We start from the raw sequence: 57,671 nt of genomic DNA, 5'->3' as shown, positions 1-57,671 counted from the left end.
GAAACCGTCCACGTGGGCGATGTCGATCTATTCAGTGTGGTATCGAACGCCCTGGACAATGCCATCGCCGCGGCGAGCGCCGCCCCCGAAGGCGAGCGGTTTGTCGACCTGGACCTTCGCTACGAAGACGGTCAGCTTCTATTGCTGGTTTCCAACACGTTTGGCCGTGCGCCGCACATGGTCGACGGCATGCCCGTGGCTCAGCACACTGGGCACGGCTTTGGCACCAAGAGCATTAAGCTTGCCGTCGAGCGCATGAACGGCAACTGCCAGTTCCGCATTAACGGCGACCGGTTTGAGCTGCGCGCCGTGATGTAGGGGCCGCCGCCAGCCTCGCTACAGCGGTGCAGCCGCCGGGGTCAGCTGCTTAATGTAGGCCCACATGCGCTGCTTGGCGGCCTTGTCGGTGAGCGCCGCCTCAAAACCGTCGAGCGCCAGCACGCGGCGCCCCTGCACATGGGCGACCAGGCCGGGCTTGAGCATGGCGGTGTCAAAGTCATCAATCGCCACAAGCATATCGGCATAGGTCTCGCGCATGACATCGGCCGCACTGTTGTCCAGCAGCAGCACCGCCTCGGGGTCCAAGGTCTCCAGCGCCTCGCGGAACAGGTCACACGTCAGGGCATCGCCCGCCGCGACCGCTCCGTCGCCCGCGCCGGCGACGCTTGCCAGCACGCAAAAATCCTCGGGGGCATATCCGATGGCGCCGAGCGCCTTGCGCAACGCGGCGCCATCCGCGCCGGCGGCCAGCTCGCCGCCCAAGCACTCGGCTTCATCCAAATCGCCTTTGACCAGCACAATCGGCGAGCACGCGTTGCCCGCGATACGCACACCGCGATCTGCAAGCGACGCGAGCTCCTGCTCGGTCGCCTGAGCGATGGCTTCTTTTTTCTGGCTTTGTGACGTGGGCATGCGCTCTCCAATCGTTTGCGTGCCCACCATTATATAAAAGAGCCGCCCGCGAGTGGTTGCTTTGCGGGCCGCTGGGTATAAGCACGGTCGTACTGATTTTTACGCGGCCAAGCCGCGTCGCATTATGGAGGTCACCATGGCTGACATTAAGCAGATTACCCCCGAGAACTTCGACGCTGTCGTCAACGATAGCCTGCCCGTACTGGTTGATTTTTGGGCCCCGTGGTGCGGCCCCTGCCGCTCGCTCTCGCCCATCGTAGACGAGGTTGCCGACGAGCTGGCCGGCAAGCTGGCTGTGGCCAAGTGCAACGTCGACGACAACCAGGACCTGGCCATGAAGTTTGGCGTCATGAGCATCCCCACGCTGATCGTCTTTAAGAACGGCGAGGAGGTCGACCGCTCGGTCGGCGCCTTACCCAAGGCAAGACTTCAGGCACTGCTGGAGAAACATCTGTAATACGCTTGTTACTTGCCTGCCGTCCATGAGCGGTTTCGCACCGCTCGCCGGAGTGCCAAACGCAAGGCACGCGACCACGGATAGTATGGTAGATACAAACAGCCCCCAGTGAACGGGTGCGGGTCAGACGGACTCGCACCCGTTTTCTTATGCGGCGGCGCCCAAGGCGGGCGTAGTAGAATCTGAACCACCATATCGCCCCGTACAAAAGGAGACTCCCCATGCATGACGTCGGAATGAACATGAGCCAGCTTGCTATGAGCGTCAAGCAGGTCGACGACACCATTGAGCTCGCTCACGAGTGGAGCCATCAGCTGCTGCATGCGACCGAGAACTTTGATATGGAGCGCATTGGCGCCAAGCTCGAGGCCGCCATGTCTGCGCTGCACGAGGCGCACGATGCGCTCGAGGGCTACGAGGAGGCCATCGAGGCAGATCACAACTCCGTCGGCTCTGTGAAACTGGTGTAACGTGGCCGAGCACGAGCACGCGCACGGCCACGGTGCGGACGACGATGCGAGCTGCCGCTGCAGCGGCCCCAGCTCCGAGCTGGTCCGCTTTTCGGTCACCGCGCCCGACGACCTGCTGCGCCGCTTTGACGAGCAGATCGCGCGCCGCGGTGACGTGGCTAACCGATCCGAGGCCGTACGCGATCTGATTCGCGCCTCGATCGCTAAGGAGCAGATGCGCACGCCCGACGAGCAGGTCATCGGTTCGCTCACCATGATCTATGACCATCATACCGGCGATCTGACGCGCCGTCTGGACGAGGTGCAGCACGACTACACCGACGAGATCGTCTCGACCATGCACGTGCATCTGGACCACCACAACTGCCTGGAGATTCTGGCACTCAAGGGTCGCGGCAAACGCGTCTATGAGCTAGCGGACCGGTTGCTAGGGCTGCGCGGCGTTAAGCACGGCGAGCTCACCTGCGCCGCCACCAAGCAAAGCCTGGGGCTCTAACAGCACACACTTCAATGAAGGGGAGCCACATGCGGCATGTGCATATTCATGTAACGGGCATTGTGCAGGGCGTTGGCATGCGGCCATTTGTGTATCGCGAGGCTATGGCGCATGGCATTTGCGGCTGGGTGCTCAACGCGGGCGATGGCGTACACATCGAGGCGCATGCTTCGGTCGAGGCACTCGACGGCTTTGTCGCCGCGCTGTCGGAGCACGCGCCTGCCGCGGCCCGCGTTGAGCATGTCGCTGTTGCAGACCTGGAGCCCGATGCTTGGGATGCCGACGATGAGCAGGCCTTTCGTATCGTAGCGTCGCGGGATCAGACCATGCACACGACGCTCATCTCCCCCGATATCGCCACCTGTGACGACTGCCTGCGCGAACTGTTCGACCCCGCCGACCGACGCTATCACTACCCCTTTATCAACTGCACCAACTGCGGGCCGCGCTTTGCCATCATCCGGTCGCTGCCTTATGACCGAGCGGCCACGTCGATGGATTGCTTTCCCATGTGCCCCGAGTGCGCCGCAGAGTATGCCGACCCGCTTGACCGGCGCTTTCATGCGCAGCCCGATGCCTGCTTTGACTGCGGGCCACATATTACCTGGCGCGAGGCGGCGGGCGACATGGAGCTCGAGGACTCGGGGGCGACGCCAGCCGTCGGCAGCACGCGCGAAACCAGCGATGCCATTATTGACCGCTGTGTCGAGTTGCTGGCCAGCGGCGGTATTGTCGCCATCAAGGGCCTGGGCGGATTCCATCTGGCCTGCAACGCCGCCAATGAGCAGGCGGTGGTCGAGCTGCGCCGTCGCAAGCGCCGCAGCAACAAGCCGCTTGCCGTTATGGTGCGCAGCCTTGCCGATACTGAACGCCTGTGCCATGTCGATGATGCCGAGCGCGGCTTGCTGGCCGGTAGCATCCGCCCCATTGTGCTGCTGCGCCGCCGTGCTGTTGGCGAGGGAGATTCCCCCGACGGCCTTACACTCGCGCCATCCGTCGCGCACGATCTACCCGAGCTCGGCGTCATGCTCCCCTATACACCGCTTCAGCATCTGCTGCTTGCAGCTGCCGCGTCGCATGGCATGCACGCGCTGGTCATGACCAGCGGAAACCTGAGCGAGGAACCTATCGAAACTGATGACGGCCTTGCCTGGGAACACCTCGTTGCCGCCGGCATTGCCGACGCGCTACTCGGCAACGACCGCGCGATCCTCTCGCGCTACGATGATTCCGTGGTGCGCGCAGTCGGTGGGGTCGTTATGCCCGTGCGCCGCGCTCGCGGATATGCGCCTCGGCCGTTGCCGCTGCCGGTACTCGACGCCGTCGCGCCCTGCGTGCTCGCCTGCGGGCCGCAGCAAAAAGCCACGATCGCGCTCACGCGCGAGGACGCCGACGGCCATGTGGCCTGTTTTGTGTCGCAGCATATCGGCGATGTCGAAAACGGCGCGACCTTCGATGCCTGGAGCGCCGCCCGCGCACGTCTAGAAAACCTCTTTGACCTGACGCCTGCCGCCCTGGCATGCGACATGCATCCCAACTATCTATCGAGCCAGTGGGCGCGTGAGCGGGCACGGGAGCACAGTCTGCCGCTTATCGAAATCCAGCATCATCATGCGCACATCGCGAGCGTAATGGCAGAGGCGATTGTCGCTGGCCGGCTTGCGCCTGATGCACGCGTCCTCGGTATTGCCTTCGATGGTACGGGTGCCGGCACCGATGGGACCATTTGGGGCGGCGAGTTTCTTGTTGCCAGCCTTGGCGGCTTTGAGCGCGCCGCGCACCTGCGCACCTGGGCGCTCCCCGGCGGGGCGGCCTCCGTGCGCGACGCCCGGCGCAATGCCTTTGCCCTGCTCAGTGAGCTCGGCCTGCTCGAGCACCCGGGTGCCGCTCGGCTTTTGGACAGCCTCGACGAGCAAACGCGCAGCGTGACAGCCACCATGATCGAGCGCGGCATCAACAGCCCGCGCACCAGCAGCATGGGGCGTCTCTTTGATGCCGCAGCAGCGATTCTGGGCATCTGCGGCAAGGCAACCTACGAGGGCGAACCCGCCATAGAACTCGAAGCCGCCGCCTGGCGCGCGCTTGACGGTAAGCCCGTTCGTCTCGACGGCAATCATACAGGCGTATTCACGTCTGCGGACGACTCCCCCATCTTGGACCCCCAACCGCTCATCGAAGCTCTTCTGAATGGAATCGTGGCAGGCGTGCCGGCCGACCGGCTCGCCCTCGGGTTTCACATCGACATTACGCACGCTACGACCCACATCGCGTGCGAGATCTGTGATCGCGAAGGCCTCGATACCGTCGCGCTCTCGGGCGGTGTGTTCATGAACCGGCTTTTGCTTCAGCTCCTTACCCACGAACTCAAAGACGCCGGTCTTGCCGTCTTGGTCCCCCACGCTGTACCCGCCAACGACGGCTGCATCGCCTACGGTCAGGCCGCCATCGCTCGCGCTCGCCTCGCGCAGACGGCGTTGCGATAGGCTGTTTTGCCAGCCTGCGCGCCGCCGTCTCACAGGTGTAACGCGTTTGCTCGTGACTCCCGCGAGCGCTACCATCAACTGATGGGTAATTAGGCGCCTGTCCAGCGCAAAACGTATAAAAGGGGAACATTATGTGCCTTGCCGTTCCCGGTAAAGTGGTCAAACGCGACGACGACCTTAAGGCGACCGTCGACATGATGGGCATCGAGCGCCCCATTTCGCTGCGCCTCGTGCCGACGGCACAGGTAGGCGACTATATTCTCGTGCACGCCGGCTTTGGCATTCAGATTGTCGACGAGCAGGAAGCCCAAGAGACACTCGAGCTCGTCAATACCATGACCGAGCTGGCCGAAGAAGACCAACTGGCCAGCAATCCGGCCGAGGCATACTAGTGGCGGCCGGACAGCCGGCGCGCTCCGGTATCGACTTTTCGGCATTTCGCGACCCCAGGCTGGCTCGCGAGCTCATCGATCGTATTCATGAGCTTGTCGGCAAGCGCCGCATCAACCTTATGGAAGTCTGCGGTACGCATACCGTGAGCATTGGCCGCTATGGCTTTCGCTCCATTATGCCGACGGGGCTCAAACTGCTAAGCGGCCCGGGGTGCCCCGTTTGCGTCACCGCCAACCGCGACATCGATCACGCAATCGCGCTTTCCAACATGGACGGCGCCATCATCACCACCTTTGGCGACATGATGCGCGTGCCCGGATCGTCCACCTCGCTTGCCGCGCAAAAGGCGGCGGGGCGCGACATCCGCATCGTCTATTCTCCGCTCGACGCACTCGACATTGCCGAGCAAAATCCCGAACGCCCGGTCATCTTTATGGGCGTCGGCTTTGAGACCACAACGCCCACCATTGCCGCCGCTATCCTGGAGGCCGACGCGCGCGGGCTCCAGAACTTCTCGGTCTACTGTGCTCACAAGACCACGCCGCCGGCTCTGCGTGCGATCTCCAACGACCCCGAGACCGCCATCGACGGCTTTATCCTGCCTGGTCACGTCGCTACCATCACAGGCCTGGCACCCTTTGGGTTTTTGGTCGATGAGTTCGAGACCCCCGGCGTAGTCACCGGGTTTGAGCCGGTCGATATCTTGCAGGGCATCTGCATGCTGGTCCAGATGGTTGTCGAGCACAGGCCCGCAATCGACAACGCCTACCGCCGTGGCGTCAACGCAGACGGCAACCCCGTGGCGCGCCAGCTGGTCGAGCAGGTGTTTGAGCCATGCGACACCACGTGGCGCGGGCTGGGGCCGATTGCCAACTCGGGCCTTTCCATCCGCCCCAAGTTCTCGCGCTTTGATGCCCGCACTCGCTTTGACGTGCCCGTTGAGGCGACGGTTGAGCCGCGCGGATGCCGCTGCGGCGACGTGCTGCGCGGGGCCATTACACCGAGCGACTGCCCGCTGTTCGGCCACGCATGTACGCCCGAACATCCCGTCGGACCGTGCATGGTGAGCTCCGAGGGCAGCTGTGCAGCATATTTCCGCTACCGAGGCTGTTAGGTTCCGCCGTTCTAACGAACGGCGGACCGGTCGACGCTGCGCGCCATTCAGGCGAGCGATTTGCCTTTCAATCGTCGGCTGCGGGCAAAAGCCCAGCAGCCTCCTCTTTCAAGGCAACTCACTTCGCCTGAATGGCGCTCGCTGACTTTTACTTAACATCGATTCTGCCACACTCAGCTATTGCCGACCCCCCACGATTGGAGTTTTCGATATGTCCCGTACTGCCACCGATAGCACTGTCCTGTTGGGCCACGGCTCTGGCGGTCAGATGATGAAACGCATCATCGATGAGGTCTTTTTGGATGCCTTTGGGTCGCCCGAGCTGCTCGAGGGCAACGATGCCGGCGTCGCCGCGCTGCCCGCGAGCGGGCGCATCGCCATGTCGACCGACAGCTTTGTAGTCTCGCCGCAGTTCTTCCCCGGGGGCAACATCGGCCGCCTCGCTGTATGCGGAACCGTCAACGACGTCGCGACCTCGGGCGCCAACGTACGCTACCTATCGTGCGGCTTTATCCTCGAAGAGGGCTATCCCATGGATAAGCTCCGCCAGATTGTGCAAACGATGGCCGAGACGGCGCACGAGGCGGGCGTGGCGATCATCACCGGCGACACCAAAGTGGTCGAGCGCGGCGGGGCCGACGGCGTCTACATCAATACCGCCGGCGTGGGCGAAGTGCCCGTGGGCGTAGCGCTCAGCGGCGCCAACTGCCAGCCCGGCGATGTCATTCTGGTATCGGGTACGCTGGGCGACCACGGTATCGCCATCATGAGCCAACGCGAGGGCTTGGCGTTTTCGAGCACCATCGAAAGCGATGCCGCGCCGCTCAACCACCTGATTGCCGATGTGCTTGCCGCAGCACCCGAAACACGCTGCTTCCGCGACCCCACGCGCGGCGGCCTGGCGTCCACGCTCAATGAGTTTGCCCAGGCCAGCGGCGTTGCCATGGAGGTCGACGAGGATGCCGTGCCTGTGCGCCCCGACGTGCAGGCAGCCTGCGAGATGCTCGGCTACGATGTGTTGCAGGTGGCAAACGAGGGCAAGATGGTCGCCGTGGTGCCGGCCGAACAGGCAGATGCGGCACTGGCCGCCATGCGCGCCGCCCGCTACGGCGAGAATGCCGCCATTATCGGTCGCGTGCTGCCGCTTGCCGAGGACGCCCGCCCCGCCGTGCGCGTACGCACCGGCTGGGGCTCGACCCGCATCCTCGACATGCTCGTAGGAGAGCAGCTGCCGAGGATTTGCTAACGACAAAGGCTCAGGGCTATTAAAGATATTCAGATTCCAAACATGCCCGGCACGCATGCCCAGTATCATGGGGTGCGTTTTACAACTCAAGCGGCAGGAGCACCCATGGCAGCAGCTTTTTCCCATGTGATCTTTGATCTGGATGGCACCATCCTCAACACGCTCGAGGACCTGGCGGCCGCCGGCAACCATACCTGCGAGACGCACGGCTGGCCCACGTTTGCCGTAGACGAGTACCGCTACAAGGTGGGAAACGGCATGCTCAAGCTGGTCGAGCGCTTTATGCCTGCCGAGTATGCGGGCGACGGTCGCATGTTTGAGCAGACGCTTGCCGAGTTTAGGGCCTATTACGGCGAGCACAAGGAGGACCACACTGCCCCCTATGCCGGTACTATCGAGATGCTCGACCGCCTGCGCGCCGCGGGCGTGCAGCTTGCCGTGCTCACCAACAAGGACCACGTCTCGGCGGTTCCGCTTATCGAGAAATACTTTGGTTCCGAGCGCTTTGCGCTGGTGCAGGGCCGCGTCGATGCGTTTCCTCCCAAGCCCGAGGCGCCTGTTACGCTGCATGTGATGAAAGAGCTAGGCGCCGATCCGGCAACCACACTCTATGTAGGCGATTCCAATGTCGATATCCTGACCGGTCACAATGCCGGCCTCAAGAGCGCCGGTGTCAGCTGGGGCTTCCGCGGCCGCGCAGAGCTGGAAGCCGCCGGCGCCGACTACGTGGTGGACACCCAAGACGAGCTCTCGGCGCTGATTCTGGGCGAGTAGCGGGGCTGTCGCTCAACACGGCTGCATAGATTCTGTCGCGCGGAAAGCGCATCCCGTTTTGCCGCCCCAGAATGGGATGCGCTTTCCGGTTGAGCCTTGTCGGGGAAACGGCATCCCGTTTCAGAGCAATATTCCGGGTCGCACTTTCCACAACCCACCCCATCCGGAAACCGCGACCCGCTATTCGGCCAAATACCGGCTCGTATTTTCCCGAGCATTCGATGCAACGCTGGCGCAAGGAGTGTCCCCAACTGCCGGCAGAAAAGGAACGTCCCCAAGTGCCGCCCCAATGACTACCATGGCAACGCCGCAGGTAGAGGACGGACAGCGAGCGGGCACCAGAGCGAACAAATTGGCATGAAAAGAGGACGGCATAGACCTTCTGGTCATGCCGTCCTCTTTGAATGACAAGTTGTCGCTCTGGTGCCCGCGCAGCGTCGAGCAGTTGCGGCGTTTGGTAAAACGCCGCAACAAACTAGCTCAGCATTGCATCCATCATCTCGGAGTTGACGGAGTCATCGGCAGACCACTCGCCGTCGTCGTTGCAGGTGTACTTGAAGATAACCGTGGTCTTCCTGGGCTCGGTGGCCTTGGTCACATCGACCATAACCTGACCGGCCATCTTGTACAGCTCGTCATCGGAAGGAACCGTGTCAAGCGCAGCGACCTTCTCCTGATACTGAGTGGAGAAGTCCTCGACGATCTTGTTCATAGACTTGCATGTGATAGAGACCTCGGCGGTCGCGACACCCTTGTCCTCGTCGACCGTCACGTCGCCGATCTTGTAGTCAAAACCCTCGAGATAGGTCTTGGCGTACTCCTTGGGATCGATACCCAGCTGCCCGAACTCGTCGCCCGAAGCCTCCTCCAGACCAGAGAGGAAGTCGTCGCCACCGTTCTTGACCTCGTCAAACTGCGTCGTAAGATCCTCGGTGATGAGCTCCTCAACCGAAGGACCTCCACAGCCGGAAAGCACGACCACGCATGCAACCAAGACGGCCATGAGGGGCGCAAGCAGCAGCTTCTTTTTCATGTTGTTCCTCCCAATGAGCGGCACCGCGCTTCCCGGACGCGGCGCACGTTGTAATAAGTAAGCCCATACTATCCACTTATGAACGCCCTCGGCAACGCGAAGGCGCGGTCGGTTCGTTTTAGCGTCCGAACGGTTTGCAAGCCCGCCCAACGTGCAATAAAACGCTTCCCCGCGGTGCAATAAAAAAGGTGGCCGGAAAACCCGACCACCCTTGCACATCCTTTGGATGCCGCAGTTTACTTGCGGACGACCTTAACGATGGCGTCACCGGCGGCGACAGCGGAGTCGGCCTCGACGGCGAGTTCGACATCGGCAAACTCGGCGGTGTTGGACACGGCCACCACGACGCAGTCCTTGTAACCGGCAGCGGCGATCTTGGCGCGGTCGATCTTGAGTATGGGCTGGCCAGCCTTCACAACGTCGTCGGCCTTGACGAAGCCCTCGAAGCCATCACCGTTCATGTTGACGGTATCGACGCCAACGTGCACCAGAACCTCGATGCCGCTATCGGACTGCAGGCCCACGGCGTGACCCATGGTGACGGTCACCTTGCCGTCGCAGGGAGCGTAGACCAGGTCGTCCTCGGGCCACACGGCGCAGCCCTTGCCCAGGACCTCGCCGCCAAAGACGGGATCGGGCACGTCGGCCATCTTGATGACCTTGCCCTTGACGGGCGAGCACAGCACGTCGGCGCCGGCAGAAGCAGAGATGGAGGACGGAGCAGCGGCAGTCGCGGGCTCAGCCTTCTTCTTGAACATGTCAAACAGACCCATACGTTTTCTCCTCTTGATTAAGCGCAACGTTGTGCGCATGCCTATGGTGATTATAGTGCCAAATGGTTCAAATGCTAAGGTGGGGACTCGAATCGCGAGCCCATCCCAACGCTTTTCCCCGGTGGCACTCATCTTGTCAATTAAGCCAGGCCCTCGGTACCGTTGGACTTGATGATCTTCTGGTAGGCGAAGAAGCTGTCCTTGCGGCGGCGCTCGTAGGTGCCGGTGCCGTCATCGTACTTATCGACGTGGATAAAGCCGTAGCGCTTGCGCATCTCGCCGGTGCCGGCGGAAACCAGGTCGATTGGGCCCCACCAGGTGTAGGCGATCAGGTCGACGCCGTCGGCAATGGCCTCGCCCATGGCCTTGATGTGGCTCTGCAAGTAGGCGATGCGGTACGGGTCGTGGATGGAACCGTCCTCCTCGACCTCATCGTAGGCGCCCATGCCATTCTCGACCACCATCAGCGGAATCTCGTAGCGGGCGTAAATCTCGTTGAGGGCGATGCGCAGACCCAGCGGGTCAATCTGCCAGCCCCAGTCGGTGCTCTCGAGGTAGGGGTTCTTGCCGCCAAGGGTCATGTTGCCCTCGGTCATCTCGTGGTCCTTGTGGGTGCCCACGGTGCCCGACATGTAGTAGCTAAAGGTGTAGAAGTCGACCTTGCCGTCGGCGATGTCCTGCAGGTCGCCGTCGGCGATGTTAAGCTCGATACCGTTCTCGGCCCAGAAGCGCTTGGCGTAGAACGGGTATTTGCCGCGCACCTGCACGTCGGAGCAGTACCAGTTCATGGTGTTCATCTCCTGCTGGGTGGCAAAGACGTCGGCCGGGTCGCACGTGGCGGCATAGGACAGGATAAAGCAGTCCATGTTGCCCATCTTGAGTTTGGGGAAGTGCTCGTGCGCATAGCGGATGGCGCGACCGCTCGCCACAAACTGGTGGTGGAGGGCCTGGAAGCGCTGCTGCGGGGTGGTGTGGGCGCCGGAGGCCGGGCCCTCGTAGCCGCGAATCATGCTGGTCTCAAAGAGGTTGCCCAGGTCCAGGGCGCCACAGTTGATCTCGTTGAAGGTGAGCCAGTAGGTCACCTTGTCGTGATAGCGCTCGAGCACGGTCTGGGCATAGCGTTCAAAGAAGCCGATAAGCTCGCGGCTCTCCCAACCGTTGTACTTCTCGACCAGGGCATAGGGCATCTCGTAGTGGCTGAGCGTAACAAGCGGCTCGATGTTGTGTGCGCGCAGGCAGTCGAAGACACGGTCGTAGAAGGCGAGGCCGGCCTCGTTGGGCTCGGCATCGTCACCGTTGGGGAAGATGCGGCTCCAGGAAATGGACATGCGGAACATGTTGAAGCCCATCTCGGCAAAGAGCGCGATGTCTTCCTCGTAGTGATGGTAGAAGTCGATACCGTCGTGATTGGGGTAGAAGCGGTTGGGGTCGATGTCGAGCGTAATCTGACGTGGCTCCTTGTAGCTGCCGCCCAGGAAGTGGTCATCTACGCTGGGGCCGCGGCCGTCAACGTTCCATGCGCCCTCAAACTGGTTTGCGGCCGTGGCGCCGCCCCAAAAGAATCCCTCGGGAAATCCCATATGTGCCTCCTCGCAGCGGGTTTTATGTGCTGAGCTGAGTATCGCGCGCGCCCGGGCGCCCAAGGCGCGGAGGCGCTGCATTGGACACTTCTTTTCGCCCCAACACGTCCGCCGGCTGACACTTTTTGATACCGAGGCCTAGACGGGGCAAAAATCGACCTGACGGCCACCCTCCAACCTGGGTGGATGAAACGAAACATGAGACACAGTATTTAGGTGTGGCATATCGATAGCTAAAAGCCCGTTCCGTCTTACTCATCCACGGTATTTTGCCGGCGTGCAGCCGTAGGCGGCGCGGAACTTGCGATAGAAAAAGCTCATGTTCTCGTAGCCAACGGCGCGCGCCGCCGCCTCGGCCGTGGCACCCGCGCGCAAGAGCTCCACGGCACGCACGAGTCTGCGCTCCTGGACCAGCTGCCGATAGGTCTTTCCCACATGCTGCTTGAGCAGCGCCGACGCGTAGTTAGGGCTCACATGAAAGCGTGCCGCCATCTCCTCGAGCGAGCAGGCGGCAAACGAACGCTCGATATAGCCGAGCATCCCTGCTACGAGCGAGGCCGCGCGCCCCGACTCATCGCGCCCCGCCGCCGCGCCGCGCACGAGCTCGCGCTCGTAGCAATCCATGAGCTCGGCCAACAGGAGCTGAAACAGGCGCAGAACGATCTCGGCGCTGTTGAGGCTCGGCTCGTAGTGTTCGCAGAGCATCTCCTGCATGTAGCGTCGCACGCGCCGACTCTCCCCGCAGCGAAAGCGCACGTGCCCGCGATGGTCGGTCTCGCTGTTGAGCGCGTTGAACAAAAACCGCGATACCGCGCTCTCGCGCGAGAGGCTCGCCTCGAGGCTGCGCTGCAAAAAGGTACGTGAAACGGTCATACTTAGCATGATATCATCCTCGCCGAGCGCTGCCACCGCATGCGGGCAGGCGGCATCGAGCAGCAGCACCTCGTTGCGCTCGAGCACGAGCTTCTCCCCCGCAACCGTCTGAGGACAGCGCCCCCGGTACACATAGCTGATCTCAACGTAGTCGTGCACATGCTCGGGTACCGCGTTAAAGCGCGAGTTTCTCCTAATCATCAGGCCAGCTGGCATTTCGGCCTGAGCATATTCCGCCCCCATCTGTCCGATCTTTCGCACCGACCGTCCATCGACCTCAACGCGCTCGGTCATGATCGACCAGTCAAAGGGAGCCTCGTCCCTATATCGTCTCTCGCTGGCGCTCAGCTCGCTCAGCCGGCGCTCGAGCTCCAAGATCTCCATGTCCCCGCCAATCGTTGATTCGGTCATATTCTGCCGTGATTTGGATATTAGCACGCCGCCGCCCGCACGCCAGAATGGAGTCATGCAACATACGCTGCCCACCATCGGCTTGCAAGGAGGATCCATGACCGCGTACTACCAGCAGGTACTCAACGGTACCTACGACAACCACGTGCTCCCGTTTTTGTGGATGAAGGGCGAGAGCCAACAGACCATTGCCGAGTATCTGGAGAAGATTGCCGGCGCCGATACCCACGAGGTCTGCCTCGAGAGTCGCCCGCATCCCGATTTTTGCGGTGAGGGCTGGTGGCGCGACCTGCGCTTTGTGATCGACACGTGTAAGCAGCTGGGCCTCAAGATCTGGATCTTGGACGACGCACACTTTCCCACCGGATACGCCAACGGCGCCGTCAAGAAGGCGGCGCCCGAGCTCCGCAAGGTCGTTCTCACCCACCGCACCATCGACGTGGTGGGCCCCACGCCGCAGGCGAGCATCGTGCTCACCAACATGTTCGACAAGACGGAGCGCTTCTATGGCGTTACGTTTATGCAGGAGGGGTGCGCCGTCGAGGTGGAGCACCGCGTAATCGAGGACGAGCACGGCATGCCCTGCCGCTTGGTCTTTGACGCACCGGCCGGCATTACGCAGGCGTGCGTAATGTTCACGAGCGGCAAGACCTCCTACAACGAGGACTACATCAACATGGTCGACCGTGCCTCGGTGGCGCAGCTCATCGATGCCGTGTACGAGCCGCACTTTGCGCATCTGGGCGATGAGTTTGGCGAGACCATCCTGGGCTTTTTCTCCGATGAACCCGGCTTTGCCAACGAGAAGGGCGTCACCGGCGCCGATGGTATCTCCGACACGCTCATCGGTAAGGCCACCGCGCCCCTGCCCTGGTCGGCTGAGCTCGAGCGCCGCCTGCGCGCGGCGCTGGGCGAGCGCTACCTGGACGAGCTCCCGCATCTGTGGGATCGCAAGGACGCCGGCGCGCACGTGCGCCACGTGTACATGGACATTGCGAGCACGCTCTACAAGGAGTGCTTCTGCGACCAGCTCGGCGACTGGTGCCGCGCGCACGGCGTGCAGTATATCGGCCACGTGATCGAGGACAAGGATTGCCACGCGCGCCTGGGTGTGGGCGCCGGCCACTACTTCCGCGCCGTGGGCGGCCAGGACATGGCGGGCGTGGACATCGTGATCAACCAGCTCATCCCCGGCATGGACCAGGGACTCCACTCCTACGGCCGCGGCGTGTGGGACCTGGAGTTCTACAACTACGTGCTGCCCAAGCTGGGCTCCTCGGCAGCGCATCTCGACCCCAAAAAGCAGGGCCGCTGCATGGCCGAGGTGTTTGGCGCTTTTGGCTGGCACGAGGGCCTGCGCGAGATGAAATGGATCGCCGACCACTTTATGGTGCGCGGCGTCAACTGGTTTGTGCCGCACGCCTTTAGCATGGCAGCCTTCCCCGACTTCGACTGCCCGCCGCACTTCTACGCGCACGGTCAGAACCCCCAGTTTGCGCACCTTGGCAAGCTCATGAGCTACATGAACCGCACCTCGAGCCTGCTTTCGGGTGGACGAGCCGTCACACCGGTGGCGCTTCTGTACCACGCCGACGCCGAGTGGGCGGGCGAGGCCTCGTTTATGCAGCATGCCGCCGCCGAGCTTGCGCGTGCGCAGGTCGATTTCGATATCGTGCCGGCCGAGGCGTTTGATGACGCCGGGCGCTACGTCGTGGAGTTCGCCGCAGACGGCAGCGGCTTTAGCGTGAACGGCCAGGCGTACCGCTGTCTGGTGATGCCCAACGCCGAATATGCCGGCGGGGCCGTACTCAACTTTGCCGCGCGCGCTGCGGCCGCAGGCGTTGGCGTATATGCCCTGGATAAGCTGCCGAGCAAGCGCTATGACGGCGAAGCTGCCAGCCGCGCGGGCTTTGCCCCTGTGGAGGCCAACGAGCTTGCAGGCGTGCGCGTTGTTGCCACTTCTGAGCTTGCGAGCGTGCTCGCCGCAGCCGGCATGCAGACCGTGGCGTGCACCGATCCGCAGCCGTGGCTGCGCGCGCTTCGCTACGACCGCGCCGACGAGAGCTACCTCATGCTGGTAAACGAGCATCCCAAGCAGGGCATTCACACGCATGTTGAGCTCGCTGACGGCGCGCCCGTGCACGGCGTGCGCCTCGATTTGCTCAACGGCAGCGCACCCGTCGCCTTTGACGACACGCTTGAGCTCGCGCCCTACGAGAGCTGCATTGTGGTGCTCGGGACCGAGGCGCCCGCTGCCGACGAGCGCGGAGGCTCCGATGCCGAGCGTGAGGTCACGCGCGTTGACGGCCCCTGGAACGTCTCCTTTGCCGCGCCCGACGCCGATGTCGCGCACCTGGCCTTTGGCGAGTCCGTCGAGCTTGACGACCTGCACGATCTTTCCTGCGCCGAATTCCCCGGCAAAGCGGGCATCTTCCGCTATCAGGCAAGCTTTGCCGTTGCTGAGAACCTCGCCGGCGCCGCGCTCGACCTGGGCGAGGTCTTTGAGACCGCCACGGTCACGCTTGACGATGTGGACCTGGGATGCCGTATCTGTCCGCCCTACCGCTTTGAGCTCGGCACCCTTGCCGCCGGCGAGCACACGCTCACGATCGATGTGATCAACACCCTCGACCACGCCATCCCCGACATCTTCGCCCTCACCGAACCCTCCGAGCCCAGTGGCCTGCTCGGCCCCGTCCGCTTGCTCGGGTAACGGCCCCCTACGGGACGCCCGGCTTGCTCTCCCCAGCCAAGCCGGGCGTTTTGTTTACCGCTATGATTGATACATCGCGATACGAACGCATAGGAGTCATATGGACATCAAGCGCAAAATCACCCAAGGCAAGGAGCTCACCCCCACCGAGCAGCAGCTCGGGCAAATGGTTCTCGCCATGGGCGAGGACGTCCGCGGGCTCTCCATTAAGGAATTTGCGCGCCAGGCCAATGTCTCCGTTGCGAGCATCCACCGCTTTTGCAAAAAGCTCGGCCTCGAGGGCTTCAAAGAACTCAAGGTCGAGCTGATGCGCGCAGCCTCGCGCGCAGACTCCGCCCCCGAGGTGGATATCAACTTTCCCTTTGATGCGACCTCCAGCGCCCAGGAGATCTCCGAGCGCATGGCGCGACTGTACGAGACCACGCTTTCCGAGACGCGCGAGATCCTCGACCCGGCACAGCTCGACTACGCCGCCAAGCTTATCTTGCGCGCCGACACCGTGGACATCTACACGGGCTCGCATAACCTGTATCCGGCGGGAATGTTCCGCGATCGCCTGCTTTCCGCCGGTAAGAGCTCGACGTGCTACGACAATATCGAGGCCCAAGTGCGCACGGCGCTCGCCTCGGGCCCCGACCATACGGCAATCGTCATCTCCTACAGCGGCCTTGCCCCCAACCTCAAGGAGATCTTGCCGATCCTCTGCAGTCGACATGTCCCGGTCATCGTCATCGGCACGCCATACTGTGCCCGCATTCACCCCGGCTTTGCCGCCTATCTCACCGTGAGCGATATCGAGAGCCTGAGCCACCGCATCACGCAGTTTGCCAGTCACATCGCCGTGCAATACGTGCTCGATTCGCTCTACAGCAGCTACTTTGCCAAAGATTACGCCCGCTGCTCCGAGTTCCTCGAGCAGTCCTTCCCCTTTACCAAGCTGCCCGGGCTCAAATAAAACGAGAGAGGATTTTTGGACACTTAAATGACGAGGGTGGATAATCTCCCACTTTGAGCCTGCGCACAGGCCAAAAACGGGAGATTATCCACCCTCATTCTGTAGTCGTTACTCGGGCCCTTTTGCCGCTGGTCGCGTTGGAACCGCGCGCTACTGAGCGGGCGAGACCACCAGGAGTGCATCGTGCTCGAAGGGATGCTGGGCCACGCGCACGGCATCGTCGACGGACATAACCGGCAGGTTGGCCACGCGTTTATTCTCCAGGTCAAACGCCACAGCATTCCAGGCGGTGGCGCCGCCCTCGAGTTTGAGCTTGACGGCCGTGGTCCTCGGCAGATAGACCACCACGCGTTCGCCCACGCGCGCCACACGGATGGCTTCGCGTGCATCGTCGAGCAGCTCCTGCGCGGGTTCAACAGCTACCGCCCCATCCGCGCTCGTGGCACCCAGGCCGCGCAGCACGTGCTCGATCAGGCCAAAGTCCCACACGCCCGCAAACTGCAGGCACTCTTGCCAGCGGAACGGCATGTCAAAGCCCTCGCCAAGGACGCTGCCACGGCTCTGAGAGGTCTGCCAGTTCCACACGCCGTGCGCACCGTAGGTAATGCCGGCACTGGCACCGGCCAGAATGCTCGACCAAACACTCGCGCGACAATCCTGCGCGGTAAAACGCCAGTACACGTTGCGGCTCGCGCCCATTTGCTCGTAGCAGGGCTCGGAATTGACCATCGGCTTTTTGGGATACTGCGCGCGAAAATCCTCGGGCAGCTTCCAAGCTTCCTCCTGACCGCTATAGTTGTGGCCGGGCTGGAACATGTAGAAGTCCAAGCGATCGGCAAACTGCTCGGGCAGGGCGCGGTTGCCACGGTTGATATGCATGGTGTGCAAGGACTCGGGAGCCAGCTTGGTGACCTCGTCGAGTGCGTCCCCGTAATAGGCGATAGCCTCGTCGGTCTTAAAGTCGGTGTCGCCTGTCACCACGTAGACGGGGTCGAACTCGCCCAGGTTCTCGACGACGCGGGCAACGTGGGCGCGAACCTCCTCGCGCGGCATGACCTCGGCACCCAGGCGCTCGGCGATCACGGAGCCCCAGGTACCGGGCACGTAGTTGCACCACATGAGCACGAGCGCCGGGCGAATGCCGTGCTCCACGGCTGCCTGGCACATGCGGCGGGCGCGGCCCCAGTACTCCTGGTTGGGTGCACTCCAATCAAAGTGCACGCCGTCCTCGCTCGCATAGGGCCAAATGCCCAGGTCGGGCAGGCAGCGGTCCCACTGCGGAAGGGTGTTGATCTGCAGTACGTTCATGCCCTGCTCGGCACGGCGGGTGAGGTAGTAATCCCAATCGTCCTCGGTGATGCTCGTAAAGGCGCTCCAGCACGTATCGGCAAACCAAAAGAATGGTTTGCCGTCGCAGAGGAACCCGTCCTCACGGGTATTGACGGTCAGTTTTCCCAAGCTCATATGGCACCTTTCTCTTGGGGAGACTTGCTAGGAGGGAGGTAAAGAAGTCGCCTGCCGCATTATCACAGTAGGGTCTGCGGCTGCAGTTGCTCAGCTCAAATTGAACGCACGCGAAGCACAGGGCCCTTACGTCTCTCCTAAAAAGTCTACAGGAAGGCCCCGCCGGGCTTATGCCAAGCGGGGCCTGTCGTGTAGGGGGTCTTATTTAGACCAAGGCCGGGGCGACTAGGCCTCCATCTCGGCGAGCTCCTCCTTGGAGAAGCCGGTGACAAAGACGACGGCAGCGGCAATAGCAAAGGAGATTGCCATACCGACGATAGCCCAGACGGTGTTCATCTGGCCACCCTGCAGGTAGTTGGTGAAGACCAGGAAGTTGGAGGCACCGCCTGCGAGGTAATAGGTGACGCCCATGAGGCCCGAGAACACAGCGCCGATGGCACCGCCGATGAACATGCCGAGCATGGTGCGGCGGAAGCGCATGAGGATACCGAAGAGCGCGGGCTCGGTGACGCCGCCGGCGATGGCGGAGATGACGTAGCCCAGGGCAAGACTCTTCTCGTCAGCGCTCTTCATCTTGAGGAAGGCACCGAAGGCGCAGCCCCAGACAGCGGCCATAGCGCAGTTAGTGGAAACGAAGACGAAGGGATCGTAGCCAGCAGCGATGATCTGCACCTGAGCGAGCAGGATAACGGGCATGTGCATACCGCAGACCACGAAGAGCTGCCAGAAGGCGCCGAGGATGGCCATCACGATCAGGATACCGATGCCGCCAAGGTCAGCAAGCCCGAAAAGAATGTTGGCGATGAGGCTGCCGAGCTCGTTGCCGATCGGAGCGAGGACGATAAAAGCGATGGGAATCGTGACGATCATGGTGCAGAACGGCGTGAAGACCGTGGAGAGCACGTCGGGCATGACCTTCTTAAAGAACTTCTCGATGAAGTAGAGGACCGGCACCGAAAGGATGATCGGCAGGACGGACTGCTGATAGTTGGCAGCGGCGATCTGGATGCCGTAGACCGAGATGATTCCGCCGCCCTCCTGGGTGGCGACGCTCACCACGGACGGGGCCATAAGGGCACCGCCGAGAAGCATGCCGAGAACGGGGCTGGCGCCGAGCTTCTTAGCCGCAGCATAACCCAGGTAGATCGGGATAAACGTAAACGTGGCCTCATACAGTGTGGTGTAGAGGAACGTATAAGTCGGGTCCGTGTCCGAAATAACGCCCAGCATGGTGGGGCCAAGGACAGCCGCGATGGTGCGGAACAGACCGCCGGCCATGAGCAGCGGGATCAGCTGGGTCATGGAGCCCGACAGATAGTCGAGGATGATGTTGGGCAGGTTCTTGAGCTCGAACTTCTCCTTGGGAGCATCGAGATTCTCGTCAACGGCGGCACCCTGCTTGACGCCGGAGATGGCGACGAACTCGGTGAGCACCTTCGGCACGTTCTGGCCGATGATGACCTGGAGCTGACTGCCGGCGAACTGGCAACCCAGAACACCCTTGACCTTCTTGATCTTCTCCACGTCGGCCTTGCTGTTGTCCTTGAGCGTCAGACGCAAGCGCGTCATGCAGTTGGTGGCGACGGTAACGTTCTCCGCGCCGCCCACGAGCTCGAGGACATCGGTGGCAATCTGCTTGTTGTCTGCCATGGGACCCCTCCTCAATAATTATGCGGCGTACCTAACGCCGCGACCTGCATGGACCCTTACCGCTATAACCCCTTACGGCGGCCCGGGCTTTAACGTTGCGGTAAACAATTTGTTTACTGAACGTTTACGGGCTTTAGTTTACACGGAGTGCCTGATTTGTGGCGATTTTGCCGTCTGGAGTCCGGTGAACGGTAGGAAATCGGGGATAAGCGTATTTAGACGGTAGAAGATCGTCTATTTGACCAGATATTGATATATGGCTATTTATGTGGGCTTTTATTTTGATAAACACCTTTGTAACGAGCTAGATCCTCAACAAAAGTCCTGCTAGTTAATAGTAAACGTCTGTTTAGTAGTTCATTGCGTGTTCAGTTTTACCGTTTACCGAGTTCATCTGCTCATTCTACAATTCTGCATTAAACTAAACATGTTTAGTCTGTATTGCCGCTTTTGTTTAGTACTTGCGGCACAAAGGAGTAGCTCATGGAACTCAAATCGTGTACCTACGCAACCGTCACCACGCTGGGCGATTTTGGCCCCTGGATCAGCAAGGTCGTACTCGACCTGCCCTGTACCGTGCGCGCCAACGACGTGAACGAGCACACGTTCAATATCTACTGTGCCCGCCATGAGCGCACGGGCGAGGTCCTGATGCGCAAGGAGCACGGCACCGATCACGCAGCGCCCTCCGTGGGCTACGTGCCGGTCCTCGCCGCCTACCCCTGCGATGAGAACGGTCAGCCCCTACCCAAGGGCACACACGTAGCGCTCGAGACGCCCGAGGTGCGTCTCACCAAAGAGATCGAGGGTGGCGTGCTGGGTTCGCGCTATATAGAGAACCACCTGCGCGTGACGCAGCTTGTGGCCCTCCCGGGCGAAGACGGCGATGACCCCACCGCGGGCCTCGTCTTCGATCGCAGCCGCGGCGACATCTGCCCCGCGCTCAAGGGCTGGCATAACGCCGTGCAGCAGACGCCCGTCGACGGCTTCGCGCTCGAGTACGGCTATTTTGAGCCGAGCTTTGAGCCCGCTGACTCCGCGCTTTTCAACCCGTTTGCGCCCAAGGACACGCCCGCCGTCGAGAAGGCGCCGCTGATCGTGTACCTGCACGGCGCCGGCGAGGGCAAGGGCGCCACACAGGGCGAGGGCGCAACGCGTGCCTACACCGGCAACCGCGTGACAGCGCTCTCGCAAAAGCAGATCCAGCGCTACTTTGGCGGCTTTGCCTGGGTTCTTGTGCCGCAGTCGCCCACGTTTTGGATGGACAACGGCGTCGAGCAGCTCGGTCGCTCCAACCAGAGCATCTACTCCCCCGTGCTCAAGGCGCTCATCGACGAGTTTGTCGCCGAGCATGCCGACCGCATCGACACCGATCGCATCGTGGTCGCCGGCCTTTCCAACGGCGGCTTTATGACCCTGCGCCTGTGCGCCGACTACCCCGATTTCTTCGCCGCGGGCCTTCCCTGCTGCGCGCCGTGGTACAACGCCACGGACGAGGACGTGGCCGCACTCTCCAAGACGCCGCTGTGGTTTACGCACTCCAAGGGCGACGAGCTCGTGTTCCCGCAGCAGACTGTGCTGCCGCTCACGGCGCGCCTGCGTGATGCCGACGCCAACGTGCACCTCACCTACTTTAGCCATGTCGAGGACCTGACCGGCGTGTACCGCGAGGCCGACGGCTCGCCCAAGAAGACGTTCAATCACGGCGTGTGGATCCACCAGTTCAACGACCTGTGTTATCAAGACTTCGACGGGGGCAACGTACTCATCGACGGCGAGCCGGTGGGCTGCTGGGAGTGGTCGGCCAGGGTTTCGAGATAGCCATCCCATCGGGGGTCCTGACCTTTAGTTTTGTAAACGTCCTCGCGCATGGGCCCGTTCATCCTGCTCCTCCGGAGCATCGGATAAACGGGCCCGCGCTGCGGAATGTTTACAAAACTAAAGGTCAGGACCCCCTAAGTTTACGTTGTTCGAAACGCTGGCCGGGCGCTTCCGGTGGGCCGCCGGGTCGGTGGCGATGGGGGCGTGGGTCCCGTCTTGCCTTGCGCGTAACTGGCTGAAAGATTCTTGGTTGGAGCTGTTCTTATGTCTCATGATTTGACTCGGGTGATTGTTACTACCGATATGGAAGTCGATGATATGAACTCTTTGGTTCATTTGGCTCTGTATCTCAATGTGCTCGATGTGCAGGCTGTGGTGTACACGGCTTCGCAGTATCACTTTCTTGGCGACGGCGTCCATACGCTGGGCGAGGTGAATGCGCATTGGCGCACCAAAGGTGTGCGCTCTTATACCTGGGATGTCGTTCCGCATGAGCCCGATCCCGAGGCCGGCTCGCTCATGGAGTACCGTCCCTTCCCCGAGGGCTGGATCGAAAGCCTTTGGAGCAATGAGTATTCGGACGCTTGGCCCACGCTGAACGCCAACGCGCAGGCCGCCGACGAGCCGTCCTTCCCCACGCCAGCGGAAATGATCGAGCGTACCTATGTGGGCAACGTTGCCTTTGAGGGCGACGTTCGCGAGGAGACGCCTGGTTCGCGCGTCATCGCCCGCGCCATTATGGACGACGACCCCCGCACGCTGTGGCTGCTCAGCTGGGGCGGTATGAACACTATCGTTCGCGCCCTCATGTCCATCGCCGAACAATGGCAGAACACACCCGAGTGGCCCGCCGTGCAGCAGAGGGTCCATCAGAAGGTGCGCGTGATGGGTGTTGCCGATGGCGTGGGGCAGGACAACTCATGGCTCGACCATGGGCGCGAGCTCTTTCCCGAGCTCGTCTTTTGGTGTGTGCCCTATAGGTACGGCGGCTATATCGACGCCAAGACGGCTCAGCCCGATACGCTGCCGCTATTTAAGGCCCCTTGGCCCGAGCAGAATCTCACGCAGGGAAACGGCCCCCTCATGGCACGCTATATGCTCTATGGCGATGGCAAGGTCTACGAAAACGAGCCCGAGCGCTTTCAGTTTGGCAAGCATGCCCGTCTGGATTGGGGCCTGGAGGGCATGCCCGCGATGCAGTTTGAGCGCGGCGACTTTATGGCCGAAGGCGACAGCATGACCTATATTCCGCTGCTGCCGTTTGGCCTGCGCGGTATCGACGACCCCGACTTCGATACGCTACTCGGCCGCATGTTTCATGATGGGCGCCCCGATGCAGACGCACCCACCGTTTTTGCCGCCATCAGCACGCCTGCAGACGACAACCCCAATCCCTACCTGCGCGCCTATCAGGAAGACTTTGCCGCCCGCGCGCAATGGTGTGCCCATGATCCGGCAGCCTGCTCGCATCCGGCGCATGTTGTCGAAGTTGTGGCCGATCGCAGTGCCGTAGCCGGCGAACGCGTCGCCCTTGCAGCGACCATCGTCGACCCCGACGACAAGGGCTTCGATGCGCATTGGGATGTCGCCGTGGACCCGTCGAGCTATGCGGGCGCCCAAGACCTGTCGCTGTGGCAAAAATGCACGCCGGACACCACTTTCGTCGTGCCCGCCGACGCACGGCCCGGCGATCGCTTCGCGCTCACCCTCACCGTGCAGACACGCGCCGAGCGCCCCTGCAGCCGCTACGCCCAGGTCGCCATCACCGTCGCGTAGCAACCGACGGCGCCCACATTCGGCAAGGAGTGTCCCCAGGCGCCGGCACAAAAGGAACGTCCCCAAGTGCCAAAATGACGAGAGTGGATAATCTCCCACTTTGAGCCCGCAAACAGACCAAAAACGGGCGATTATCCACTCTCATTTTGCGGACACTCATTTAAGTACGTCCCCAATGAGTACCCCCACAGCAGCGGCAACGCCGATGTTTTGGCAACGACAGCGAAAACCCGCCAGAGCGAGCAAGGTGCCTTGAAACGAGGCGGCATTGACCTTCTGGTCATGCCGCCGAAGTTGAAAGGCAGATTGCCGCTCTGGCGGGTTTGCAGCGTCAAGTGGTTACGCGGTTTGGTAAAACCGCGTAACTAACGAACGCCGTACTGCTCGTAGTAGGCGTCGATGGCGGCCTTGAGCTCATCGTCGATGACGACCTTACCGTCGATCTCGTGGTTGTAGAGGGTCTCGACGACCTCGGCCATGGAAACGATGCTCGCGACGGGGAAACCGTACTTGGCCTCGATCTCCTTCTGAGCGGTGGTCACGCCACCCTTGCCGACCTCCATGCGGTTGAGCGAGACGATAAGGCCCTTGATCTCGACATCGGCCGCAGCCATGACCTTGGGATAGGTCTCGTCGATGGACTTGCCGCTGGTAGTAACGTCCTCGACCATCACCACGCGGTCGCCGTCCTGGGGCTCATAACCCAGCAGGTTGCCCTTATCGGCACCGTGGTCCTTGGCCTCCTTGCGGTCGCAGCAGTACTTGACCTCCTTGCCGTACAGCTCGTGGTAGGCAATGGCGGTCACGACGGCCAGCGGAATACCCTTGTAGGCCGGTCCAAACAGCACATCAAAGTCGTCGCCAAAATTATCGTGGATGGCCTGGGCGTAATACTCGCCCAGCTTCTTGAGCTGATAGCCCGTCACGTAAGCGCCGGCGTTCATAAAGAACGGGGACTGACGGCCACTCTTGAGCGTAAAGCTGCCAAACTTAAGAACGTCGGACTCGACCATGAACTTGATGAACTCTTGCTTGTAAGCCTCCATGCGGGCTCCTCTCGTGTTCGCGTACGTGCCATCCAGTTTAGCGCAGGCGAAGCATCGATGCGGGTGCGCTTTGAGGTCACGCCATTCTGTAAAGGCTTTGTCAGGGGCAACGGTTTTCCGAACAATGGGGATTGACATGTCAAACCCCCTCATCAAGAATACGGGCGGATTAGAAAGGGTACGAGATACCCAAAGCGCGTTGCGCCCGGCCTTAAGGAGATGTGCCATGGAAGGCAGTCATAGTCGAAAAACCTGCATGTCGCCCTCGGCACGCCGCGAGGATTCCGCACACGCATAAGCGCCAATAGCCGATCGTCAAAACCACCACAAAGGTGCCTGTCCCCTTTGTGGTGGTTCGTGAGTATGACGTGAGCGACATCTAGGTTTTTAAAGCACATACGACACGTACGCTAACTCCCTTTAACAAGGAGGACCCTATGCTAATGCTCAAAACCGCCACGTTACTCGAAGTCATCTCCAAGCGCCGCCGCACGGCGCGCCCCGCCGCTCACACCGACCTGTCCAAGAACACCATATTCGCCGCCACCCATAGCGCCGAGGACGCCCTCGTGCTGCTTGACGCCACGGCCGACGGACTCACTGCCGAGCACGCCGCCGAGCGCCTGGACGCCGCCGGCCCCAACACCATCGAGGCGCCGACCAAGACGCTCGCCCGCCGCATCGCCGACGCGTTCATCGATCCCTTCGCCGGCATCCTCGCCGCGCTCGCACTGGTCTCGCTCTACATCGACGTGCTCGCCGTACCCGAGCCGCAACGCGATCCCTCCACGGTCATCGTCATCGGCATCATGCTGCTGGTATCGGGCGGCATGAAGTTTATCCAGGAAGCCCGCAGCGGCAATGCGGCCGAGGCCCTCAAGGACCTGGTCTCCAACACCTGCTGCGCCCTGCGCGACGGCGAGCGTCTCGAGATTCCCTTCGACGAGCTCGTCCCCGGCGATGTGATCCGCCTCTCTGCCGGCGATATGGTGCCGGCCGACGCCCGCATCATCGCCGCGCGCGACCTGTTTGTGATCGAGTCCGCGCTCACCGGCGAGAGCGAGGCCGTCGAGAAAACCGCTGCCGCCACGGTTATCGAGGGCGCCGACAGCTCCGCGCTGCCGCTCTCTGCCTGCAAGAACATCGTCTTTACCGGCACCTCCGTGCAAAACGGCACCGCCATGGCACTTGTCGTTGCCACCGGCTCGGACACCTACCTGGGCGGCATCGCCAAGATGCTCAACGGGCGCGGCGAGAAGAGCGCGTTTGACCGCGGCGTCTCGAGCGTCTCCATGCTGCTCGTACGCCTCATGCTCGTTATGGCGCCGGCCGTCTTTGCAATCAACGCCGCCACCAAGGGCAACGTCATCGACGCGCTGCTGTTCGCCACGAGCGTGGCCGTGGGCATCACACCACAGATGCTTCCCGTCATCGTGACCACGAGCCTATCGCAGGGCGCCAAGGACCTCGCCCGTCGCCAGGTTATCGTTAAGGAGCTGCCGGCGATCCAAAACCTCGGTGCGATGGACGTCCTATGCTGCGACAAGACCGGCACCCTCACCGAAGACCGCATCGTGCTCGAGCGCTACCTCAACACTGACGGCAACGAGGACGCACGCGTGCTGCGCCATGCGTTTTTGAACAGCTTCTTCCAGACCGGCCTCAAAAACCTTATCGACCTGGCCGTCATCGACCGTGCCGACGTGACGCCCTCGACTGTCGCGCCCGACTCCACGCTGGGCCAGAGCCTGCGCGACCGCTATACCAAGGTCGACGAGGTGCCCTTCGATTTCTCACGCCGTCGCCTGAGCGTAGTCGTCGCCGACGCCCAGGGCAAAACCCAGATGGTTACCAAGGGAGCTGCCGAGGAAATGCTCGAGATTTGCTCCTTTGTCGAGGTTGACTGTGTCGCCCAGCCGCTCACCGACGAGAAGCTCGCCCAGATTCGCAAGCAGGTCGCTGGGCTTAACGCCGAGGGCCTGCGCGTGATTGCTGTGGCGCAGAAGACCGATCCGCGCTGCGTGGGCGAGTTTGGCATCGCCGACGAGTGCGACATGGTGCTGATGGGCTTTTTGGCCTTCCTCGATCCGCCCAAAGCAAGTGCCGCGGGCGCCGTCGCCACCCTCGAGGCCAAGGGCGTCGCCGTTAAGGTCCTGACCGGCGACAATGACCGTGTCGCCGCCACCGTCTGCGAGCAGATCGGCATCGACGCGAGCAACGTCTTGCTGGGCTCCGAGATCGATGCGCTCGACGACGCCGAGCTTGCCGAGCGCGCCGAGAACACCCACCTCTTCGCCAAGCTCTCGCCGCTGCAGAAGGCGCGCCTGGTGCGCGTCATGCGCGAGTTGCTCGGCCACACCGTGGGCTTTATGGGCGACGGCATCAACGACGCCGCCGCGATGCGTGCGAGCGACTGCGGCATCTCGGTCGACTCCGCCGTCGATATCGCCAAGGAATCCGCCGATATCATCTTGCTCCAAAAGGACCTGGGCGTGCTCGAGCGCGGCATCATCGAAGGCCGCCGCACCTACGGCAACCTGCTCAAGTACCTCAAGACCACGGTGAGCTCCAACTTTGGCAACGTGCTGTCCGTAACCGCTGCGAGCCTGTTCTTGCCGTTTTTGCCCATGAGCGCTCTGCAGCTGGTGCTGCTGTCGCTGGTCTACGAGATCGTGTGCATCGCACTGCCGTGGGACACCGTCGACAACGCCTGGACTGCCCGCCCGCGCGCTTGGGACGCTGCGTCCATCAAGGGCTTTATGCTCGAGCTGGGCCCCGTGAGCTCGCTGTTTGACATCGTGACCTTCGCCGCGCTCTTCTTTGTGGTGTGCCCCGCCGCCGTGGGCGCAAGCTGGTCCGAGCTTGCCGCCGCGGGCGACGTCGCGGGTATGGCGACCTTTGCGGCGCTCTTCCAGAGTGGCTGGTTCGTTGAGTCCATGTGGTCGCAGACGCTCGTGATCCACATGCTGCGCTCCCCGCGCCTGCCGAGCCCGCGCGACCACGCCGCGCCCGCGCTGTGCGTTCTCACCGTGCTGGGCCTGGCGCTCGTCACTTGGCTGCCGGCAAGCCCCATCGCCGATGCACTGGGGCTCATGCCGCTGCCAACGAGCTTCTTCGCGCTGCTCATCGGCATCGTCGGCTCCTACATCGCGCTCACCCAGCTGGCCAAGCGCCGCTACATCGCCCGCCACGGCGAGCTGCTGTAGCGTTGCCGGCACCATCGTCAAGAATGTCTGGGCCGTCGCGACCCACCCCTGCTGGCCGCAGCGGCCCAAAACAGCTAAAAAAGCCCCGTCCCAAATTAGCTAGTCTTGAGGCGTCCAGGACCAGAAGAAGTTAATGAGGGCCACGCGCGAGGCGGCACCGGTCTTTTTGTTGATTGAGGCGATATGACGGTAGAGCGTAGAGCGCGAAAGGAAGAGCGTTGCAGCGATATCCTGAACGCTCTCGTGCGATGCGACCAAGGCCTCCAAAATATCGCGCTCGCGCTCTGTAAGCTCAAAGGCGGCGACAAAGGCATGGAGACGTTCGTCGAGCGTGAGCTCCGGCACCTCCGCGGAAGCGGGCTCGCTCTGAGCAGACGCGCGATCCGCGCCAAGATCATCGGCAGCAAACGCCAGCTCGCCGGGCACCGCAGCGTCATCTGCCCGATGCCCAAACTGTCCCAGCAGCGAAATCGCAATGCCCACAAACAGTACGAGCACCGCACCCACCGCCAGCAGCACGTTCTGGCTCGAGATAATCGCCACCGCCGGCGCCGTCACGAGCATCGCGCAAATGTTGCTGATGACACGACCCATGCACGGCCACAGATACGACCAGTGCGCATAAACCGAAATGGCAGCAAATTTCGTCGTAAAAAACACCACGAAGAAGCCCGAACCCAGATAGAAAATCGCCATGGCCGCAAGCACATTGCCGCCATTGCCGTCGACGAGCAAGACAAAGAACGAAAGCGTGGACAACATGGCAGTGCAAGTCATGGTGATGTTCATATACGAACGACCGTGCAGGTCAAACAAGGCGCCGGCAGCTAGAGCGCTCGCCGCCATCAACAGGCGCGGCCAATCGCCCAAATCGATGGCCCCGGCGGCATGCGAGGTCGTGAGCCCTGCATTGAGGGCGGCAAACACACCGGTAAGGCAGGCGGTTGCGACCGTCAGACGCACCACGGCGCGCCGAAAAGCCGCCGTTGATTCAGAATCGTCTTGTCACTTGGCGCCAAATTCCGACGCATCCATCGAAAGCTCGGCGATATCGGACTCGCGCCCAACCTCAGGCTCACCGTGTAGCTTGGCGCGACGGACGCTGTGGAGCAGTACCACCTGCGCAACCGCACAGGCAACAAGAACAAACTGCTGCGGAATCCCCGCAGGCATCACCATATGGTTGAGCACCTGCAGCAAAACGCCCAAAGCATACGAAAGTGCCAACACGCGCGCCAAATACGGCGTCCGTGCAAAGCGTCGCGCAAAGTTGGCATGGGCGGTCGATCCGCAGTAGCCCAGTGTGCAGAACGTCAGCAACCCGCCGGCAATGAGCATCTCAAATTGAGCCGCCATCATCAACAGCAGCAACGCCGATGCCAGCAACACGCCCGCGATGTCGCTTGTCGTATCGATCGCACGGGGACGGCGGTAGTGCAGAAGGGGACGCACAAGAAAGCCGATTGCGCTCGCGCCGACGATGAAGCTCTCGTAGACAACGACCTCGCTCGGCGGCACAAACTCGGCAACGCGCACGTCAAAAAGATACTCGCCAGCCAAATACGTAAAATAGAACAGCGCTAGGCATATAATCTCCCGAATGCCCCGACGTAAGTATGCGGCTGTGTCTCCCATGCCTCTCATGAATCCCCCCCCCCGCCGCTCAACTGTTTGGATTTCAATTTTAATAAAGAATCAGTCCCGATAACGAAGCCAAGCTCGAAATGCCGCGAATTTGACCCCAGTAGTCCACGGCGTGCAGCGTTTTTGAGCCGTCTGTCCCAGAAGGAGCACGACGTGGACTGCTTGCTCGGCAAAGAGTGTCCCCGGCGACCAGTCGTTTAAGAACGTCCCCAATGACTACCCTAGAGCTCTCAACCCTTCATCTATGGCATTTCTTTTAGCAGGCCCGCCATATATAGGGGCAAATACAATATCGCCTTTCCATCCACCACGTTGTCCCGGTGAAGCACGACCGCCCGAGCCAATCCATAGTTTTCAACGCTCATCAGGCGATCGAGGGCAACGTGCTTTGTGCTGTACCTACCCGATTTGACCTCGATAGGCAAAACGACGGGGCTCCGCTTATCCTCGATAATAAAATCGACTTCTCCAACCTTGGCCGCGTTAAAGTAGAACAACGAAGAGTAGCCGCATGCGCGCAGCTCCTGGGCGACCGCATTCTCAAAAGCCTGCCCAAAGTTGATCGATTCCCGCTGCGCAACAATGGCCTCGACATCAGCGGGAGAAAAAGTAGAGAACAGCAGCCCCACATCGCTCAGGTAGAACTTGAAAAAACTGTCTTCCCGCGAGAGACCCAAGGGGAACATGGGCTCGCTCACCCTCTTAACCGGGATCGCAACGCCCGCATTAACAAGCCAGTCAAAATCAGGCTGCAAATCCAAAAATCGTTTCCGCTTGTCTATCCCGGTAACGAGAAAGCGCTTGTTCTCTTTATTGAGCTGCGCGGGCATGGCATCGTAGATCGTCCTGATCCGTTGAGCATGCGCGGGGGCTTCGGCGTACCGTGCGATATCTGCGCGATATGCTTCGAGAATGCCCTGCTGACGAGCGCGCATCGCCTGTGTATCATGAGTTGAGACGAACAGCTGAACGGCCTCAGGCATGCCACCCACAAGGACATACCGATAATACGTCTCGATCAACCGTTCATGAATAAACGGAGGCACTTGTTCCCGTTTGCGATAACAGGCACGAACGACATCCCATAATGATTCGTCGACTCCCAGAGCCCAGGAGAATTCCTCGAAATCCATGGGAAACATCTCGAGGATATCGATAGTACCTACCGGCAACGACCGAAAATGGAACGCCTCAATCCCGAGCATGGAGCCGGAGTAAATGACATCGAAACGATCGTCTTGCGCAAGATAACGCATCCAGGTGATGGCGTCTCCGCAACGCTGCACCTCATCAAAAAACAGAAGCGTCTTTGTATCCGAAGCGATGGGCGATGAAGCCAGTGCGGTGATTCTCACAATGAGGTCATCGAGGCTCCTTGCCTCCCCTATGAGCTCGACCGCGTCGGGTCTCTCCACGAAGTCGATTTTCAGGAAGCTTCTATAGTTGTCACGGGCGAACTGCTCGACAGCGCTTGTTTTGCCAACTTGTCGAGCACCGGTAATAAGCAGTCCCTGCCCGGTTTTAGTCTGTTTCCAGCTTTCAATTTTCTCGATTATTTTACGCTTGAGCATAACTTGCCTCCCTTTTCCTATTTTAACTGGGATAACTGCAAAATTCCAATTGAGTATTTATATATTTCAACATAATCTCAATTGGAATTGACCTCTATTGAACATTTTTAGAAAGCGTTGATCGAATTTCCGACAGCGGGTGGGGCCATAACCAACCTGTCTCTCGAGAAGAGCCCCCCCCCACAAGGAGTGTCCCCAGGTGCCGGCAGAAAGGAACGTCCCCAAGTGCCACCCTTTGGCAAAGAGTGTCCCCGGCGACTAGTCGTTTAAGAACGTCCCCGATGACTGCCCAAAATGGGCCATGTGTCCCAGTTGTGGAGACTTCTTGAGCCGCTTGGGTATCGTGAAAGGCCGCGCACTCACCCATCATCAAAAGTGACACACGCTACCAGTTGATGGGAGGCAGCCATGGGCTTCTTTGACAAGATGTTCGAGAAGAAAGAATGCGCGATTTGCGGTACCGAGCTGGGTCTTTTGGGAAAGACCAAGATCAACGAAGGCTACCTGTGCAAAGAGTGCGCCGGCAAGCTCTCCCCCTTCTTTAGCGGCTGGCGCTCCAGCACCGCAGACGACATCCGCGAGCAGCTCGCCTACCGCGAGGCCAATGCCGAACGCCTGGCGTCGTTCAACCCCACGCGCACGCTTTCTGCCGGACGCACCAACATCATGCTCGACGAGGACGCGGGGCTGCTGATCATTACCTCGCAGAGCCGCTGGCGCGACGCCAATCCCGACATCATCGAGTTTTCGCAGGTACTCGGCTGCGACATGGACATCGACGAGCATCGGACCGAGGTCTATCGCGAGACCAAGGACGGCGAGCGCAAGAGCTATGATCCGCCGCGCTACGACTTGGATTACGACTTTAACCTGACCATCCACGTCAACACGCCGTACTTTACCGAGATCGGCCTGCGCGTGAACGACTCCACCATCGAGCAGCGCGGATCCGTTGAGTACCGCGAGGCCAAGCGCCAGGCAACCGAAGTCCGCGACGCGCTGGTGCAGCTGCGCCAGGAGACGCGCGATAGCGTCGCGGCCGCCAAGGCTCCCAAGACTGCAGTCACCTGTCCCTTCTGTGGTGCAACCACGATTCCCGATGCCAGTGGGCGCTGCGAATACTGCGGCGGCGCCATCGGCGCATAGTCCCCGGCGCAGAAAGGACCGATCATGGCCTTCGAGAGCGTCAACTATCAGTGCCCTGCGTGTGGCGGCCCCCTTCACTTTGCCAGCGCCGAGCAAAAGCTCGTCTGCGACTACTGCGATTCGCGCTTTGAAGTCGAAGAGGTCGAGGCTCTCTATCGCGAGCGCCAGGGCAAGGCGGATGCCAAAGCCGACGCCGCGGCCACGGCGTCCAAGCCCGCTGTCGACGACGCGGTACAGGAGCTTGCCCAAAACGCCGGCTATATCTGCTCGTCGTGCGGCGCCGAGCTGGTCTCGGACGGCACGGTCGCCGTTACCACCTGTCCCTACTGCGGCAACTCCGCCGTGGCACCCGGCCAGCTCTCGGGAGACTTCTCCCCCGACCTGGTGATTCCGTTTAAGCTCGAGCGCGACGACGCGCTGGCGGCGCTCAAGGAGCATTACAAGGGCAAGATCTTGCTACCCAAGAGCTTTATCACCGGCAACCACATCGACGAGGTTCAAGGCGTCTACGTGCCGTTTTGGCTCTACGGCGCCCGCGTGGACGGCGAAGTGCGCTTTGATGCGACCAATGAGACCGTGCGCGAGGAATCCGACCGCACGGTGACGACCATCGACCACTACGACGCATACCGCAAGGGCAATATCTCGTTTGAGCGCGTGCCCGTTGATGGATCGACCAAGATGCCCGACGGCCATATGGATGCCATCGAGCCGTTTGATTACGAGGCTCTGCGTCCGTTCTCGGTCGCCTACATGCCCGGTTACATCGCCAACCGCTACGACGAGGATTGCGAGGCCTGTAAGGCGCGCGCCGAGCGCCGTATGGAAGAAAGCACGGTCTCGGCCCTGCGTGAGACTGTCGTCGACGAATATGACGATGCCACGGTCGAAAGCAAGCAGCTCGATTACACCTGGGAAGACAGCGACTACGCTCTGTTCCCCGTCTGGATGCTTTCCACCTCATGGAACGGCAAGCGCTACCTGTTTGCCATGAACGGCCAGACCGGCCGCATGGTCGGCGAGCTTCCCTGCTCCAAGCCCAAGCTCGCTGTTGCCTCGGTGCTGTTCTTTGTGATCGGATTTATCCTCTCCCAGATTCTCTTTATGGGTGAGAACGCCTTCAATCCGAATTACCTCACCTTTGACATCGAAGGCATCCTCATCAACATCATCGCGCCGCTGATCATCGTGATTATCGGAGACGTGCTACTGGTAGGCCAGCTCAAGACGGCCAACGAGGCCACCCACGCCGACGAGTACTGCGGCGAGCTCGACCTGACCGAGAAGCACGACACCTTCAGCCACACCGAGACCACCGTTGTCATGAAAGACGACAAGGACGACTAAGCAATCCAACCAATACCACCCGGCCTTTGACGAGAAAGGAAGATCACCATGGGACTCTTGAAAGCTGGATTGGGAGCTGCCGGCGGCGTCATGGCCGACCAGTGGAAGGAATTTATCTACTGCGAATCGATGCCTGCTGACGTCTTGGCCTGCAAGGGCAGCAAACGTACCGGTGGCCGCAGCTCCAACACGCGCGGCGAGGACAACGTCATCTCCAACGGCTCGGTCATCGCCGTCAACGACGGCCAGGGCATGCTCGTGGTGCAAAACGGCAAGATCATCGAAGTCGCGCTGGAGCCCGGTGAGTTCGTCTTCGATACCGGCAGCGAGCCGAGCGTCTTTAGCGGCAACCTGGGCGATTCCATCAAGGAGACCTTCGCCAATATCGGCAGCCGCTTTACCTTTGGCGGCGACGCGGGCAAGGACCAGCGCGTCTACTTCATCAACACCAAGGAGATCATCGGCAACAAGTACGGCACCGCCTCGCCCGTACCCTTCCGCGTGGTCGATAACAACATTGGCCTGGACGTCGACATCTCCGTGCGCTGCAACGGCGAGTATTCGTACCGCATCACCAACCCGCTGCTGTTCTACACCAACGTATGCGGCAACGTGACCGATAGTTACACGCGCGACAAGATCGACAGCCAGCTTAAGTCCGAGCTGCTCACCGCCTTGCAGCCCGCCTTTGCCAAGATCTCGGAGATGGGCATCCGCTACAGCGCCATCCCCGGCCACACCACCGAGCTCGCCCGCGCGCTCAACGAGGTTCTCTCTGCCGACTGGCGTGACCTGCGCGGCGTCGAGATCGTGAGCTTTGGCGTTAACTCCATCGCCGCCTCGCAAGAAGACGAGCAGATGATCAAGGATCTGCAGAAGGCAGCGGTCATGCGCGACCCCACCATGGCGGCCGCCAACATCGCCAGCGCCCAGAGCGACGCGATGCGTGCCGCGGCGGCCAACCCCAACGGCGCGATGGCAGGCTTTATGGGCATGGGCATGGCAGGTGGCATGGGCGGCATGAACGCCAGCCAGCTGTTCGCCGCCGGCCAGGCGCAGCAGCAGACCGCCCCGCAGCCGGCTCCGGCACCCGCTCCCGCACCGGCTCCCGCCGCACCTGCGGCCGGCACGTGGACCTGCAGCTGCGGCGCCACCAACACCGGCAAGTTCTGCTCCGAGTGCGGCAGTCCCGCACCCGCCCCGGCGCCGGCCAAGTGGTTCTGCCCCAACTGCGGTAGCGAAAACGGCGGCAAGTTCTGCAGCAACTGCGGAACGCCTAGGCCCTAACCCCTTTATCTGGTAATTGGCGGGGGATCCGCCACCCCCGCATTTGCTTCTATGGGTTTTCACACAAGAAGGAGGACACCATGAAGACAACGTTCAAAAAGTCCGCACTCGCATTTCTGACATGCGTCTTGGCGCTCGCCTTTGCCCTCACGGGCTGCAGCGGCGGCAAAGACCCCAAGGCCAACTTTGTCGGTAGCTGGAATCTCTCGGGTGGAACCACGGAGGGCGAAGAGCTGACCGATGAGTATATGGATATGTTCGAGGAATGGGGCATCAGCTGCATCTTGGTCCTGGACGAAGACGGCACGGGCAGCCTCGATTTGTTCTCCGAAGTTTCCGACCTAAAGTGGGAGGCCAAGGACGCTACCACCGCGAGTATCACCGTCGACAAGGAGACGACCGACGTGAAGCTCGAGGACGGCAAGCTTGTCCTTGAGGACGGCGAGGACAAGCTCATCTTTAGCAAGTCCGATAAGGACCTGTCCGGTACCGTGAAGAAGGATCGCGATGCCGCCGAGAAGGAAGAGGAAGTCGAGGAGGCCGTCGAAGACGGCGATGTCCAGAGCGTCGAAATCTCCCCCGCCGTCACTGTCGCCGATGACGACCTGTGCACCATCACCATCACCGAGAAGTTCCAGGACGACTGGGGCGACATCGGCTTTGTCGTCAACATCGTCAACAAGAGCGACAAGGACCTGACCTTCTACGCCCCCACCGGCAAGACAAACGTCAACGGCACCATGAAGGAAGCCTGGTTCTCGGCCCACCTGATGCCCGGCACCAACGCCACCGAAGAGTTCACCTTCTCGAACGGCACGCTTGACAGCTTCGACAGCCTAGTCAACACGACCATCGGCATCGACGCCTACCTGACCGATTCCTACGAGGACGTCGCTTCCTACAGCGCAACCATCGCGTAGCGACAGACATCGACAGCCGCGGATTGGCGGACAAACCCGCGCGCGTACCAGACGGGGCCGCAGGAAATGATCCTGCGGCCCCGTCGCTTTGCGCCAGCAACGCTCTGCCCACGCAAACAGGCCGCCCGCCGCTTCCAGGTGCGATGCGGCGGGCGGCCTGCTTTTTAGCGTCGAAGCGCGGTCGAGAGCATCGATTACGGACGCTCCATATTGGGGACGATGCTGCCCTCGGTCACCGCATGCACGGCCAGGCGCATGATATTGTCGTAGCCGGTCTTGCTCAGAATCTCCGAGATGCGGCGCTTGACGGTGCCCTCACTCATAAACAGCTCGCCCGCAATCTCGCGACGGCTCTTGCCCTCGCAGGCAAGGCGCAAAATCGACAGCTCAATATCATCGAGGGCCGCCGTGCCCGAGAAAATGCTCTCGGGCGGTTTGGGAAACGTGCAGTAGCCCGCCAGCGTGGAGCGCATCACGCCAAACAGCTCGTCGATACCGACATTCTTGTACACAAAGCTATCGACGCCCGCCTCGCGCGCCTGATCGACAAAGGTGATCTCGGGCATACCCGTCATAATGATGACACGGCACTCGGGCAGTTCCTCTTTAATACGCGCTGCCGCCACGATGCCATTGGAATCGTGCTCGGTGCACACGTCCATCAGTATCATGTCCGGGCGCTCCTTGAGCACGACATCGAGGGCTTCGGAAGCATCGGCTATCGCGGCGACAACGGTCATATCGGACTGGTCGCCAACGGAGCGTGCGAGACTCTCGCGCAAGATGGCCTGGTCTTCGACGATGAGCACGCGGATCATGAGCTTCTCCTTTGGACCGTGGCGTTGGAGTGCAGCGGAATGGATACCGCAAGCGTAAAGGGCGGGGCGGAGCGGACTTCCAAGCTGCCGCCCAGATCTTGCGCGACACGCCTCATACTTGGGATACCCGTTCCTTCGCGATACGATACGGGGGCTGGGGACCCGTCGTTAGAAATAGTCATGTGCGAGACGGCACCAGCATCCGTCCCCTCCTGCCACAGGCGCACGTGGACCTGATGTGCCTGCGCATGCTTGGTAGCATTGGTCGAGGCTTCGCGGATAATCTGCAAGAATGCTGCGGCGATACGTGCATCCTGGGGCAGTGCACCCTCGACATCGATCTGCACGCTCACCAGGCCGAAGGCGTGGACGATATCGCCCAGCTGCTCCGAAGGCTCGCCGGCACCGCCACGGCGCAGATCGGCGGCGATTGAGCGCAGCAACGGGTCAATCTGCTCGAGCGACTCGTCGTCCAAACGCCCCTCCTCCAGATAGCGATGGAGGATAGACAGGCGCTGGCCGATCACATCGTGAACGCGGGCACGCATGCGCAGATAAGCCGCGTTGTCGGCAACTTTTTTGACTTCTTCGATCTGAGCCTGGAGCTCTTTGCCCGCAAGCTCAAGCAGGTGGTTGGCCTGCGCCAGGCGGTCATGCGCATGCGCATACTCTGTCACATCCAGACCGATTATGCGCTCGAACGAACGGCCCGAGACCATAACGTCATCGCACACAAACAGGCGAATCTCGGCGGGAGAAACCTCGACCACAACGCGCGCCTCACCAAAGCGGTCTAAATTGATGCGCACGCGGCTCTGGCTGCTTTCGGGCATTTGCATACTGAGTTTGCGCAGGTCGTTCCATGTACCGCTCATATCGCCTAGGTCGGTGGGCATATGAAGCTCCACCAGGTTTTTGCGCATGCAGCGGTTCATGAGCAGCGGATGGCCCCTCGGGTCTAGATACAGAATGCCCACGGGAATCACGTTGATGGTTTCAATCGTCGAGAACGCGGTGATGTCCTCCTGGCGGTTACGGACGTCCATCAAAAGCGCCGCGATGGAGCGGAACAGGAAGAACGCTCCCTCTGCGATAAGGACAACGGCCCACGCCGAGCCCATGGCAAAAACCACCGGCGGTGTAACGGCGACAACAAGCAGCAGCTCGGCCAGCATGACAGGGCGACGATAGTGCACCATAAGGACCACGCCATAGGCAAAGATCGCGGCATTGAGCCACAGCACTCCGCCCATTGCCCTGGCGCAAACGTCAAGCGGCGCCACCAGATACGAGCCAGACGACGCGAATAAGATGAGCGCCGAAATCATCAGGTGAAGCACAAGGCTCGCCTCGTAGGCGCAAATCACCTTGCGGTTATAGGACGAGCGCCGCGACGCGATGAGCGGAACGTGAATGGTCTGCAGGCATGCCGCTAGGGCAAAGACGACGTCGAGCGCGACAATCTGAGGAAGGATAAGCGGAATCTGCATGGTCACTCACCCGTCCGCGGCATCAAGACGATCATGCGCAGCTGACCGGGCTCGCCCTCAAGACGATACGCCACGTTTCGCCCCTGCAGCGCGACCTCGAGCTCGTGGGCGGCGGGTGTTCGCGAAAGATCGTCCTCATCGTTGGAAAAGAGCGTGGCGCGCAGCTCGACACTGCACGAGTCGTGGTCGCCCAAGTGATACATAAGCGCCGGATGATCGGTGGTGTAGGCAAAAAACGCAAAGTCGTACACGCAGTCGTACAGCGCGCTTACCGTACTGGCGTGCAGTGGGCGGCGTATGGCGACAATCGAGGCGCAGTCGACATCGATGGTGCGCAGATCGCTTGCGAGCTCGTTGGCAATCAGCTGAATACGGTCGCGGTCAAAGCCGCTCTCCTCGTGCTGCGCCAGCGTAAGTGACCCTTTGCGCTTGCAATAGGCAACGAGCATTTTGGCGCACTGCAGCATGCGGTAACGCTCATGCGAGGACGCCTCGTCGGTAAGCGGAGGCAGCGAGCTCAGCAGGCTGTACATCTCATCGAGCGCGCGGGCAAGCGCCCGGTCCACATCTTGAACCAGCAGCGCCTCGGCCTCCTGGTCTGCCAAATGCGCCTTAAGGTCATAGTCGGCCGCGAGCAGTTCGTTTTGACGTTGCAGTTCCATACGCCGATACGCCAGCTCGCGATTGAGCTCGTTGAGCTCCGAGACCTCCTGGGCAAGGAGAGCCGACCCGCCCAGCAGCGGAAAAGCTCGATACATCACATCGGGGGCAGACGCCACGGTAAAGGCGTGGGCACGCCCGTACTCCTGCGCACGAAGCTCTTCGCGCACATCTGGCGTGATTGGTCCCGACATCGGCGTGGCATATGCCGCCTGCAAGTCGCGCGTCAGGACCTTGAGGTCGAGCGGCAGGGTATCGAAGATGCCGGCGATATCGTGATACGACGGGATGACGCCGCAATCGAGGCAAATTTCGAGTGTTACTACGCACAGCACGCAATAGACCAGCGAAAAGTTGAGTTTCCACGCCCAGGGCACACGCAGGGCATACGAAGCGGCAAAGAACGCGCCGCCCAGCAACACGAGTGCTGCCGTGCCTGAAAAGCGCTGGATTCTATAAGACGAGGACCGTCCCACCAGGACAAAAAAGGCAACGACGTTAAAAGCCGTCCACGCCAGAAAGACAAAGTAACCCCAACCATACGTGTAGTCGTTGCTCCAGGTTTCGCTTGCGCGGTCAAAGTGGAATATCTGCCGGTGCCAATCGTTGGTGAGCACAAACGCGATAAGCAGGGCGGCCGTAATCCACAAGGCCGTGCGGTAGCGGCGGCCCGCGCGATGTTGCTCCACGCCCACGAGGCGCATGCCGCATAGCTGAAAGAGCAGCGGGATGAGCGTCATGGGCACGTAGTACAGGTACCAAAGCAGCGTGGCGTAAGTTGGCGTGAATGAGTTGTACTTAAAGATGACCTCGATCATCCACAGGGGGCAGATGGCAGCGATAGCAACAAGGCGGCGGCGCAACATATAGTCCAGGCAGCGCAGGTAAGCGAGAACGCCCCAGATTGAAAACGTGACTGCGGCGACAAGTAGCGGAAAGGAGCTCGTATGGGCGAGCTCGTCCGCGACCTCTTTGGACACCTCACCATAGACGGGCACGGTGTTGGAAAGCTTGGGGTCCGAGGCGAACAGCGCCGGCAAGACCGCTAAAAGCATAAGGAACAACGCGGTGATGGCGCCGGCGATAGCAAAGACGCGACGGCGGTATACACGATGCGATATGTCAACAAGGAATCGCGGCATGGCAAAGAGCTTGCCGCCCCTGGGATCCGCCGCGGGTGCGGATCGGGCGGCCGCGTGACCGATATGTCGCTCGCGGGTACCCATAGTGCCTTTAGTGTACCGACAGATGGGCCCAAAAATCGGGCCACATGTCCCAAAATCCGCAGACGGCAAGGCGCCCGGCGGGCATAAGCTGCTCGCCGGGGGATCGGTTCGACGAAGAGGCCTCAGCCGTAGCAACGGATTGCCCAGCGAGAGATTTCCCAAGTACCAACTCAAACAGTACATGTTTAATCTGTTTCGTTAATTGAAATGCGTAAATATGGTTAACCAAAAAATTGATATTTGGTTAATTGGTAACTGTAAATTCGGTTAAACGCGCTGGTAAACAATGGTGATAATTAGGCAAGTAGTCATTGGGGACGTTCTTAAACGACCAGTCAAACAAGAACGTCCCCCAATGACTAATCGACAGCGAGGGTCTCCTCTAGGTATTCCTTAAAATACGGAAGGTCAAAGCCAACCCTTCCTCGGCCGCGCTCACCAATAATCCCTTGCTCAATCAGGCGAGCGCGGTATTGCGACGCATAATTGCTCTTTACGCCCATTCGCTCTGCAACGTCCGCAATCTTGCTCTCGCCCCCGTCTGCAAGCATTGCCTCCAAGAACGCTTTATCGCCTTCGGACAGTTCGTAATACGTCGGCGCCAACACGCGCTGCTCCATGTCAGAACGCGCAAGCGCAATGCCCCTTGTAGCATCTTGGGCGGTTATCTCTTCTGCCTGAGGCCGTATATCCCAAGAGCGGAAACCGACGAGCTGCATAAGAAACGGAAAACCGCCGATGGCATCTACCATCTTCTGAAGGCCGTCAGCACTCACGCGCCTGCCACCGCCCTCGATGGTCTCCTTCAATGCAACGGCAATTTCCTTGTCGCTAATATTCCCCAAGTGGTGCTGAACTGATCGACGCAAAAATGAAACGGACTGGTTGCGCAGCAGCATTGACACCTGATGCGGCAGCCCCGCCATCAGCACTCCCACACGTCGGCCTTCGCGCACAAACATCTGGTACGTAGAGGCAAAACTAATCATTTCATCGAACGAAGCCGACACCTCATCGATCGTGAACAGCAAACCGATGTCATATTTGTCCAAAGCTTTTATAAGGCGAGTCATCCGCGTGCGCCAGTTTGCCGAAGGTGCCTGCTCCGGCTCCCATTCCACGCTAAATAGCTGGCCCACACTCAAACCTCTGAGCCTAGGATTTAAGCCGCTATCGATATATTCAGCCGCAACTTCACGCGTTTGCTCGTAAATGTCTTCCAACATTCCAGGAGCAGCAGCCACGCCGACCGAAATCCAACCATGCCTTTGCGCCTCGGAGCTAAGGTATGAGAGCAGGGCCGTTTTACCTGTTCCTCGTGCGCCAACATAGATTGTTGCCAAGTTGGGATCGCCGGGTCCGCGGTCGAGCGCTCGCACAACATCATCAATAAGATACGTGCGGCCGGCCATAATTGGCGGGACGATGCCAAATGTCGGCGTAAACGGATTAATGGGCACATCCATGGAACACTCCCCCGTCAGCTCTATCCTGCTTTCACTAGTTTTGCAAGTTTTAACTTCTTTTGCAAGTTTTAGCTTCTTTTGCTTTCTTTCACTTCTTTTAACAAAGCGCCCGGCGGGCATAAACTGCTCGCCGGGCGCCTTGGTTAGGAAGCTATAAAGCATAACTTTCGAAATGCGGCGGTCAGGTCCACCTCCTAAGGGCCTGAGGTGCTCAAGATTGGGAGCGGCAAGCCCGACGAAGCGTACTTTAGGTACGCGAGGAGGGTTGGAGCCCCAAGGTTGAGTGCCTCAGTGCCCTTAGGCCAGGTCTTCGCCGTTGGTGGCGATTACCTTCTTATACCAATCAAAGCTCTTCTTCTTGGAACGCTTGAGGGTGCCGTTGCCCGCGTCGTCGCGGTCGACGTAGATAAAGCCGTAGCGCTTGGACATTTCGCCGGTGCCGGCAGAGACGAGGTCGATCGGGCCCCAGGTGGTGTAGCCCAAAAGGTCCACGCCGTCCTCGGTCACGGCATCGCGCATGGCGGCGATATGCTGGCGCAGGTAGTCGATACGGTAGTCGTCGTTGATGGAGCCATCCTCCTCGACAACATCCTTGGCGCCCAGGCCGTTCTCGACCACAAACAGCGGCTTCTGATAACGGTCGTACAGGTCGTTGAGGGTAATGCGGAAGCCCAGCGGATCGATGGCCCAGCCCCACTGGCTCTCCTGCAGATAGGGATTCTTGGCGCCGGCGAAGGCGTTGCCCTTGGTCTTCTCGACATCGGGGTTATCGGCACCGGCGGAGCAGCGGGTGGAGTAGTAGCTAAAGCTGATGAAGTCGACGGTGTTTTCGGCCAGGATCTCGCGGTCCTCGTCAGTCATGCCGACGTCGATGCCCAGACGCTCGAGCTTCTTGACGGCATAGGCCGGGTAGTAGCCGCGGCTCTGGACGTCGACAAAGAAGTAGTTGTCCTGGTTGTCGAGCTGCGCCTGGCGCACATCGCCCGGACGGCAGCTGTAGGGGTAGTAGGTGCCGGCAGCGAGCATACAGCCGATCTTGACCTCGGGGTCGATCTCGTGGGCAATCTTGGTTGCCCAGGCGCTGGCGACGAGCTCGTTGTGGGCGGCCAGGTACTCGACGGCCTCCTTGTTCTCGCCCTCCTCAAAAACCAGGCCGGCACCCATAAACGGCAGGTGCAGGATCATGTTGATCTCGTTGAAGGTGAGCCAGTACTTCACCAGACCCTTGTAGCGGGTGAAGATCGTGGTCGCGAGGTTCTTGTAGAAGTCGATGAGCTTGCGGTTGCGCCAGCCGCCGTACTCCTTGATGAGGTGGATCGGGCAGTCGAAGTGCGTGATGGTCACGAGCGGCTCGATGCCGTGCGCCTGGCACTCGCGGAACACGTCCTCGTAGAAGGCCAGGCCGGCCTCGTTGGGCTCGGCCTCGTCACCGTTGGGGAAGATACGGGTCCAGGCCAGGCTCATGCGGAAGGTCTTAAAGCCCATCTCGGCAAAGAGGGCAATGTCCTCCTTGTAGTGGTGGTAGAAATCGATGCCGGTCTGTGCGGGGTAGTAATAGCCGTCCTCGAAGTCGAGCATTTTGCGCTGGCCGGAGACCACCGCATAGCGCTCGGGGCCGTGCGGGGCCACGTCCACATTGGCCAGGCCGCGCCCGTCCACGTCGTAGGCACCCTCGCACTGGTTGGCAGCCGTCGCGCCGCCCCACAGGAAGTCTTTACGGAAAGCCATACATCGATCCTTTCACGCGCTGTTTGTCATAGGCTCAGTATCTCTATAAACGGCACGTCGCTCAACGGCAACGGCGCAGGTCGACACTTCTTTTCGCGCTTGGGCGCCCGGCGGCCGTCCAAGCCTGACACTTTCTGATACCCACCAGCCCCAACCACCACGAAGGGGACAGGCACCTTTGTGGTGGTTTTGGTCGGTTTGTCTCGCTCTGTAACAGTTAGGCCGTCAAAACCGGGCTTATTGTTACAGATCAAGATTTTCGGACCGCCCCTGCAGTTTGTCTCGATCTGTAACAGGTAGAGACGATTTTGCCTGCTAGATGTTACAGAACGAGACAAACGGAAATCAGACCGCCGCCTCAATAGGAAAAAAAGGAAAAAATAGGAAAGAAAGGAAAGGAGTCGTACAGGTGTTCTATATAGGAAAAAACCACCACAAAGATGCCTGTCCCCTTCGTGGTGGTTTTTGGATTTAGTCCACGGTGATGTCGAGGTTCTTGCCGGTGAGGCCTACGTAGCCGCCCTCAGCTGCCTTGGGGCTATCGGCGTGGCAGAGGACCCACTTGTCGGCCTTCCAGTAGCAGTAGCTGTCACCGGCGGCGGGCATGTCGGCTGCGGCCTCGGGACGCGGGCCGTTGGTGCCGGCGGGCAGCGCGATCATCACCTGGAAGCCGCCGTCGTCGACCATGCACGGCGTGTAGTGGAGCGTCGTGGCATAGACCTCGACGAGCGTGCCGGCGGGTGCGCGGAAGGCCTTGACCTGCGCGGTGTCGAGCTTGCCGTCGACGATCTGCTCGCGCTTGGCCAGCAGCAGGATAAAGTCGCGGGCGCCCAGGTTGAACTCGCTGGCGCGGTGATACTCCAGGCAGTTGAGCTTCGTGTTGTGGCCGTTGCACCAGCCCAGCTGGAAAGGACGGCCGCCGTACATGAGCAGACCGAGCGTATCGGCACCTTCGACTTGCTCGAGCTCGGGCGCGGAGGCCACGTACTTGCTGCCCTCGGGAATGGGCGTGGCGGAGAACGCCTCGACAAGCGGGGCGGTCAGGCTGGAGGGCACGTCGTCCCACACGCGGCCGTAGGGTTTGAACTCGGAATCGTTGACAGAGTAGATATGCATGTTCACTCCTGTTCGTAATTGTGACTATACGAACATTCTAGAACAAACACGAGCGATTTTGAGCGCTCGGCACGAAAAAGCGCCCTCGCAAAGTGCGGGGGCGCTTCCATTGCAAACGTTGATCCTACGAGCAGCCCTTACGCCTGCTGGTAGTGCAGGTGCTTCTCGTCGATATCGGCCAGGTCGCGGTCGAGGTAGCGGCGCGCGAGCCAGTTGGCCATGGGAAGGTTCTGGTCCAGGTAGTTACCGCACTCCTCGGGAGCGGCGCCGGGGACATCGCCCTCAAAGCCGGCGACGAACTCAAACAGTTCGCGCACGAGCGGCAGGATCTCCTCGCTCGTCACCTCGCCAAACACGACAAGGTAAAAGCCCGTGCGACAGCCCATGGGGCCAAAGTAGACGATACGGCTCGACCACTCGACATGATTGCGCAGAAACGTCGCGCCCAGGTGCTCGATGGTGTGGCACTCGGCCGTGTTCATGACCGGCTCCTTGTTGGGCGTGGTCAGGCGCAGGTCAAAGGTGGTGACGGCGGTACCGGTCGCCGGGTCGCGGTCGATGCGGCTCACGTACACGCCGGGCTCAAGCAGCAGATGATCGACGGAAAAGCTCGCAATGCGCTCCATGGCAGATCCTCTCGGTAGTCAATTTGGGACGGGGCTCTTTTAGCTGGTTGGAATGGTCGCACCAATCATACCAGTCAAAAAAGCCCCGTCCCAAATTAGCTACCTGGGACGAGGACCAATGAGTTTTTAATCCCCGTCCCAGAAAAATCATTCTAGGCAGTGTAGGAAATTGTGGCCTTCACCGCGTGGCGCCAGCCGGCGATCTTTTTGGCTCGCTCGTCGGCCGGCATCGAAGGCTCCACGATACTGCGAGCGCCGTAGACGTCGACGACGTCGCGCGTGTACATGCCCAGCGCAATGCCGCAGGCCCAAGCCGCGCCCAGGCCGCTCATCTCGTCGTTGCTCGCGATGCGGATGGGCGAGCCCACAAGATCGCTCTCAAACTGCATCAGGTATGCATCGCGCGTGGGGCCGCCGTCAACGCGAAGCTCGGCCAGCGCCGCGCCCGAATCCTCGACCATCGCATCGATCACGTCGAAGATCTGATAGGCGATCGACTCGTCGGCAGCCTTCACGAACTCCGCGCGACCCGTGGTGCGCGTCATGCCAAAGACGCAGCCCTCGGCGTCGCTTGCCCAGTGCGGCGCGCCCAGACCGGTAAACGCCGGCACAAAGTAGACGCGGCTCGCCGGGTTGGCGGCGTAACACAGGTCGGTGACTTCCTCGGGGTTGTTGATGAGCTCCAGGTCGTCGCGCAGCCAGGTCTTGACGGCGCCGGCGTAGCTCACGTTACCCTCGAGCACGTACTCGGTCACGCCGTCCATACGCCACGCGAGCGAGCTCGAAAGCCCGTGCGAGCTGGCGACAAACTCGTCGCCGACGTTCATCATGACCGAACTGCCGGTGCCATAGGTCGCCTTGGCCATGCCGCGGCTGTGGCAGCCCTGCGCAAACAGGGCCGCGTGGCTATCGCCCAGCACGCCGTGCACGGGCACAGGCGCCGGCAAAAAGCCGCCCAGGTCCGTCATGCCGAACAGGCCGTCGGAATCGGTCACCTGCGGCAGGCAAGCAGCGTCGATGCCAAAGGCCTGGCACACCGGCTCGCTCCAGCAGCCGCAGCGCAGGTCAAAGAGCTGCGTACGGCTGGCGTTGGACCAGTCGCAGCGGAACTCGGCGCCGCCCGTGAGCGTCCAGACCACCCAGGCATCAATCGTGCCCAGGCACAGCTCGCCCGCCGCAGCGGCCTCGGCAGCCGCCGGCACGTTTGCGAGAATCCAGGCCATCTTGCCCGCCGGATAGTAGGGCGAGAGCACCAGGCCCGTCGTGTCGCGCACCAGCTCGGCCACGCCCTCGCGCGCGGCCAGCTCGTCACACAGCTCGCGGGCGCGGGCGCACTGCCACACCACGGCGTCGCACAGCGGCTCGCCCGTCGTGCGGTTCCAGGCAACGGTGGTCTCGCGCTGGTTAGAGATGCCGATGCCGGCGACGTCGGCCGGGTTAACCCCGGTCTCCTCCACCACGGCGCGCGCCACGGCCAGCACGTTGGCCGCGATCTCGGCCGGATCATGGCTCACCCAGCCGGCCTCGTTGACGATCTGACGATGTGCGCGGTCGGCACGATGAATCAGATGGCCGCCCTCGTCCACCAACAGCGCCTTGGTACCCTGCGTGGACTGATCGATTCCGATGATGTATTTGCTCATGTACTCTCCCATTCCTTCCGCCAAATCAAAGACAGCCTGGCGGACAAGGAGCGAGCGACCGCCAAGTGCCGCAGATTGCCGTGAAAGAGGAGCGCCGCGTACTTTGTGTACGCAAGCGACGGTTTGAACGGCAAGGTGCGGTGCTTGGCGGCCGCGCAGCGTCTGTGTCTACTAGTTGCCGAGGAACTCGGCAACGGTCTTGGCAATGCCTTCGCCGGTGAGGCCGTAGTGCGCAAAGACCTCGGGGCTCGTGCCGGTGATGACCGGCGCGTCGGGCAGACTCAGGCACTTGACCGGACGCGGGCAATGCTCGCCCACGACCTGCGCGACCATGGAGCCCAGGCCGCCAAAGGGGCTGTGCTCCTCGACGGTCACGACGGCGCGCGTGGCACCGGCGGCCTCGATCACGGCCTCGGCGTCGAGCGGCTTGACGCAGTACATGTCGAGCACGGTGGCGGAGATGCCTTGCTCGGCGAGCAGATCGGCGGCGTCCACGGCATGGCGGACCATCTCGCCGGTGGCGACAATCGTCACATCGGTGCCACGACGCACCCAGGTGGCACGGTCCATCTGGAACGGACAGTTATCCTCGGTGTACACGTCCTCGACCGGGTTGCGACCCACGCGGATATAGGCCGGCTTGTTGTCGGCAACCAGGGCGCGCACGAGCTCAGCAGTCTGAAAACGATCGCTCGGCAGATACACGCGCATGTTGGGAATCGCGCTCATGGCGGCGATATCCTGCGCGGAGTGATGGCTCATGCCCAGAGCGCCGTAGGACACGCCACCCGAAATGCCGATGAGCTTGACGTCGGTGTTGGAGTACGAGACGTCGACCTTGCACTGCTCATACGAGCGCGTGGTCACAAAGGACGCCGGCGAGGCGGCCCAGGCCTTCTTGCCGCACGAAGCCATGCCGGCGGCGATACTCACCAGGTCCTGTTCGGCGATGCCGACCTCGACGGACTGCTGGGGATACTGATCGAAGAACGGCGTGAGCGATGCGGAGCCGCGGGAGTCGGAGCACAGGACGACGATGTCCTTATCGGTCTCGGCGGCCTCGAGCAGCGTGTCGCAGATAACCTTGCGGTTGGCGATCTTGTTAGCCATTGATGGCCTCCTTATGGGCAGCGAAATCGGCGATGATCTGGGCATATTCCTCGTCGTTGGGCAGGTGGTGATGCCAGCCGGCCTTGTCCTCCATGACGGGCGAGCCGTAGCCCTTCACCGTGTTGAGGATGATGACCGTGGGCTTACCCTTGGTCTCGGCGGCCAACGTCAGCGCGGCGTCGATGGCCTGGACGTCGTTGCCCGGAATGGACAGCACGTTCCAACCGAAGGCGGCCCAGCGCTCCTCCTGCGAGTCCTGCTTCATGACGTCCTCGGTGCTGCCACTGATCTGCAGGCGGTTGCGGTCCACGAGCGCGCACAGGTTATCGAGCTGGTAGTTGCCACCGCTCATGGCGCCCTCCCAGACCGAGCCCTCGGCAAGCTCGCCGTCGCCCATGATGGTGTAGACGCGGTAGTCGCGACCGTCCATCTTGCCGGCGAGCGCCATACCCACCGCCACGGGCAGGCCGTGACCGAGCGAGCCGGAGTTCATCTCGATGCCCTTGAGTTTATTGTTGGGATGGCCGATGTAAGGACTGCCGAACTTGGAGAAGCGGGCCTTGACGTCGTCGAGGTCCAGGTAGCCCTCGTGGCACAGCACCGCGTAATAGGCCTCCATGGCGTGGCCCTTGGAGAGCACGAAGCGATCGCGGTTGGGATCGTCGACGGTCTCGGGCGAAATGTTCAAATGGTTGGCGTAGAGGGTCATGAGCGCGTCGATGACCGACATGTCGCCGCCGATGTGGCCGCCGGCGCCGGCCATGATGATGTCGACGCAATCGCGGCGAAGGTCCCAGCGCAGGGACTCAAGCTCTTCGATAGTTGCCATTTCTACTCTCCTCGCAGGTAGGCTTTGACGTCTTCTTCGATGGGGTCGTACAGGTCGGGCTGGATGCCGATGTACTTGCATGCCTCGTAGAGCACCGGCACCACGTTGGCGTGGATGGCCACGCAGTGGTGGATGTAGGGACCCTCGACGATCTTGGCCTCGAGGCGCTTGAGGTTCTCGACCTCGACCCACAGGTAGGTGCCCATGCCGGCCGGGCCGTCGATGCCGCGGGCGTTGCCCAGCAGCAGCGAGTACTCGCCGTTGTCGCCGTCAAAGCGGGCAAGGGTGAGGTCGCCGTGCTTGGCCTCGGCCGTCAGCGCGCCGGGGTGATCGAAGGCCAGCGGGTAGGTGAGCTTGGGCTTGACGGCCGCGCAGCTGCAGGGCCAAGGGCCGCAGTGCTGCAGCAGCTCGCCGTTCTCGTTGTCAGGATGACGCACGGTCCAGTCGGCGAACATGCCGCGGTGACGGCCCAGGTCGGCGGCCTCGACCATCAGCGCTGTGATGGCGCCATGGATGTCGGTCTCGCAGACGACCGGAATGCCCATCTCGTTGAGGATGGCGTTGGCGGCGCAGGGCATAATGCCCAGCTCGTCCTGCAGGGCGTTCCAGCACTGGATGGCACCGGCGTTGCAGCCGTACTTCTCGACCAAGCGCTTCATGGCAATGGCAAGACCGGCCACAGCGGGGACCTTATCCTCGGGGATGCAGATCTCAAAGCTGTCGGCAATGTGGGCGAGCATGGCTGCCATGGCCTGCTCGTCGGCCTGGGCGTCGCGCACGGCCTGGACAAGCTCGGTCATGGGGATGGGCGAAAGCTGGATGTTGAACTTCTCGAGCAGCTCGCCCTCGTTGCACATGGTCGACCAGAAGTCGAACGGACGAGTGGCCATCTGCAGAATGCGGGTGTGTTTGAAGGTCTTAACGACGTTGCACACAGCCAGGAAGTCCCAGACGCCGCGCTCGAACTCGGGATCGGTCAGGCGGCAGTTGGTCATGTAGGTGAAGGGGACCTGGAAGCGGCGCAGGACCTTGCCGGTGGCGAACAGGCCGCACTGGCTGTCGCGCAGGCGGGTGCCGTCGGGCTCGGGGCGCTCGTCGCGCGGGCCCCACAGCAGCACGGGCAGGCCGAGCTCGCGGGCAAGGCGGGCGCAGACGTACTCGGTGCCAAAGTTGGCGTGGCACAGCATGATGCCGTCGACGCCCTCGGCGCGGAACTTCTTGACGATAGGCTCGATATGGCTGTCGTCGAACAGCAGGCCCTCGTCGTTGATGTCGTCGATATCAACGATGTCGACGCCGATCTCGCGCAGGCGGTCAGCCGTCAGACCGCGGTACTTGATCGCGTCCGGCGCGCTAAAGATACTGCGGCGCGTGGGCACAAAACCGAGCTTGATCTTATCCATGTACGTCCTCCCCTAGTCACATGTTCAGTAAACAGACGCATATTTCGTTTTGTTCTGTTTACTAAATGTTTTACTCTTCTGTTTAGAAGTTTAACGCGAAATACCTACAGGCGGTAGAGAAATCAGCCTAAACGGTATGTAAACAAACTGAACATACAAGGAGAACAAAAAAGGGTCCCGAAGGACCCTCTCTATCCGTAGCTGTATGTGAACGGGCGCATTGTCGTCTCTTCGGCGCAAGCATGCGTCGCAACAATGGCCTGTCGGCAGAGCCGGTGGCTAAGCGCCCATCTTGCGATAGACGTCCACGAACTCCTTGGCCAGGATGCCAAAGCCCTCGGCACTCATAAGCTGGTCCTCGGCATGAACGACCAAAAGGTCGATGCTCAGGTCCTCGCCGGCAGCCGTCTGCTGGACAAGGCCGCCGTGAGCCGCGTGACCCTCGGCATAATGCTGCTGGCCCTCGGCGATCTTTGCCTCGGCCTCTTCGAACTTACCGTCGCGGGCCAGGTGAATCGCATCGATATAGCAGCTACGCGCGCAGCCGACGCCTGCAATGATCTGAAAGCTCTGAAGCTGAATCTCTTCTGTCGTCATGCTTAGATCCTCATCAGTTCCTTGGCTTGGGCTAGCGCCTTAACGCCGTCCATCATGCCGTAGGTGGTCATGGGGATCACGCCCACCGGCACCTCGGGACATGCGGCGCAGACCTCGTCCTTGGCATAGCCAACCTGCGGCCCAAGCAGGATGCAGTCGGCATTGCGGCCAATGGTCGCGGCCTCGTTGACGGCGTGGGCGGAGACCTCGCACTCCAGACCCTCGGCGTCAGCAGCCTTCTTGATGTTCTTCATGATGATGCTCGTGGACATGCCGCCGGCGCACATTAGAACGATGTTTTTCATTGCAGTTCCTTTCCTGTAACCCCTCACAGGGACTTATATGTTTCGGCGATCAACGCGATCGACCGAACCTTCGAACTTGTGGACAATGACCTACTCGGCAGAAGCCTTTGCAGCAGCTTCCTCGGCCAGTGCCTCCTTATCGGCCATCTTGACGAACGGGATAAACAGCAGTCCGACCAGCAGGATTGCGGCGAGGACGATTGCGACCAGGCCAATGCCGCCCGTAAAGAAGTTGCTGATGGGCAGCGGCACGACAAACGGCATGGAAATGGTCGGGTTAAATGCATTGCCCAGACCGAGCATCAGGCCGACGGCGGCAGCAATGCAGGCCACGGGCTTGAGCAGGATGTAGGGGATGAACATATAAGGGTTCATGGCAATGGGCGTACCGAAGATGATGGGCTCGGAGATGTTGAAGAGTGCGGGCACCAGGGCAATCTTGGAGAGGACCTTGTAGCGCTCGGACTTGGCCGTGAGCAGCGCAAGCTCCATGCCAAGGGCGTCAGCAGAACCGACAGAGAACATGATGATGAACGACAGGTACGGCAGTGGCTGGCCGGCAACGAATGCCTCGGTGTTGGCAAGAGCGCAGGCCTGGATAACCGGCATGTACACGCCCATCAGGACGCTGGGGTGGATACCAAAGAAGAACAGCAGGTTGCACAGCGTAAAGTAAATGACAACGGCCCAGGGGCTGGAGCCCAGGAACATAACGGGAGTGGCAATGGTGCTGTTGATGAGGTTAAAGACATCGCCGAAGCTCGTCATGCCCATGCCCCACTTAACCAGAGCAGCCGTGGTGAAGATGACGATGGCGCAGAACATCGGAGACAGCGAATCGGTAACGAACTGAGGGACGGAATCGGGCATGGGGATGGCGACATGCTTCATAAGGAAGTTAAGCGCCTTCGGCACGATCAACGCCACGAGCAGCGCAACGAACAGACCCGAGCTGCCCAGATAACGGGTCGCGATAAACGTCGAGCCGTCCTCGGCATGGCCAAGAGGAATCAGCAGGAGCAAAACGCCAATAGCCGCAACCGTCGACGTAAGGCCTTTGTTCCCGAGCACCTTGCCGTAGGAGTACGAGACCGAGGCGCACATGTAGATGGCGCCGAGGTTCATGGTAACGACCAGTACGTCGGTAATCGTCGCCGACATGCCGGTGCTGGCAAGGAACGCCTGCAGCGGCGGGATCGGCAGCCCGTTGATAATGGAGAGCAGCGCCACGCCGAGCGTAACGGGCATGGTCGCCATCATGCCGGACATAAGGCCCTTTACGACGTTAAAGCTACTCACTTTGTGGGCAATGGGGCCCACGTGCTTCTCGAGGAAGCCCTGCATCGAATCGAGAACGCTCATTTGTGTTCACTGATCCTCTCTAAACGAATCATCTAGCTGTCAAACGGGAAATTGCGGCCGACTCTTTCCCGCCTATGACCAATGGAAATATGGTTACGCCTTGAGCTCGAGGACGAGGAGCCAATCCCCAACCCCGGGTTTGTCAGGCAGGGTAATGCTGTCCGTGACGGCAAGGGCGTCCTCGCCGTCACGGTATGCGCCCGTGCGAGGGTTAAACCATCGGCCTGCATAGGCAGCGCCCGTCGGCACACCCTCGATAGCAAGCTTTTGGCGCACGGTATCGCCAAAGTACGCGACGATGCGCGAAAGGTCCTGGTTGGCGGTTGCCAGCGGAGCCTTGTTGGCAAACAGGTTGCCCGCATCGGTCGTTTCGTAGGGAGCGAGCTCCCAGAAGTGATTGTCTTCGTAGAAGGAACGCATGTAGCCCATCTGGACCGCACCTTCTCCGTCTACCGCCTGGGCCCAAGTAATGCCAAAGCGGTTGAAGATTGCCATAAAGGGGTCGAGCTCCTCAGGGCTTTCCCACACGTTGTCCCAGATTCCCTGGGCTCCGTAGGTATAGCCGGCGCCGCCGGCCTGCATGCAGATATACGCCACGCGGCGCAGCATGTCTGCGGTGCACAGGCGCGTACCCATCTCCTCGAGCGTCGAGCAAAACTCGTAGAGCGCCTCGCCCTCAACGAAGGGCTTGTCGTCATGAGCTGCCAGATAGTCAAAGTAGTCGCTTGCCTTGATGAGGTAATCGCCGTGACCGGCCTGGTTGAGCGTAAAGTCCATCCAGGGTTCATCCTGGTAGTAATCGGCAAAGGGGCGCTCGTTGGTATAGTGCGCCGTCGCCAGATGACCATAGCCGTCGCGTGTCTCAATCTCCAAGGCGACCTCACGCCAGCCGTCAAGCATGGCGGCTCGACCTTCTTTGCGGTATCCGGCAACCTCGCCGGCAAGCGTCCACACCATCGGATATGCACCGTAGCGCGCCACCAGGTAGCGGGCGAGGTGCTTTTGGTGTTCCACGGCATGCTCGCCGAGAATGGCAAACGCCCACGCTTGCCCAAGTGCGTTCACTAAGCCCGCATCGGCAATATAGGCCATGCGGCGGTCGAGCTCCCGCTGGTAGAAGGCCACATTAGGCACATCTTCCACGCCCTTGGCCATGCCACCGTCAATCCAATAGCGATCTCCTGCGCCCATGTCAGAGCGCAGGTTGGTCTGATAGACGGTAAAGCCCTGCTCGGCACGTAGGTCGACCATACCGCGAAATTGGCTCGTCATGCCGGGGTGGTTCGACGCATCCCAGCTCTCACGGTAGGCAAACTCCCAATGGGTATCGCCCAGCCAAAAGAACGGCGTACCATCTGAATAGGCAAACATGCGCGAATCGTCTGCAACGCGGATAAAACCGTGGCGATACAGATCGAGGTCGCCCGCGTACGGCACGGCCTCGACGCGGCCCGTGCAGCCATTAAGACCGGTCTGCTCGGGAGCCTCGATAACATAGTTCCAGGCACCCAGCTCGGTCGGGGCAAACGACACGCAGTAGGTACGCCCACCATCCCAGTAGGCCTCGCGGCGAATTACCCTGCCACTCGAGCCGGTGAACTCCGCCCAAATCTCAACATCCAAAAACGGGTTATCGAACGAACAGGCGCTCTCAAACGTCAGAACAACCGGTCGCCAAATCTCGGCAACAGCGGCTTGATTCAACGTCATATCCATTGCAGACCCCTCTCCGGTCTTAGTCCTGCTAGTTCAGTCCTCGCTCACGAGCGGATGCCATGGCAAAGCCAACGATCGCTTGGGCATCCTCGGCACAAATAAAGCCTTGTGACACCTCGATCGCCGTATCGCGCTCACACAGAGCGCGATAGTTTTCGAGCGACCCGTACAGCTCTTTGAGCATCGATGCCGAGAACGACTCCATGTGGCCAAACAGCCCGTCCTTATCGCTCGTCTTATCGACCGTGCCCTGCCCCGGCTCCACCAAGCTCGTGTTGGAGTAGCGGGCAAACGGATGCTCGAGCAGGCAGGTGCGAAGTCCGCCCTTGGTATTTCCCAGGGCATCCTTTACGTTCTCGCCGCTCGCGTCCAGCTCAATGCGTGGACAGGTTGCCGGAGCCGCACCCGTACGGACCCAGCGGAACAGGTTGCGGAATGCAGCATGGAACAGATACTGCGACGGATAGGCGTTTGCCTCGGCATGCTTACCGACATACACCGGCAGATGGTCGATACGCTTGAGATCCTCGTCGTCTTGGTAATAGTCGACGTAACTCCACTGCGTATCGTGGGAAGCACCCGTCACCTCGTACAGCCGGTACTTAAAATCGGGATCGTCGCTATCGGGCATAAGCGTGCGCCAACTCTCAAAGCGACCGTTCTCGCTTTCGGTCTGAAGGGCGATAAACGGCTCCTCGACGTGCTCCACACGCAGTAGATGGTGTGCGTATTCCCGGCAGCATTCATACTGGTTGACGGGAATGCACATCGAATGGATGCCGCCGCCAGACAGGTATCCGTCAAACACGCGGCCGTCACGGCGCACCTCCTCGCGATAGGCAAAACTGTTAAGGTAGCGGAACAGATAGGCGCCGGACTGAGACCATCCTGTAAGGCAAATTGCCTGGCGAGGATAGTCGCGGATCGGGTTAAGGTCGGAGTCTCCGCGCAAGAGCCACGCAAGATCGGTCAGCATATCCCAAAACAGGCCAGTCTCGTAGGAGATGTCCATGTCGGGAAGCGCGCCGTCGCGTTCGAGCTGTTCCGGATCAAAGTCAAAGGGCCGCTCAGGAGTTGGGTTTGCCCAGCTCATGAAGGCATAGCGATCGGGATTGAATTCCTTGAGCTTGGCGATGGTATTAGGCTTGCTGGTAATGCCCACATAGATATCGCCAGAGCGCACAAACTCGCCGTGACCCAGAATCCACATGCGCTCGATTTCCATAAACGATGTGGGATTGATGATCTCCACGACCACATTGCCACTCGCTTGCGCCGGATTTTTCGGAGCACGAACAACGATCCGATTGGAATAAGGGGCGTCGGCAGTCATGACCTCCACGCCGCCGTCTTCGTCGGCGGTGCGATACACGTTGGCGGTACCGTCAACGCGATACTCGCGCTCGACGTAATCCTTTGCACTCAGATGACAGTAGCGCTCGGCGCTCGAAAACGGATAGCTCTCATCCGTAATGGGCATTTCAAAAATACCGCTGATCATCTCGTCCCCCTTGCTGTTGCGTTTGCTGAGACAGACTCTACTGGGGACGCTACTTAACTTCTATTGATTCTTAAGTTGAGTTACTAATTATTTAGCTTAATTAACAGCCTGGTGTTAAGCTCATGGTAAGTTCACAAACGTTAGGAACCATCATGGCCGTTACTGCAAAACAAATCGCTGACCAGCTGGGAATTTCGGCAGCGGCCGTTTCCCTTGCACTTAACAATCGACGCGGCGTAAGCAAAAAAACACGGCAGCTGGTACTGAGCACCGCCGAAGCTCTGGGTTACGACTTTAGTAAGATTAAGTTCGAGCGCCAAAAGAGCGGAACCGTTGCCTTGGTTGCCTTTAACCGGCGCCGCATCTTTACGACCCCCTTCTTCGCCGATATGCTCGCCGGAGTCGAGGGCACCCTTAGACACGCGGGATTCTCGTTTTCGCTGGTGAACTACTCGCCGTTCGAAAACACTCAGCAACAGATCGCCGACATCGCCGAAGCGCAATACGATGGTGTCATCATCCTTGCAACTGAGATGTTCGAGTCGGATTTTATGCCGTTTGCATCGCTGGACTGTCCCCTGCTGCTGTTGGACTCATGCATGAGCGCTGGGGTCGATACGGTCAAGATCGACAATGCCGCCAGCATGATGCTAGCCGTGCAGTACCTGCATTCGAAGTATGGATCTGTCCCCGGGCTGTTAACGACGCCCGTTACCGTGGGCAACTTCACCGAACGACGCTTCGCCTACGAGCACGCCATCGGTCAGCTATCGGGCTCGGAAAAGTGCGGCACCGTCCACGAGCTCGCCGTCGCTCCAGACGAGGCATACGCCGGCATGCTCGACATTATTGATTCGGGCGAACCCCTCGCCCAAAACTACGTCGCTGTCTTTGACGATATAGCTATTGGGGCCATGAAGGCCTTTATCGAGCGTGGTTATCGCGTGCCCGATGACGTACGCATCGTCGGCTTCGACAACAACGCCGGCGGAACCTACGTGCAGCCACAACTGACCACGCTCAATGTTCCTTCGCAGTATATGGGCACCATCGCCGCACGGCGCCTCATCGAGATTATCGATGAGGCCGAACACCACCCGCTCAAGATCGAGCTTGGGGCATCGCTCATCAAGCGCCGTTCTGCCTAGAGCTCGCGCACGCTCTGGCGCTCGACAAAATAGGTCGACACGGCCGTTTTGCAGGTATAGCTCTTGGGATTGCGGATATTGCCCACCAGACGGCGCACCGCGATCTCGCCCACCTCGTGCTTAGGAACGTGCACCGTGGTGAGCGGCGGGTTGGAGAAGGCGCCCACGGAAAGATCGTCGAAGCCAATCATCGAGACATCTTCGGGCACGCGAATGCCATGTTCGCTCAACGCACGCATAGCACCCACGGCGAGCACGTCGTTCTCGGCAAAGAAGGCCGTCGGCAGATCGTCGTGCGAGACCGTATCGAGCCAGGCACCCATGTCGCGATAGGCGCCCTCGAGCGTGGTGCCCAGGGTGATGTGCCATGCCGGATTGGCCTCAAGGCCCGCATCTTCAAGCGCCTGGCGATAGCCGCGCTCGCGGTCCTTAAAGTTGCGGATGCGCAGGTCGCCGGCAAGATAGCCAATCTGTTTGTGACCCTTCTCGATAAGGTAATCCACGGCGCGCAGCACCGAGTCGGTGTTGGCAATGACCACGGCATCGAAGTACTGGCGGTCGCTCCAGCCGTCGAGCACGATCAGGTGGGCGGCGGCGTTGGCGAACAAAGCGTAGTCTTCCTCGCCCAGCTCGGTGCCCATCAGCACGATGGCGGCAGCCGGGTCGGCGATAAGGCCCTCGACCTGCGGGCGCACGGCCTCCAGGTCGCTAAAGTCGAGCGAGACAAAGCTCGTGCTCATGCCGTGACGACGCGCCTGACGCTCCACGCCCTCGATGACCGCAGGATGGAAGGTGCTCTCATCAAGGATGGCGCCCGTCTTGCGCGCAAGTACAAACTGGATGCTCTCGAGCTGCGTCGACTGCTGGTAGCCGAGCGATTGCGCGCACTCAAGGATGACTTTGGCGGTCTCCTCGCTCACGCTGCGCTTGCGGTTGAGTGCGTTGGACACGGTTGCGGGCGAGAAGCCGGTAATGCGGCTGATCTCGCGGACGCTTGCTTTAGCCATCGTTCCCCCTAGCAACGGTCGCGGCCGAGCATCGTGGCTTGACCGCCCGTGGCTCGGCAACTAAACGACCGCAAATTCAATCTAAACAGAATAGTAAATGTTTATTAGCTAGTTTAGCCTGTTGTCAAGCGAAGCGGCACAACTATTCCCCCAACGGGCGCATTTACTCGGTAGCTAATCTGGGACAGGGCTCTTTTGAGTGCTTTTGCCACCGGATGATTCTTCTGGGGCGGGGATTAAAAAATCATTTTGGTGACGCGCGGCGGAAGACCAGTCTTTTTTGGGACGAGAAAATGATTTTTTAAGGCTCTGTTAGACCAGGATTGACATACATGTGTCCCCACGGTGCCATATCGTTG

The 57,671-nt window shown here is 60.7% G+C and carries 47 protein-coding genes (1 of these 47 running past the window's edge); 19 read left to right on the top strand and 28 right to left on the bottom strand.

From position 1 onward, the window contains the following. Window positions 1–318: the final stretch of a sensor histidine kinase gene (locus DXD49_RS00605; protein ID WP_117793934.1), read on the top strand. The gene continues 960 nt to the left of window position 1, outside the view; only the last 318 of its 1,278 coding nucleotides appear in the window; its start codon lies beyond the left edge, outside the window; its stop codon occupies window positions 316–318. 18 nt (window positions 319–336) lie between these two features. Here DXD49_RS00605 and DXD49_RS00600 read toward each other — a convergent pair whose 3' ends face one another. Next, window positions 337–912 (bottom strand): hypothetical protein, encoded by a 576-nt coding sequence (locus tag DXD49_RS00600; RefSeq protein WP_117793933.1) that lies wholly within the window; start codon window positions 910–912, stop codon window positions 337–339. 136 nt (window positions 913–1,048) lie between these two features. Between DXD49_RS00600 and trxA the strand changes: the two genes are divergently transcribed. The 8 genes from trxA (at window position 1,049) to DXD49_RS00560 (ending at window position 8,345) form a co-directional block, all read left to right on the top strand. Continuing rightward, a complete protein-coding gene (gene trxA, locus DXD49_RS00595; protein WP_117793968.1) occupies window positions 1,049–1,369 on the top strand; it encodes a thioredoxin in 321 nt (106 codons plus the stop codon). A 221-nt stretch (window positions 1,370–1,590) separates the two neighbouring features. Continuing rightward, window positions 1,591–1,839, top strand: coding sequence for a hypothetical protein (locus DXD49_RS00590; protein ID WP_117564540.1), 249 nt, complete (start codon window positions 1,591–1,593; stop codon window positions 1,837–1,839). 1 nt (window position 1,840) lies between these two features. Next, window positions 1,841–2,335, top strand: coding sequence for a nickel-responsive transcriptional regulator NikR (nikR, locus tag DXD49_RS00585; protein WP_117793932.1), 495 nt, complete (start codon window positions 1,841–1,843; stop codon window positions 2,333–2,335). Window positions 2,336–2,364: 29 nt separating this feature from the next. Next, a complete protein-coding gene (hypF, locus tag DXD49_RS00580; RefSeq protein ID WP_117793931.1) occupies window positions 2,365–4,818 on the top strand; it encodes a carbamoyltransferase HypF in 2,454 nt (817 codons plus the stop codon). A gap of 131 nt (window positions 4,819–4,949) precedes the next feature. Further along, entirely contained in the window at window positions 4,950–5,210 is a 261-nt protein-coding gene (locus DXD49_RS00575) for a HypC/HybG/HupF family hydrogenase formation chaperone (RefSeq protein ID WP_117793930.1), read from the top strand. After that, window positions 5,210–6,325 (top strand): hydrogenase formation protein HypD, encoded by a 1,116-nt coding sequence (hypD, locus tag DXD49_RS00570; RefSeq protein ID WP_233505206.1) that lies wholly within the window; start codon window positions 5,210–5,212, stop codon window positions 6,323–6,325. Before DXD49_RS00575 ends, hypD begins: the two co-directional genes overlap by 1 nt. Window positions 6,326–6,536: 211 nt before the next feature. Further along, the gene (hypE, locus tag DXD49_RS00565; RefSeq protein WP_117793929.1) at window positions 6,537–7,571 is read left to right on the top strand and encodes a hydrogenase expression/formation protein HypE; all 1,035 of its coding nucleotides are present in this window, start codon (window positions 6,537–6,539) and stop codon (window positions 7,569–7,571) included. A 105-nt stretch (window positions 7,572–7,676) separates the two neighbouring features. Continuing rightward, window positions 7,677–8,345 carry an HAD family hydrolase gene (locus tag DXD49_RS00560; protein WP_117793928.1) on the top strand — a complete coding sequence of 223 codons (669 nt, stop codon included), beginning with the start codon at window positions 7,677–7,679 and terminating at the stop codon, window positions 8,343–8,345. A gap of 475 nt (window positions 8,346–8,820) precedes the next feature. Here DXD49_RS00560 and DXD49_RS00555 read toward each other — a convergent pair whose 3' ends face one another. The 4 genes from DXD49_RS00555 to DXD49_RS09570 all read right to left on the bottom strand — a co-directional run bounded on the left by DXD49_RS00555 (window position 8,821) and on the right by DXD49_RS09570 (window position 13,015). Then, complete coding sequence (locus DXD49_RS00555) at window positions 8,821–9,378, bottom strand: hypothetical protein (RefSeq protein ID WP_117793927.1); 558 nt, start codon at window positions 9,376–9,378, stop codon at window positions 8,821–8,823. Between the two features lie 236 nt (window positions 9,379–9,614). Continuing rightward, window positions 9,615–10,151: a PTS glucose transporter subunit IIA gene (locus tag DXD49_RS00550; protein ID WP_117793926.1), complete on the bottom strand. Its 537-nt coding sequence runs from the start codon at window positions 10,149–10,151 to the stop codon at window positions 9,615–9,617. 140 nt (window positions 10,152–10,291) lie between these two features. Next, window positions 10,292–11,731: a glycoside hydrolase family 1 protein gene (locus tag DXD49_RS00545; protein WP_117793925.1), complete on the bottom strand. Its 1,440-nt coding sequence runs from the start codon at window positions 11,729–11,731 to the stop codon at window positions 10,292–10,294. Window positions 11,732–11,986: 255 nt separating this feature from the next. After that, window positions 11,987–13,015 (bottom strand): AraC family transcriptional regulator, encoded by a 1,029-nt coding sequence (locus DXD49_RS09570; protein ID WP_158564827.1) that lies wholly within the window; start codon window positions 13,013–13,015, stop codon window positions 11,987–11,989. Between the two features lie 97 nt (window positions 13,016–13,112). Between DXD49_RS09570 and DXD49_RS00530 the strand changes: the two genes are divergently transcribed. Continuing rightward, window positions 13,113–15,728, top strand: coding sequence for a glycosyl hydrolase (locus DXD49_RS00530; protein WP_158564826.1), 2,616 nt, complete (start codon window positions 13,113–13,115; stop codon window positions 15,726–15,728). A gap of 100 nt (window positions 15,729–15,828) precedes the next feature. Continuing rightward, the gene (locus DXD49_RS00525; RefSeq protein WP_117793922.1) at window positions 15,829–16,683 is read left to right on the top strand and encodes a MurR/RpiR family transcriptional regulator; all 855 of its coding nucleotides are present in this window, start codon (window positions 15,829–15,831) and stop codon (window positions 16,681–16,683) included. 150 nt (window positions 16,684–16,833) lie between these two features. Here the strand turns inward: DXD49_RS00525 and DXD49_RS00520 are convergent, their stop codons facing one another. Both DXD49_RS00520 and DXD49_RS00515 read right to left on the bottom strand, forming a co-directional pair. Further along, window positions 16,834–18,147, bottom strand: a complete 1,314-nt coding sequence (locus tag DXD49_RS00520; protein WP_117793921.1) for a DUF4038 domain-containing protein — start codon at window positions 18,145–18,147, stop codon at window positions 16,834–16,836. Window positions 18,148–18,372: 225 nt separating this feature from the next. Continuing rightward, on the bottom strand, window positions 18,373–19,797 hold the full coding sequence (locus tag DXD49_RS00515) for a PTS transporter subunit EIIC (RefSeq protein WP_117793920.1): 1,425 nt from the start codon (window positions 19,795–19,797) through the stop codon (window positions 18,373–18,375). 483 nt (window positions 19,798–20,280) lie between these two features. Between DXD49_RS00515 and DXD49_RS00510 the strand changes: the two genes are divergently transcribed. Then, window positions 20,281–21,618 carry a prolyl oligopeptidase family serine peptidase gene (locus tag DXD49_RS00510; protein WP_117793919.1) on the top strand — a complete coding sequence of 446 codons (1,338 nt, stop codon included), beginning with the start codon at window positions 20,281–20,283 and terminating at the stop codon, window positions 21,616–21,618. 264 nt (window positions 21,619–21,882) lie between these two features. Beyond that, window positions 21,883–23,394, top strand: coding sequence for a nucleoside hydrolase-like domain-containing protein (locus DXD49_RS00505; protein WP_117793918.1), 1,512 nt, complete (start codon window positions 21,883–21,885; stop codon window positions 23,392–23,394). Between the two features lie 365 nt (window positions 23,395–23,759). Here DXD49_RS00505 and pyrE read toward each other — a convergent pair whose 3' ends face one another. Continuing rightward, window positions 23,760–24,440, bottom strand: coding sequence for an orotate phosphoribosyltransferase (gene pyrE / locus DXD49_RS00500; RefSeq protein ID WP_117793917.1), 681 nt, complete (start codon window positions 24,438–24,440; stop codon window positions 23,760–23,762). A gap of 437 nt (window positions 24,441–24,877) precedes the next feature. Here pyrE and mgtA point away from each other — a divergent pair, with 437 nt between their 5' ends. Beyond that, entirely contained in the window at window positions 24,878–27,646 is a 2,769-nt protein-coding gene (mgtA, locus tag DXD49_RS00495; protein ID WP_117793916.1) for a magnesium-translocating P-type ATPase, read from the top strand. A gap of 99 nt (window positions 27,647–27,745) precedes the next feature. On the opposite strand, the gene DXD49_RS00490 is transcribed toward mgtA, so the two are convergent. From DXD49_RS00490 to DXD49_RS00480, 3 genes are all read right to left on the bottom strand, one after another. Continuing rightward, window positions 27,746–28,612: a helix-turn-helix domain-containing protein gene (locus tag DXD49_RS00490; RefSeq protein ID WP_117793915.1), complete on the bottom strand. Its 867-nt coding sequence runs from the start codon at window positions 28,610–28,612 to the stop codon at window positions 27,746–27,748. A gap of 39 nt (window positions 28,613–28,651) precedes the next feature. Beyond that, window positions 28,652–29,290 carry a hypothetical protein gene (locus DXD49_RS00485; protein ID WP_147347813.1) on the bottom strand — a complete coding sequence of 213 codons (639 nt, stop codon included), beginning with the start codon at window positions 29,288–29,290 and terminating at the stop codon, window positions 28,652–28,654. 242 nt (window positions 29,291–29,532) lie between these two features. After that, on the bottom strand, window positions 29,533–30,861 hold the full coding sequence (locus DXD49_RS00480) for an ATP-binding protein (RefSeq protein ID WP_117735655.1): 1,329 nt from the start codon (window positions 30,859–30,861) through the stop codon (window positions 29,533–29,535). A 408-nt stretch (window positions 30,862–31,269) separates the two neighbouring features. On the opposite strand from DXD49_RS00480, the gene DXD49_RS00475 reads away from it, so the two are divergent. From DXD49_RS00475 to DXD49_RS00460, 4 genes are all read left to right on the top strand, one after another. Beyond that, entirely contained in the window at window positions 31,270–32,007 is a 738-nt protein-coding gene (locus tag DXD49_RS00475; protein WP_117793913.1) for a DUF4428 domain-containing protein, read from the top strand. Between the two features lie 24 nt (window positions 32,008–32,031). Next, window positions 32,032–33,354 (top strand): hypothetical protein, encoded by a 1,323-nt coding sequence (locus tag DXD49_RS00470; RefSeq protein WP_117735653.1) that lies wholly within the window; start codon window positions 32,032–32,034, stop codon window positions 33,352–33,354. Window positions 33,355–33,402: 48 nt separating this feature from the next. Beyond that, the gene (locus DXD49_RS00465; protein ID WP_117793912.1) at window positions 33,403–34,641 is read left to right on the top strand and encodes an SPFH domain-containing protein; all 1,239 of its coding nucleotides are present in this window, start codon (window positions 33,403–33,405) and stop codon (window positions 34,639–34,641) included. 80 nt (window positions 34,642–34,721) lie between these two features. Then, window positions 34,722–35,561: a hypothetical protein gene (locus DXD49_RS00460; protein ID WP_117793911.1), complete on the top strand. Its 840-nt coding sequence runs from the start codon at window positions 34,722–34,724 to the stop codon at window positions 35,559–35,561. Window positions 35,562–35,755: 194 nt separating this feature from the next. Here DXD49_RS00460 and DXD49_RS00455 read toward each other — a convergent pair whose 3' ends face one another. From DXD49_RS00455 to DXD49_RS00380, 16 genes are all read right to left on the bottom strand, one after another. Next, window positions 35,756–36,379 (bottom strand): response regulator transcription factor, encoded by a 624-nt coding sequence (locus DXD49_RS00455; protein WP_117735650.1) that lies wholly within the window; start codon window positions 36,377–36,379, stop codon window positions 35,756–35,758. Next, window positions 36,376–37,869, bottom strand: coding sequence for a sensor histidine kinase (locus DXD49_RS00450; protein ID WP_117793910.1), 1,494 nt, complete (start codon window positions 37,867–37,869; stop codon window positions 36,376–36,378). Before DXD49_RS00450 ends, DXD49_RS00455 begins: the two co-directional genes overlap by 4 nt. Window positions 37,870–37,871: 2 nt before the next feature. Then, complete coding sequence (locus tag DXD49_RS00445) at window positions 37,872–39,755, bottom strand: histidine kinase N-terminal 7TM domain-containing protein (protein WP_158564824.1); 1,884 nt, start codon at window positions 39,753–39,755, stop codon at window positions 37,872–37,874. A gap of 359 nt (window positions 39,756–40,114) precedes the next feature. Then, on the bottom strand, window positions 40,115–41,383 hold the full coding sequence (locus DXD49_RS00440; protein WP_233541709.1) for an ATP-binding protein: 1,269 nt from the start codon (window positions 41,381–41,383) through the stop codon (window positions 40,115–40,117). A 135-nt stretch (window positions 41,384–41,518) separates the two neighbouring features. Next, the gene (locus tag DXD49_RS00435; protein WP_117793908.1) at window positions 41,519–42,949 is read right to left on the bottom strand and encodes a 6-phospho-beta-glucosidase; all 1,431 of its coding nucleotides are present in this window, start codon (window positions 42,947–42,949) and stop codon (window positions 41,519–41,521) included. Window positions 42,950–43,420: 471 nt separating this feature from the next. Continuing rightward, window positions 43,421–44,065 (bottom strand): DUF4867 family protein, encoded by a 645-nt coding sequence (locus DXD49_RS00430; protein WP_117793907.1) that lies wholly within the window; start codon window positions 44,063–44,065, stop codon window positions 43,421–43,423. Window positions 44,066–44,202: 137 nt separating this feature from the next. Then, complete coding sequence (locus tag DXD49_RS00425) at window positions 44,203–44,691, bottom strand: S-ribosylhomocysteine lyase (RefSeq protein WP_117793906.1); 489 nt, start codon at window positions 44,689–44,691, stop codon at window positions 44,203–44,205. A gap of 152 nt (window positions 44,692–44,843) precedes the next feature. Next, window positions 44,844–46,334 carry a glycerol kinase GlpK gene (locus DXD49_RS00420; protein WP_117793905.1) on the bottom strand — a complete coding sequence of 497 codons (1,491 nt, stop codon included), beginning with the start codon at window positions 46,332–46,334 and terminating at the stop codon, window positions 44,844–44,846. 171 nt (window positions 46,335–46,505) lie between these two features. Then, entirely contained in the window at window positions 46,506–47,444 is a 939-nt protein-coding gene (locus DXD49_RS00415) for a transketolase family protein (protein WP_117793904.1), read from the bottom strand. Continuing rightward, window positions 47,437–48,273: a transketolase gene (locus DXD49_RS00410; protein ID WP_199408789.1), complete on the bottom strand. Its 837-nt coding sequence runs from the start codon at window positions 48,271–48,273 to the stop codon at window positions 47,437–47,439. The genes DXD49_RS00415 and DXD49_RS00410 overlap by 8 nt, the downstream gene beginning before the upstream one ends. Window positions 48,274–48,275: 2 nt before the next feature. Then, window positions 48,276–49,676, bottom strand: coding sequence for an L-fucose/L-arabinose isomerase family protein (locus DXD49_RS00405; RefSeq protein ID WP_117793903.1), 1,401 nt, complete (start codon window positions 49,674–49,676; stop codon window positions 48,276–48,278). 279 nt (window positions 49,677–49,955) lie between these two features. Then, the gene (locus tag DXD49_RS00400; protein WP_117793902.1) at window positions 49,956–50,273 is read right to left on the bottom strand and encodes a PTS lactose/cellobiose transporter subunit IIA; all 318 of its coding nucleotides are present in this window, start codon (window positions 50,271–50,273) and stop codon (window positions 49,956–49,958) included. Between the two features lie 2 nt (window positions 50,274–50,275). Then, window positions 50,276–50,578 (bottom strand): PTS sugar transporter subunit IIB, encoded by a 303-nt coding sequence (locus tag DXD49_RS00395; RefSeq protein ID WP_117793901.1) that lies wholly within the window; start codon window positions 50,576–50,578, stop codon window positions 50,276–50,278. Window positions 50,579–50,668: 90 nt separating this feature from the next. Then, window positions 50,669–51,940: a PTS sugar transporter subunit IIC gene (locus tag DXD49_RS00390; protein WP_117793900.1), complete on the bottom strand. Its 1,272-nt coding sequence runs from the start codon at window positions 51,938–51,940 to the stop codon at window positions 50,669–50,671. 93 nt (window positions 51,941–52,033) lie between these two features. Beyond that, a complete protein-coding gene (locus DXD49_RS00385; RefSeq protein WP_233541708.1) occupies window positions 52,034–53,656 on the bottom strand; it encodes a DUF4038 domain-containing protein in 1,623 nt (540 codons plus the stop codon). A 28-nt stretch (window positions 53,657–53,684) separates the two neighbouring features. Continuing rightward, the gene (locus tag DXD49_RS00380) at window positions 53,685–55,157 is read right to left on the bottom strand and encodes an alpha/beta hydrolase domain-containing protein (RefSeq protein WP_117793899.1); all 1,473 of its coding nucleotides are present in this window, start codon (window positions 55,155–55,157) and stop codon (window positions 53,685–53,687) included. Window positions 55,158–55,309: 152 nt separating this feature from the next. Between DXD49_RS00380 and DXD49_RS00375 the strand changes: the two genes are divergently transcribed. Then, the gene (locus DXD49_RS00375) at window positions 55,310–56,305 is read left to right on the top strand and encodes a LacI family DNA-binding transcriptional regulator (protein ID WP_158564823.1); all 996 of its coding nucleotides are present in this window, start codon (window positions 55,310–55,312) and stop codon (window positions 56,303–56,305) included. On the opposite strand, the gene DXD49_RS00370 is transcribed toward DXD49_RS00375, so the two are convergent. Beyond that, on the bottom strand, window positions 56,302–57,312 hold the full coding sequence (locus DXD49_RS00370; protein WP_117793897.1) for a LacI family DNA-binding transcriptional regulator: 1,011 nt from the start codon (window positions 57,310–57,312) through the stop codon (window positions 56,302–56,304). The genes DXD49_RS00375 and DXD49_RS00370 overlap by 4 nt on opposite strands. Window positions 57,313–57,671 lie beyond the last annotated feature (359 nt).

Source organism: Collinsella sp. TM05-38, assembly GCF_003466445.1.
In the GTDB taxonomy this organism is placed as follows: Bacteria; Actinomycetota; Coriobacteriia; order Coriobacteriales; family Coriobacteriaceae; genus Collinsella.
The sequence above is the reverse complement of the archived record's forward strand: the minus strand, read 5'-3'. Positions and strand labels throughout refer to the sequence as shown.

Bases quoted from the DNA above. Each gene is read 5' to 3' on its own strand.
- DXD49_RS00600 (WP_117793933.1), bottom strand. From the start codon at position 912: ATGCCCACGTCACAAAGCCAGAAAAAAGAAGCCATCGCTCAGGCGACC.
- trxA (WP_117793968.1), top strand. From the start codon at position 1,049: ATGGCTGACATTAAGCAGATTACCCCCGAGAACTTCGACGCTGTCGTC.
- DXD49_RS00590 (WP_117564540.1), top strand. From the start codon at position 1,591: ATGCATGACGTCGGAATGAACATGAGCCAGCTTGCTATGAGCGTCAAG.
- hypF (WP_117793931.1), top strand. From the start codon at position 2,365: ATGCGGCATGTGCATATTCATGTAACGGGCATTGTGCAGGGCGTTGGC.
- DXD49_RS00575 (WP_117793930.1), top strand. From the start codon at position 4,950: ATGTGCCTTGCCGTTCCCGGTAAAGTGGTCAAACGCGACGACGACCTT.
- hypE (WP_117793929.1), top strand. From the start codon at position 6,537: ATGTCCCGTACTGCCACCGATAGCACTGTCCTGTTGGGCCACGGCTCT.
- DXD49_RS00560 (WP_117793928.1), top strand. From the start codon at position 7,677: ATGGCAGCAGCTTTTTCCCATGTGATCTTTGATCTGGATGGCACCATC.
- DXD49_RS00555 (WP_117793927.1), bottom strand. From the start codon at position 9,378: ATGAAAAAGAAGCTGCTGCTTGCGCCCCTCATGGCCGTCTTGGTTGCA.
- DXD49_RS00550 (WP_117793926.1), bottom strand. From the start codon at position 10,151: ATGGGTCTGTTTGACATGTTCAAGAAGAAGGCTGAGCCCGCGACTGCC.
- DXD49_RS00545 (WP_117793925.1), bottom strand. From the start codon at position 11,731: ATGGGATTTCCCGAGGGATTCTTTTGGGGCGGCGCCACGGCCGCAAAC.
- DXD49_RS09570 (WP_158564827.1), bottom strand. From the start codon at position 13,015: ATGACCGAATCAACGATTGGCGGGGACATGGAGATCTTGGAGCTCGAG.
- DXD49_RS00530 (WP_158564826.1), top strand. From the start codon at position 13,113: ATGACCGCGTACTACCAGCAGGTACTCAACGGTACCTACGACAACCAC.
- DXD49_RS00525 (WP_117793922.1), top strand. From the start codon at position 15,829: ATGGACATCAAGCGCAAAATCACCCAAGGCAAGGAGCTCACCCCCACC.
- DXD49_RS00520 (WP_117793921.1), bottom strand. From the start codon at position 18,147: ATGAGCTTGGGAAAACTGACCGTCAATACCCGTGAGGACGGGTTCCTC.
- DXD49_RS00515 (WP_117793920.1), bottom strand. From the start codon at position 19,797: ATGGCAGACAACAAGCAGATTGCCACCGATGTCCTCGAGCTCGTGGGC.
- DXD49_RS00510 (WP_117793919.1), top strand. From the start codon at position 20,281: ATGGAACTCAAATCGTGTACCTACGCAACCGTCACCACGCTGGGCGAT.
- DXD49_RS00505 (WP_117793918.1), top strand. From the start codon at position 21,883: ATGTCTCATGATTTGACTCGGGTGATTGTTACTACCGATATGGAAGTC.
- pyrE (WP_117793917.1), bottom strand. From the start codon at position 24,440: ATGGAGGCTTACAAGCAAGAGTTCATCAAGTTCATGGTCGAGTCCGAC.
- mgtA (WP_117793916.1), top strand. From the start codon at position 24,878: ATGCTAATGCTCAAAACCGCCACGTTACTCGAAGTCATCTCCAAGCGC.
- DXD49_RS00485 (WP_147347813.1), bottom strand. From the start codon at position 29,290: ATGAGAGGCATGGGAGACACAGCCGCATACTTACGTCGGGGCATTCGG.
- DXD49_RS00480 (WP_117735655.1), bottom strand. From the start codon at position 30,861: ATGCTCAAGCGTAAAATAATCGAGAAAATTGAAAGCTGGAAACAGACT.
- DXD49_RS00475 (WP_117793913.1), top strand. From the start codon at position 31,270: ATGGGCTTCTTTGACAAGATGTTCGAGAAGAAAGAATGCGCGATTTGC.
- DXD49_RS00470 (WP_117735653.1), top strand. From the start codon at position 32,032: ATGGCCTTCGAGAGCGTCAACTATCAGTGCCCTGCGTGTGGCGGCCCC.
- DXD49_RS00465 (WP_117793912.1), top strand. From the start codon at position 33,403: ATGGGACTCTTGAAAGCTGGATTGGGAGCTGCCGGCGGCGTCATGGCC.
- DXD49_RS00460 (WP_117793911.1), top strand. From the start codon at position 34,722: ATGAAGACAACGTTCAAAAAGTCCGCACTCGCATTTCTGACATGCGTC.
- DXD49_RS00455 (WP_117735650.1), bottom strand. From the start codon at position 36,379: ATGATCCGCGTGCTCATCGTCGAAGACCAGGCCATCTTGCGCGAGAGT.
- DXD49_RS00450 (WP_117793910.1), bottom strand. From the start codon at position 37,869: ATGCAGATTCCGCTTATCCTTCCTCAGATTGTCGCGCTCGACGTCGTC.
- DXD49_RS00445 (WP_158564824.1), bottom strand. From the start codon at position 39,755: ATGGGTACCCGCGAGCGACATATCGGTCACGCGGCCGCCCGATCCGCA.
- DXD49_RS00440 (WP_233541709.1), bottom strand. From the start codon at position 41,383: ATGCTTTATAGCTTCCTAACCAAGGCGCCCGGCGAGCAGTTTATGCCC.
- DXD49_RS00435 (WP_117793908.1), bottom strand. From the start codon at position 42,949: ATGGCTTTCCGTAAAGACTTCCTGTGGGGCGGCGCGACGGCTGCCAAC.
- DXD49_RS00430 (WP_117793907.1), bottom strand. From the start codon at position 44,065: ATGCATATCTACTCTGTCAACGATTCCGAGTTCAAACCCTACGGCCGC.
- DXD49_RS00425 (WP_117793906.1), bottom strand. From the start codon at position 44,691: ATGGAGCGCATTGCGAGCTTTTCCGTCGATCATCTGCTGCTTGAGCCC.
- DXD49_RS00420 (WP_117793905.1), bottom strand. From the start codon at position 46,334: ATGAGCAAATACATCATCGGAATCGATCAGTCCACGCAGGGTACCAAG.
- DXD49_RS00415 (WP_117793904.1), bottom strand. From the start codon at position 47,444: ATGGCTAACAAGATCGCCAACCGCAAGGTTATCTGCGACACGCTGCTC.
- DXD49_RS00410 (WP_199408789.1), bottom strand. From the start codon at position 48,273: ATGGCAACTATCGAAGAGCTTGAGTCCCTGCGCTGGGACCTTCGCCGC.
- DXD49_RS00405 (WP_117793903.1), bottom strand. From the start codon at position 49,676: ATGGATAAGATCAAGCTCGGTTTTGTGCCCACGCGCCGCAGTATCTTT.
- DXD49_RS00400 (WP_117793902.1), bottom strand. From the start codon at position 50,273: ATGACGACAGAAGAGATTCAGCTTCAGAGCTTTCAGATCATTGCAGGC.
- DXD49_RS00395 (WP_117793901.1), bottom strand. From the start codon at position 50,578: ATGAAAAACATCGTTCTAATGTGCGCCGGCGGCATGTCCACGAGCATC.
- DXD49_RS00390 (WP_117793900.1), bottom strand. From the start codon at position 51,940: ATGAGCGTTCTCGATTCGATGCAGGGCTTCCTCGAGAAGCACGTGGGC.
- DXD49_RS00385 (WP_233541708.1), bottom strand. From the start codon at position 53,656: ATGGATATGACGTTGAATCAAGCCGCTGTTGCCGAGATTTGGCGACCG.
- DXD49_RS00380 (WP_117793899.1), bottom strand. From the start codon at position 55,157: ATGATCAGCGGTATTTTTGAAATGCCCATTACGGATGAGAGCTATCCG.
- DXD49_RS00375 (WP_158564823.1), top strand. From the start codon at position 55,310: ATGGCCGTTACTGCAAAACAAATCGCTGACCAGCTGGGAATTTCGGCA.
- DXD49_RS00370 (WP_117793897.1), bottom strand. From the start codon at position 57,312: ATGGCTAAAGCAAGCGTCCGCGAGATCAGCCGCATTACCGGCTTCTCG.